Source organism: Burkholderia sp. Ax-1724, from assembly GCF_011752995.1.
Lineage (GTDB): Bacteria > Pseudomonadota > Gammaproteobacteria > Burkholderiales > Burkholderiaceae > Paraburkholderia.
Window position 1 is genome coordinate 57,672 of record NZ_VWWL01000017.1, and the last position, 57,671, is coordinate 115,342.

A 57,671-nucleotide genomic window follows, 5' to 3' on the forward strand; every position below is an offset into this window, starting at 1 on the left:
CCCGATTCGCCGCGTTTGCGCGACAGTTCCGGGTAGGGCGGCTGGGCAATGCCGCAGTGCAGATGCGAGATATCCTGCGGGGCATCGAGGGCCATCGTGGGGCGGCCCGGGCTCGCGTCGGGCGGCGAAGAGGGCGGCGCCGGCGGGGCGGATGCCGCGGCGGCTGGGGTCGCGGCTGGCGATGGCGTGGCCGCGGCCGCTGTCGTCGCAGCGGGCTCGGCCGCGGCAAGCCTGCCTGGTGAGGGTGTCACGGGTTCATGCGTCGGCGTTGCCGGATGATTCGTTTTACTGATGGTTCTCGGGGTTATGGGCGGTGCCTTGGGCTTCGCCGTCTCGACGGGAACCGCACGCTGCGGGGGCGAGGCAGGGTGCGAAACAGGGGGCGACTGCACGACCGCGGACGCGGTCATCGGCGCGGGCGGCAACAGTTCGGCGGTGATCGTGCGCGGCTCAGCCAACAACGGCATGGGTTCGTCGCGATGGTTCAGCACTGCCGCGAGCAGCACCACATGAATGCCGACAGCCACGACGACGGCGCTCGTTGCCCGGACGTTCAGCCGCCCGGGCAATGCCGGTGCGCGGACCGAATAAAGGGGATGCGAAATCTGCATGCTGTGGACCCGATTCAGGCGATTCATTCAGACGAACCTTCGCCCCGGCAATCCGGTGCGAACCTAGGCACATCGCTTGACGCAAATTCAAGGTACTCAGGATCAGGAACAGCAGGAAGCGGGCATCGGTCATCGCCATGCGCCTATCGGCATGCCGGCTCGTGGCGAGGCGCCGATGGCAGCGGGCGGCAGTCCCGAAAGACCGCCGCCCGCCGCTACCCGTTACCGCGTACCCGGCGCGTCGGGGTCATGCAACCCGTCTGCGCCAGGGGCGAACGACAGCGCGACCGACTTAATCGTCGTCGTCGTCCGAGGCGGCGACCGTCTTCGTACCGTCCGCCGCGACCTTCGAATAGATCGAATGCGGCGTCGGATACGGCTTGTCACCCATCACACCCTTCCACAGCACCTGGTTGAACAGCGCCGGCGGAATCAGGTCTTCCTTGGAGAAGTCGAAGTCCTTCGTTGCGTTCGCCCAGTAGGTCGCGCCGTGCAGCGGATGAATGTCCGGACCCTGCGCGTACTGGTTGCCGTCGTTACCGCCCGACGTCGGACCGGTGGCCACGTTACCCACGTTCGTGCCCTTCAGGATCGTCGAGGCAACGGCCGTGTAGGTCCACGAACCATTCGAGTGCGTGTCGAAGAGGTCGGCCATCGGCTTCGCGTAGGCCGTGTTCAGGTCGATGTGCTGGGTGCCCAGTACATCTTCCATCGTACGGACGGCGCTAACCTGGCTGTACGGCGTGCTGACGATCGCCTGCTTCTTCACATACGCGCCGACGACATACGCCGGAGCGCGGTGCGAGTCGACGTGATCGGAGCCGGCCTGCGAGTCGTCCTCGACCACTACGATCAGCGTATTTTTCGCGTACGGGCTGTTCGCGACCGTTTCGACCAGCTTGCCGACGGCGAAGTCGTTATCGGCTTCTTCCTGCTCGGCCGAGGCCATCTGACCCACGTTCTGCGCATAGTTGCCGGTGTGGTCGGAGCCCATGCGGACGAATTCAAACGACGGGAGATTGCCGTTCGCCACGTACTGCTGGAACTCGCGGTTCCATTCGAGCTCGCGGAAGGTGTCCGGATAGGACTGGTCGAAGCCGCGATAGTACGGGTCCGTCAGATTGACGAGCGTCGGCTTGACCGGGTGAACCTGAATGATGTTGGAGGCGAACGGCGTGAGCAGCGGGCTCGCGATCGTGCCGATCGAGCCCGTGTTGTTGACCATGCCGCCGTAGTCGCGCACCGAGCCGCCGGCTTGCAGCACCGCATCGTAGATGTTGGCCTTCTGGTAGCCGAACGGCGCATCCGGCACCGAGATGTCGGCGATACCCGGCAGCACGTTGGCCGTGCCACCCGGCAGCGACGACGTTCCCGTCGTGAAGCTGCCGCCCGTGCCGGCATCGCGCAAGGCGGTCGTCGCGAGGCCGACCGGCACGCCGCGGTTGCTGCCTTCCGATTCGTACGACATGCCGCGCGTGACGCCCGCATAGTTTTCCTGCTGCGAGACTTCTTCGGTCGGCGTGACGTGCGCGTGCTGGACCCACGACCAGCCGTCCATCGAGCCGTCGCCCGGATCGGTGAAGTTGTCGATCGTGACGAAGTTGCTGGCGATGTTGTGGAAGTTCGGCGTCGTGGCCTTGCCGTACATCGTGAGCGTCGGATCGCCGTTCGAGCCGTTGCCGAGGTCGCCGAGGATCTGGTCGAACGTGCGGTTTTCCTTGACGATATAGATCACATGCTTGATGTGATCGTGCATGAACTGCATCGTCTGACGATCGCTTTGCGACTCTTTCACCGAGTAGTGGTTGTTTTCTTCCACCTGGTTCGTGAGGCGCTCGAGCACTTCGCCGCGCGGAACCGGTGCGCTGACGAGGCTGCTCTGCTCCAGGCCGAACTGGTACTGGGCCGTGGCGCCGCCCGGCGTGTAGAGCGGGTTCGGGCCAGTGTTCGACTTGCCGTTGATGATGTACATCTGCGAGCCGTCGGCGCTCAGCGTGATGTCCTTCGGCGCATAGGCGGTCGGGATCAGGCCGGCGACGTGGTAGCCGTTCTGGCCGTCGAGGTCGATCACGGCGATCGAATTATCGCCGTTGTTGACCGCGTACAGCGTCTTGCCGTCCTTCGACACGGTCACGTTGACCGTATCGCGGCCGCTGTACTTCTTGCTGTTGCCATGGCCGTGGCCTTGATCGTTGTCGTTGCCCCAGCCGTGGCCGTGATCGTTGTCATGGCCGTGATCGTTGCCGTGACCATGATCGTGATCGTCGTCGTCCTGATCGTCGCCGGACAGGCTGGCGATGTCGATCGTCTTCTGGACCTTGCGGCTGGACGTATCGATGACCGCCACCTGGTCGGCATTCGACACGGCGACGTAGAGCTTCGATTGATCCGGCGAGAGCGTCATGCCGTAGGCATTGCCTTGCAGGGGAATGCGCGTGATGAATTGCGGCGCGGCCGGGTTCGACAGGTTCAGCACCACGACTTCACGGTCGCGCACCGACGAAACGAACGCGGTGCCGTCCGACTTCAGCGAGACGGCCCACGGGTATTCGCCGCCGGCGACGCCTTGCGCGCCCGACGTGTTGAACGGACGCAGGTCGTATTCCGACGTGACCGTGTTCGACGTCGTGTCGATGAGGGTGATCGAGTCGTTGTAGTTGTTGGCCACGACCAGCGTTCTGCCGTCGGCCGACACGGCGAGACCGCCGGCGTTCGGCTTCACGCCCGAACCGATACCCGTGGTGTGATTCAGCGCGATGGCCGCGGTCTGCGACCATTGGGCCGACGGCGCCGCCGAAGCGCGACCGTACACGTAGACCTTGTCGTCGGCGCCGCCGGTGCCGTACAGGGTCTGGTTGCCGTTCCACGCGAGGCCATCGAACGCATTGTTCTGATGAATGGCTTGCACGAGTTGCGGGTTGGCCTTGTTGGCGCCCGACACATCGTAGATGAAGATGTACTGGGTCGAATCGGCCTTGTCGAGCGTGTTGTTGTTGGTACCCGTGTAGACGGTGTTGTAGCCGGCGGTGATGACCGCGAGCGTATTACCGTCCGGGCTGAGCTGCGACTTGATGGCACCGCTGACCACCTGGGTCGGCTTGGCCGACAGCTGCGGATTCAGCAGTTGTTGCGCGGCACCCGGGATGGCCATCGGGGAAATGAACTGGCCGGTGGGCAGAAGCGCCATGTTGCTCTGCGGAGTCGCGAAGGCCACGCAGCTGGTTAATAGGCTTAAAGCAATGCCGGACTGAACGAGCTTTCGATTCATCGTGCTTCTCCAAAGAATTCAAAACAGAATTGTTGATCTGATTCAAACGGAATCATTTGGTAGAGATATCGCCCCTGATTGCTCAGATGTGCTGACGGTCGATTCACGCGAGACGCATAACAGCACTGCTCTTGCGCTGTCAGCACGGCGATATTTAGTCATCGGCAAGTGTCAATCGAATGACGCGTTTAAATCTGGAGTGCGACGAATAAGAATCGTTATCACGTTATGCAAAAATTAATTCTTATATGACTGTCATGTGTTTATCTGTCATCCTGAATTAAATGAAACTTCACGAAATGGTTCGCTATTTCGTCGTGATTGTCAGAGGAATAGGTGGGCGAGACGCGATTCGAGACGGATCGGCGGAGGCGTTCGTTGGTGACATGTGTCGCCCGGAGTAGGCATGGTCCGGGCGGTGGGATAGGTGCGAGGGCGAGAGCGGGTGTGGCGAAGGCGTGGGCGGAATGAGAGGCCGTACCGCGTTAGAGATGCCGCTTGCGTGACGCTCTAAACGATCAGAACATCGGATTCTGAATCGGTAAACCGCACGGCCAAAATCGACGGTATTGAAATGTTCAATGCCGGTCGATTTTCACAAGGAATCAAGCCTACAACTCTTGCATGACAGAGTGGTGAAATTTATTCGAGAAATGATGATCTTTGTTTGAGTACTTTTTATATGATCTTCCGCCATTTTAGGTATGCATGCCATGCATCGACTCTAGTTTTAACAGGTGACTATTGACCGATGCATAGCATATTGAGAAGCGACTTATCTTTCAAATGTATTTTCATATTCTTTCATTTTAATAAAGAGAAGTGGCTGGTCCGAACGGATTTCCGCTTAGGCCAGGTATCTGCCGAGTCTCGTTTAGCTGTCGTTGTCATAGGTGCCTTTCCATATGATTTGTCCGGGCATGAGACCCCCGCCTAAGCCTTCCTGTAGTCCCTCGTTAACGCCGCGAACAACGATCACGGCAGGGGCGGCATTGACAGCCAGGGTCATGAACGACTGAATCATGATCGCCATTTCCAGTAGCTCAGGTTTTATGCCACAAAGCAAAACCGTCACATCCGTACCGTAGAGCAGGTCAGAGCTGCCGTCAAAATAGATCGCATCACCTTCCAACTTTTGTGGCGTGAGATTGCCATGACATGCTGCTGTTTCATAGACGATGCCGTTGCTGGGGAAGTCGGTTGTTGATCCGGTTCCAGCGATTTCCCGTCCTTTGAGGGTTATTTTGGGCAAGGTTAGTTTTCTGTGCAGCAGTTTCGGAATCGGGACGGAGATAGCCATCCCAAATCCGGCATATTTGAACTGCCGGCGTTTGCCTTCAGGGTCATCCAGAACCAGGAGTCCAGCGGATACGAGGAATGCGCCAAGACTACTCGCGCCGAGTTGACTTTGTACGGTGTATTCCTGCTTCACCCTGGCGAACGGGAGCGTTACGTGCTCCCAGTAGGTGCTGGTCGCCGCATTGGGCTCCACGCCCGTAATGATCACATCGCCTATCGTGATCTTTAGAAAATCGAGTGGCGTATCCGCCACACCATCTCCACTTTGATTTGAGTTTGACCTGTTGTTAGCCAGTAAACGATCAACCATTCGGCGTCGCTCGCGGCGCTTTCACGTACGTCCGTTTCGCGTAGATGTGCCGTGCCAGGCTATGTTCGGAAAAGTCCATTTCAATTGGAATGGGATAACTCCGAAAAGTGGGATTGTGAGATCGGAATCAAAACCAAAGGCCTGCGCGGGATTGCTCCGGCAGGCCCGTCAGTCATTGCAGTTGAAGCTACTATGACAGTGCAAACAGATCGGTTTCGCGACTCGGGCGCGAGCGATCATGCTGCGTCGTCTTATCTAATCGGAAAACCTCGGTCAACCCATGTCATGGACGAAGAGCAGCACCCGCTCCAATGACGTTCAATCAGAACGCGTGCCGCAACCCCACCATCCCGACGAACTGCGAAGGCCCCGACGACGGCGTCGTGTTCTGCGAGTCGCCCACCACCGCGACCGCGTCGGCAATGCTCACGCCGCTGCCCGCCGCGATCAGCGCCTTGCCGCTCGCATGCTGATATGCCTCGAGCGCATAGAGCGTCGTGCGTGTCGAGAGGTTGTACGTCTGCTCGAACGAAATCTGCTGGTAGTGCGCGGGATCGTCGATGCCGTTCGCCTTGCTCTGCTGCGTGAAGCTATAGCCGCCGCCGACCGTCACGCTCGGCGTGACCCGGTAGGTCGCAATCACGCCGTAGGTGTTGAACACGGCCTTGTCGAGGAACAGCGAGCCGTTGCCCGGCGCGTACTGCACGTTCGAGTAGTTGAGCCCGACCATCAGATCGTGCCAGCTATAGCGGCCCGCCGCCGCGAACAGTTGCGCGCTGCGCGCGCTCGCATAACCGTTGTTCACCGGCGAGTTGATCGCGAAGCTGCCGAGCGCCGCGCTCGTCGCGACGTCCTTGAGCTTCACGTAGCCGGCCGCGATCGACACCGGCTGATAGTCGTAGCGGAACGCCGCGCTGAAATTGCTGCCGTTCGCGACGCTGCCCGGCACGCCGCCGAGCGCGTATTGCGCGCTCATCTGCAGGCCCGCGAGCGTCGGCGATAAGTAGGTTACCGAATTATTGAAGCGCAGCGTCGTGTCGAGCGCGTCGATATCGCCGGGGTGCGCGCCGGTCGCACCGGTCAGCACGCCGGTCGGCCCGAGCGCGCCGACCATGTTGAAGTAGGGCGTGTACTGGCGGCCGAGCGTCACGGTGCCGTAGCGGTCATTGGCGAGGCCGACATAAGCCTGGCGGTTGAACAGGTAGCCCGCGGTGCTTTGCGCGCCGGTCAGCGAATTGAAGCCGCTTTCGAGCCGGAAGATCGCCTTCGTGCCGCCGCCGAGATCTTCCGAGCCGACCAGGCCGAACTTGCTCGCCTGCAGGTTGCCCTGGCTCATATAGAAGTTCGAATGCCCCTTCTGGTTGCTGACATAGCTGAACGCATTGTCGACGACGCCATACAGCGTGACGCTGCTTTGCGCCGATGCGTTGGTCGACAATACGGCGCCCGCGAACGGCAGGCAGCAGAGGACGAACGCGCGGATGCGCGCGTGCTGGATGGGATTCATGATGGACGTGTCTCCAGACTGGATGAATAGGCTTGAGAGATCAATGAGCGCTCGGTCAGTTTCCGATTGGAGTGGGTCGGAGTTGATAGGGCGTTCATCGATCTCTCAGGCCGCTGCGGTTGTTGTTTCGTGCTGCGCGGTACTTCGTCTTTTGTACTTCGTACGTCGTTTGTGCTTCGTTTGTGCTTCGTTTGTGCCTCGTGGTGCTGGCGAGTGTCTCGCGATACCTCAGTGCGGCAGTGAAACTGTCAGGCAGCGCCAGCCGTCCGCGACATGGTCGTCGGCCAGCGTGCCGTTTGCGCAGACGATCGCGCGCGTTTCGCTCATCGGCACGAAGATGCGAACCTGCGCTTGCACCTGCGATTGCGGCAGCCAGCCCGGACGCTCGACCGCGATGCGCAACGTGCCCGTATCGTCGCTCGATAGCGCGACCTTCCAGCGCCCTTGCTCGCCGTTGCGCCATGCCTCGCTCTCGCCGTCGTCTTCGATCGAGCCGCCTTGCGCGGTGCCCATGCCCGCATACGGCACCGCGATGAACGCGCGTTCGTCGGCGGGGCGGCCGAAGTGCTGCTCGGCAACGTTCAGCGGAATCACGCTGCCTTCGCGCAGCAGGAACACGGGACGCTCGAACGGCGCCGGCAGCGTGACGGTCTGGCCGCCAGCGAACGTCTCGCCGCTCCAGTACGACACCCAGCGCGTGCCGGCCGGCAGATACACGTCGCGCGTGGTCCGGTTCGCGTCGACCACCGGCGCGACCAGCATCGACGAGCCGAGCATCATGTCGTCGCCGTCGGCGAGGCAGCGCGGATCGTGCGGAAACTCCGCGAACATCGGCCGCAACACCGGCTCGTAAGCGCTGTGCGATTGCCACAGCAGTTCGTACAGGTAAGGGATGAGCCGGTAGCGCAGCTTGATCAGATCGGCGACCTGTTGCGTGACCTCGGGGTACATCCACGGCTCGTTGACGGTGCCGTCGTCGTTCCACGAGTGAATCGAAAAGCGCGGCAGGAAGATGCCGAACGCGACCCAGCGCGCGAACAGTTCCGCTCCAGGCGCCGGACCCGCGAAGCCGCCGATGTCGTGTCCGCTGTTCGAGATGCCGGACATCGCGAGTCCGAGGCCCATCTTCAGATTGAAGCGCAGCGTTTCCCACGACGTGTAGTTGTCGCCCGACCATGTCTGCACGTAGCGATGCATGCCGACGCCGCCCGAGCGCGACACGAGGAACGGCCGTTTGTCTGGCGCATGCTCGCGCTGCGCGTCGTGCGACGCGCGCATCATCAATTGCGTTTGCAACACCTTGGCCTGATGCTCCGGATAGGCACGGCCGAAGCCATGCGCGAGCGCATTCGGCGTCCAGATCTCGAACTCGTTGTTGTCGTTCCACGTGGCCGCGATGCCGTACCGGAGCAGCGCGTCTTTCACGCGCGCTTTCCACCAGTCGATCGTTGCCGGATTCGTGAAGTCGAGATAGGCGCCCACTTCGTCCCAGAACTGCACCCATGCGGGTTCGCCGTCGGATGCTGCGATCAGCAGACCGGCTTGCGCGACTTCCCCGAACTTCGGATGGTCTTGCAGCAAACACGGCTTGATATTGGCGCACAGCCGCACGCCGTGATCGAGATAGCTTTGCACGAAGCCGTCGATGTCCGGAAACTTCTCGTGATTCCAGTTGAACACGTAGCGCTTCGGCCCGATCGACGTATAGCCCGAGGACAGATGGAACGAATCGCACAGCACGTCGTGCTCGCGGCAGCGCTCGATGAATTCGCCCATCTGCTGCTGCGCGTCCGGCGCGTCGGTGTAGCTCATCGTCGAGCCGGAGTAGCCGAGGCCCCACTTCGGCATCCACGCGGGACGGCCAGTGAGCCACGTGAAGCGGCGCACCGCGTCGAGCGGCGTGCCCGGCGAGGCGATGAAGTAATAGTCGAGATCGCCATGCTCGGCGATGAAATGGCGATAGTGGCCGTGATAGTTGTCGAGCTCGCGGCCCATGTCGAAGCGGCAATCGGCGAGCGTGTCGTAGAAGAGCCCGAAGCCCGTCGACGTCTGCGGCTGCCATGTCACGTAAAACGGAATGTGCTTGTAGAGCGGGTCCGTGGTGCGCGCGCTGTAGCCCATCGCGTCGATGTTGCGCATCTCGTAGCTCTGCTGCGCGCGATCGAGCGAGCCGGCGCGCTCACCGAAGCCGACGTACATTTCGTCGCGGCGCCGTTCGAGGTAGTGATAGACGCGCGAGTCCCACCAGCCGAAGTTGTACGCCTGCGTTTTGCGATCGCTCATGACGCGATGCCACGTGCCCTCGTGCAGGATGTCCCATGCGCAGGTGCCGCCTTCGAGCGCCACGCTCACGCGCACGCGCGCGGTTTCGATCACGACGTGGCCGGCCTGTTCCGAGACCGTGAACGGCGGCGGCGTGAAGCCGCTCAGGTCGTGCCGTTCGCGGCCTGCGAGCGGCACGTCGTCGGCGCCGGGCGCGATCGCCCACGTGCGTGGTCCACGCGTTTCGCCGTCCGGCAGCACGAGCACGCGGATGATGTCGTCCGCGAGCACGAACAGTTCGATGCGGCAGTTCGGTTGCGCAGTCAGCACGATCGGGTTGCCGGCCGTGGACGACAGCGCGAAGCGCGGCGGATGCCTGAGAGTGGTCGATGAGGGCATGATGGGTCTCGAGGAAGGTTACGCGGCCGTGCCGGCGTTGAGTTCGGCGCGGCGCGCGCGGCCATGGCGCGGCACGCCGCGCATCAGGATGATCAGCAGCGTCGCGCCGATGATGTCGAATACGCCGAGCGCACCGAACAGCGGCGTATAGCCGATCGAATCGGCGAGCGCGCCGACCATCAGCGAGAAGCCGAGGCCGCCGATCCACGCGGCCATGCCCGCAAAGCCGGCAACGGTGCCGACCTCGCCCGGGTCGAAGACGTCGGCGGCGAGCGTGTTGACGAGCGCGGAGAGCATCTGGTGCGCGAAGCCGCCCACGCAGAACAGCGCGATGGCCTGATACGGCGACGAGACGAAGCCGATCGACGCCGGCCCGAGCATCATCAGCGCGCCGAGCACGACGCCGGCGATGCGCGACCAGATCAGCGGCACGCGCAGATGCTTCATCAGGAACGGCGACAGGTAGCCGCCGAACAGGCCGCCGAGGTCGGCGGCAAGGAACGGCAGCCAGGCGAACATCGCGATCTGCTTCAGATCCATATGACGCTGCGTGGCGAGATAGAGCGGAATCCAGAAGCTGAACGTTTGCCAGGCGGGCTCGGCGAAAAAGCGCGCCTGCGCGATCGCCCAGAAGCGGCGCGTGCGCAGCACCTCGCGCACGCTCGCGCGCTGCGCGGCGGGCGGCGCCTGGCCGTCGAGAATCATGCTGCGTTCGGCATCGCTGGCGCGCTTGTGTTCGTTGGGCGAGCGATACATCAGATACCACATGGCGGCCCACACGAAGCCGAGTGCGCCGGTGACCGCGAACGCGCTCTGCCAGCCGTAGCGCAGCGACAGGAACACCACGAGCGGCGGCGCGAGCAGCGAGCCGAGCGAGGTCCCCATATTGAAGTAGCCGACCGCGACCGATTTTTCGCGGTCGGGAAACCATTCTGCGACCACCTTCATGCCGGCCGGAATCGCGGCCGCTTCGGAGAGGCCCATGAAGCCGCGCAAGGCCGCGAGCGAAAACCAGCTGCCTGCGAAACCGTGGAACACGCCGGTCAGCGACCACAGGCAGGCGAACAGCGCAAAGCCGAGCCGCAGGCCGATCATATCGATGATGAGGCCGCAGATCGGCTGCATCACCGTGTAGCCGACCTGGAACGCGCCGACGACATACGAATATTGCTGTGTGCTCATGTGCAGCAGCTTCATCAGCTCGGGGGCCATCACGCCGAGCGCGTTGCGCGACAGATAGTTGATGATCGTCCCGAGGCAGACGAGGGCGATGATCCACCAGCGCAATCCCTTGATCGTTTTCAAAATCAGTCTCCGTGGCGCGGCGAAACGCCACGCGGGTGGCGGCGCTCGCTGATGCGCGAATTCGAACATTTGTTGATTTTCGGTGACAGTCATCCTACCACTTGCAATGGGCCGAGATACCAGGGAAAACCATGTCGATTTCTCAAAGTTTCCTTGATTTTCCGGGATAATTTGGAGATTTCTTATTTCAGATCGTAATGTGATCTGATGACTGATTTTTTGTTAGACAGGTTTATATGTTCTTTCGAACATCGTAATGTTCGTTTTCGGTGTCGGCAAAACGAACCGGTTCGAAGCGCCGCAGGCGGCGGGCGAGGCCATTTTTTGCCGCCTTCTTCACCGCTTTATGTCCGATGTAACCAGACGTTACCTGTTGCGTGAGCACGCGATTTTCAGCATCAGTTATTACAAAGTTGAAATACGCGCGACGCGACCTTGCGTTATATTTCCGCCAACAAAACGTGTTTCCATAAAGGGTGATCAATGAAGTCCGCTCGTCTTGTTCCGCTTGTGCTCGGGGTGTTGACGTTGGCCGCGTCGGGTGCGGCGATGGCCGGTGGCCTCAACGTCGGCGTCAATATCGGCATTCCCGCTCCGGTCTACGTTGCGCCGGCTCCGGTCTACGCACCGCCGCCGCCGCCCGTCGTCTATCAGCCGGCGCCTGCTTATTACGGTGGTCCGCAGATCGTGATCGGCTGGCATGGCGACCGTTACTGGGACGGCCATCGCTACTGGGCGCGTGACGACTGGTATCGCCACCATCCGCCGGGACGCGGCGGCTATGGACACGATCGCGGCAATCATCGCGGTTGGCACTGAGTCGGCACTGAGTCAGCGCTGCCTGGTGCTGCGGCGTTGAGCCGGTGTCAGGCATCACGCTGCGTGTTGCGCAGCTCATTACGCTCCTTAACCGGCAGCGCAAAACGGAAACCGCCCGCAAGGGCGGTTTTTCTTTGGTGCGAGCGTTTGTAACCACAACGCATGGCCTTGCACGAGTCGAGCAGATTGCGCGGATTAATTGGGTAGAATGCCCCGCACCGCCATTGCCCACTCATCAGCAAGACCTCTATGACAACTGGCTCGCGACGGGTTCGAACGCCTCATGTATTTCTGCACCACGTGATTCATGGACCCTTGCGCGCCGCGCTCGCTGCCATGCTGGCCTGTGCGGGTCTGCTCGCGGCGGCGCCGGCGCAAGCGGTCCATGCGATCGCGCAATACGGCGAGCCGAAATATCCGGCCGGCTTCAAGCACTTCGACTATGTGAATCCCGATGCGCCGAAGGGCGGCACGCTCGTGCTCGCGAACCCGAGCCGCCTGACGAGCTTCGACAAGTTCAATCCGTTCACGCTGCGCGGCAATCAGGCGCCGGGCCTCGAAATGATGTTCGAGAGTCTGACGACCGGCAGCGGCGACGAAGTCGCATCGGCGTACGGGCTGCTCGCCGACGACATCGTCGTCGCGCCCGACGGTCTCTCGGTCACGTTCCACATCAACCCGCACGCGCGTTTCTCGAACGGCGACCCCGTCACCGCCGACGACGTCAAGTTCTCGTTCGACACGCTGAAAAGCCCGCAGGCCGCGCCGCAATACGCATCGATTTTCGGCGAGATCACGCGTGCGGTCGTCGTCGATCCGCAGACGGTGCGCTTCGAGTTTCGCGACCGCAATCGCGAGTTGCCGCTCGTCGCGGGCAGCATGCCGGTGTTCTCGCGCAAGTGGGGGATGAAGCCGGACGGCCGCCGGATTCCGTTCGACCAGTTCGCGTTCGAAAAACCGATCGCGAGCGGCCCGTATCTGATCGAGAGCTACGACAACGGCCGCACGATCACGTTTAAACGCGACCCGCACTACTGGGGCGCCGATCTGCCGGTGCGCGTCGGCACCGACAACTTCGAGCGCATCGTCTATAAGCTCTACGCGGACAGCACCGCGCGGCTCGAAGCGTTCAAGGCCGGCGAATACGATGCACTCGTCGAATACATCGCGCGCAACTGGGTGCGGCGCGACATCGGCAAGAAGTTCGACAGCGGCGAGCTGGTCAAGCGCGAATTCGCGCAGCACAACGGCTCCGGCATGCAGGGCTTCATCCTCAACACGCGGCGGCCGTTGTTCCAGGATGTGCGCGTGCGCAAGGCGCTCGATCTCGCGCTCGACTTCCAGTGGCTGAACCGGCAACTGTTCTTCAACCAGTACACGCGTATCGACAGTTATTTCGCCAATACCGAATGGCAGGCGAAAGGGTTGCCGTCGCCGGGCGAACTCAAGCTGCTCGACCCGTTTCGCGACAAGCTCGACCCAGCCGTGTTCGGTCCGATGCCGACGCAGCCCGATACCGATCCGCCCGGTTCGCTGCGCGCCAATCTGCTGCGCGCGCGCGATCTGTTGCAGCAGGCCGGCTGGGTCTATCGCGACGGCGCGCTGCGCAACGCCAGGGGCGAGCCGTTCCGCTTCGAGATTCTCGACGATTCGGGCTCGGCATCGTCGATGGAGCCGATCATCGCGACCTTCACGCGCAATCTGCAGAAGCTCGGCATTACCGTGACGTTCCGCACGGCCGATTTCGCGGTCTACCAGAAGCGCCTCGATGCATTCGATTTCGACGTGACGACGCTGCGTATGCCCGATGTTCAGGTGCCCGGTTCGGAGCAGGTCAACCGCTACGGCAGCAAGGCCGCCGATACGCCCGGTTCCGACAACGCGATCGGCGTGAAGTCGCCGGCGGTCGATGCCGTGCTTGACGCGCTCGTGCATGCGCAAACGCGCGAGCAACTGACCGACGCCACGCACGCGCTCGATCGTCTGCTCATGCATGGCTATTACGTCGTGCCGCACTGGTACAGCGGCACGCACCGGGTCGCGTTCAAGCGCGGGCTCGCCTGGCCGAAGACCTTGCCACTGTACTATGGCGCGGAAGGCTGGATCACGTCGATGTGGTGGTACGAAGACCCGCGGGCACGTGGGCAAGCGGACCCGCAAACGGATCGGCCGGCACCGGCACAAACGCCGCCGTCCGTCGGCGCGTCGCCGAAGCCGCAGCCGAAACCGTAGCCGTAGCCGTAGCCGCCTCGTCGCAGCGCCGCGTTGCTCGCGCCTCGCCGATTTCGATTTCATCACCGACTGTCCGTTCACCTCAACGCTGTCGCACCGGAACACCGCCTATGTGGAGCTACATCCTCAAACGTCTGCTGCTGATGATCCCGACCTTGCTCGGCGTGCTCACGCTGACCTTCGCCGTGATCCAGTTCGTGCCGGGCGGACCGGTCGAGCAGATGCAGCACGAGCTGCGCAAGGGCGCGGAGGGCGCCGCGCCGTTCGGCCTGCGCGCGCATAGCGGCGTCGACGCGCAACAGGTCGCGCAACTGAAGCAGCTCTACGGTTTCGACAAACCGCCGCTCGAACGCTATGTGCTGATGCTCAGGCGCTTCGCGAGCTTCGATCTCGGGCAAAGCTACTTTCGCCATCAAAGCGTGTGGTCGCTGATCGTCTCGAAGCTGCCGGTGTCGATCAGCATCGGCCTGTGGACGTTCTTCCTCACGTATCTGATATCGGTGCCGCTCGGCATCGCGAAAGCCGTGCGCAACGGCTCGCGCTTCGACATCGCGACGAGCCTCGTCGTGCTGATCGGCTATGCGATTCCGGGCTTCGTGCTCGGCGTGTTGCTGCTCGTGCTGTTCGGCGGTGGCACGTTCCTGCAGCTGTTTCCGCTGCGCAACCTCACGTCCGACAACTGGGACCAGCTGAGCCTGTTCGGCAAGATCCTCGACTATCTATGGCATATCGCATTGCCGATCACGGCCTCGGTGGTCGGCAGCTTCGCGGTCGTCACGATGCTGACGAAGAACGCGTTCCTCGACGAAATCCGCAAGCAGTACGTGCTGACCGCGCGCGCCAAAGGTTTGTCGGAACGGCGCGTACTGTGGAAGCACGTGTTCCGCAATGCGTTGCTGCCGTTGATCGTCGGCTTTCCGGGCGCGTTCATCGGCGCGTTCTTCACCGGCAGCCTGCTGATCGAAACGCTGTTTTCGCTCGACGGGCTCGGGTTGCTGTCGTATGAATCGGTGATGCGGCGCGACTATCCGGTCGTGCTCGGCACGCTGTATCTGTTCACGCTGATCGGCCTCGTCACGCGGCTGATCTCCGACCTTTGCTATGTGTGGGTCGATCCCCGCATCCAATTCGAACAACTGGAGCGCTGATGAATCGAGCCCGCCTTTCCGCCGATGCGACGGCGCGCAGCGAATTGCCGCGCGCGCTCGTGTCGCCCACGCCCGCGCGCCGCGTGTGGCGGCGTTTTCGCCAGCAGCGGCTCGGCTACTGGAGCCTCGTTATCTTTCTCGTCGCGTTCGCGGCGAGCCTCGCCGGGCCGCTGTGGTCGAACGACAAGCCGCTCGTTGCGCGCTATGACGGCCACCTGTATTTCCCGATGTTCAAGACCTATGCGGAAACCACTTTCGGCGGCGACTTCCCGACGCCGGCCGATTATCTTGACCCGTACATCAAACATCGCTTTGACGCGCCGGGCAACTTCGCGCTGTATCCGCCGAACCATTACTACTACGACACGCTGAACTACTTCTCGACGTCGCCGAACCCGGCGCCGCCGTCGCGCGAAAACTGGCTCGGCACCGACGACCGCGGCCGCGATCTGTTCGCGCGGCTGCTATACGGCTTTCGCGTGTCGGTCGAATTCGGCCTCGTGCTCACGGTAATCAGCACGATACTCGGCATTGCCGCCGGCGCCGTGCAAGGTTATTTCGGTGGACGAACCGATATCGTCGGGCAGCGCCTCATCGAAATCTGGAACGCGATGCCGCAGCTTTATCTGCTCATCATCTTCTCGTCGATCTTCGAACCCGGCTTTGCGTTGCTGATCGTGCTGCTCTCGCTGTTCAACTGGATTGGCCTGTCCGATTATGTGCGCGCCGAATTCCTGCGCAATCGCCAGCAGGACTACGTGCGCGCCGCGCGCGCGATGGGCCTCTCGCACTGGCAGATCATCTGGCGTCATGTTTTGCCGAATAGCCTCACGCCGGTCATCACGTTCCTGCCGTTCAGCATGAGCAGTGCGATTCTGGCGCTGACGAGTCTCGACTTTCTCGGTCTCGGCGTGCCGGCGCCAACGCCGAGCCTTGGCGAACTGCTCGCGCAAGGCAAGGCGAATCTCGACGCGTGGTGGATCTCGGTGTCCACCTTCGGCGTGCTCGTGGCGATGCTGCTGTTGCTGACCTTCATGGGCGACGCGCTGCGCAATGCGCTCGACACGCGCATCTCCGATGCGATGCGTGCCGGAGGTCAGCAATGAGCGCCACGTTGCCAGGTAATCCGCAAGACGCGGCGGCGGAGAAGCCGCTGCTCGAACTCGATCATCTGCGCGTGACGTTCGGCGATACCGTCGCGGTCAACGACGTGACGCTCGCGATCGGACGCGGCGAGCGCGTCGCGCTGGTCGGCGAATCGGGCTCGGGCAAGAGCGTGACCGCGCTGTCGGTGCTGCGGCTGCTGGCCGACGCGCAGGTGAGCGGCACGATCCGTTTCGACGGCGAGGACCTGCTCGCGAAAAGCGAGCGCGCGATGCGCGGCCTGCGCGGCTCCGACATCGCGATGATCTTCCAGGAGCCGATGACGGCGCTCAATCCGCTCTACACGATCGGCGACCAGATTGCCGAGACGATCGTCGCGCATGACGGCGCGAGTGCGAGCGAGGCGGCGCGGCGCACGGTCGAGCTGCTCGCGCGCACGGGCATCGCCGAGCCGGGCAAGCGTGCGAACAGCTATCCGCATCAACTGTCGGGCGGCCAGCGGCAGCGCGCGATGATCGCGATGGCGCTCGCGTGCCGTCCGCGTCTGCTGCTCGCCGACGAGCCGACCACGGCGCTCGACGTGACGATCCGCGCGCAGATCGTCGAGCTGCTGCTCGAACTGCAGCGCGACGAAGCGCAGAAGCGCGGCATGGCCGTGCTGCTGATTACGCACGACCTGAACCTCGTGCGCCACTTCGCGCAGCGCGTCGCGGTGATGGAGCAGGGCGTGCTCGTCGAGAGCGGGCCGGTCGAACAGCTGTTCGAGGCGCCGCGGCATCCGTATACGCAGCGCCTGCTCGCGAGCCGGCCGCAGCGCTCGGTCGTGCCGGTGATGCCGATCGCGCCCGTGCTGCTCGAAGCGCGCGAGGTCTCGGTCGATTTCAGAACGAAGCTGCCGGGCTTGCGCGGCTGGTTCGGCTCCGGCCATTTTCGCGCGGTCGACGCGGCGAACCTGTCGGTGCGCCAGGGCGAGACGCTCGGGATTGTCGGCGAGTCGGGTTCGGGCAAGTCGACGCTCGCGATGGCGCTGCTCGGCCTGCAGCGCACCGCGCACGGCGAGATCGAATTTCAGGGCAGGGCGCTCGGCAGCTATCGCGGCGCGGAAAAGACCGCCTTGCGCTCGACTATGCAGGTCGTCTTTCAGGATCCTTTTAGTTCGCTTTCGCCGCGGCAGACGATCGAGCGCATCGTCGGCGAGGGGCTCGCGCTGCATCGGCCGACGATGACGCCCGAGGCGCGGCGCGACAAGGTGATTGCGGTGCTGCGCGAAGTCGGCATCGACCGTACGGCGTTGTATCGCTATCCACATGAATTCTCGGGCGGCCAGCGGCAGCGCATTGCGATTGCGCGGGCGCTGGTGCTGGAGCCGCGCGTGCTGATCCTCGACGAACCGACGAGCGCGCTCGACGTGTCGATCCAGCAGCAGGTGCTGAAACTGCTCGCCGGTTTGCAGCAGAAATACAATCTCGGCTTCGTGTTCATCAGCCACGATCTCGAGGTGATCGGGGCGATGGCGCACCGTATCGTGGTGATGCAGAACGGTTCGATCGTCGAGAGCGGGGAGGCCGAGAAGGTTTTTGCGACGCCGTCGCACCCTTACACGCGAAAGCTGCTGAAAGCAGCGCTTGACCGTTGATTTTTCACTCCTTTAACAATTGGGAGTGTATCTCGATTGAATTTTTCTATTTCTTTTGACACACAAATACTTACTGGCTACTATCGACCAAACTTTTTTTCGCAGTCCACTGATTTTTAGGCAAAAACTACTGACCAATGCAGCAAGGAAATCTAACCCAGGCTTGCACGCGCGTCGTCGCCGGGATGTTCATTGGCGTCCTGATGGCAGCAGCTCCCGGCGCGTTCGCCGACGAACCCGGCAGTTTCAATCAGAACGCCTCCTATTCGACCACCAGCGGGTCGAATTCTTCCTCCCTCTCCACTCCCCAGACTCAAAGCCCAGCGGCCGACAGCGATAGCGGCAGCACCCGGTCGTTCCTTTCCGGCATGGCCGGCAAAGCGGGCGACGTGGTGGTCGGCGCGCTGAACATGATCGGCGTTCGCTACCGCTGGGGCGGCAATACGCCGGATTCGGGGCTCGATTGCAGCGGTTTCGTGCGCTACGTGTTCCAGGACACGCTGGGCCTCGCGCTGCCGCGCCGCGCCGAGGAAATGAGCCGGGTGGGCGAAAAGGTGCGCGTGAGCGACCTGAAGCCGGGCGATCTGGTGTTCTTCAATACGATGCGCCGTACGTTCTCGCATGTGGGCATCTATATCGGCGACAACAAGTTCGTGCATTCGCCGTCTACCGGCAGCACGATCCGCGTCGACGACCTGGATGACGGCTACTGGGAAAAGCGCTTCACGGGTGCACGCCGGATCGAGACCTCGTATGACGGCGACGATCTGCGCAAGCGCGTGAACGCGACGATCGGCGGGAATAACTGATTCCGCGCCGCATTGGCGATAAAAAAGCCTGCTTCGTCTGAAGCAGGCTTTTTGCATTTCATGTGCGCATTTTGCGATGGGGATGCGGTCTCGCCGCCGGTACACCGGTATGCCGGTACGATCGTACGCGGCGGCTCGTACCGGCTTTTAACCCGAACCGCTTACGCCCCTAGCCGGCGTGCGGCGAGCTTGCGCTGCAACTCCGGCATCATCTTCGCCACGGCTTCCTCGCCCGCGAGGATCGCCGCATTGCGCTGCGAGAAGTCGCTGCCGCTCATCGCGGCGAGATTCGGGCGGATCACGATGTCGGCGTACTTGTCGAGCTCGTAGGCCTTGATCGTCTGGCCCATGATCGTGAAGGTTTGCATCAGCACGTCGAACGAACTCGTGGTGACGCCGGTTTCAGGGCGCTGCGAGATGTCGACCGCGATCACGAAATCCGCGCCCATCTTGCGCGCGAACGACGCCGGCACGGGGCTCACGAGGCCGCCGTCCACATACTCGTGACCGCCGATCTTCACCGGCTCGAAAATCGACGGCACGCTGCACGACGCACGCACCGCGATGCCGGTGTTGCCGCGCTGGAACAGGATCGGCTGACCGGTTTGCAGATCGGTCGCGACCACGCCCAGCGGCTTGACCATCTTTTCGATCGGGCGATTGTGCAGCGTCGTGTTCAGGTAGTTCTGCAGCGCGACGCCTTGCAGGAAACCGCGCGTGCGAAACGGCATGGCCCAGTCGCTGATCGAGGCTTCGTCCATCGCGAGCGCGAGCTTGTTCAGCGCAAAGCCGTTCATACCCGACGCGTACAGCGCGCCGACGACCGAACCGGCGCTGGTGCCGGCGACGAGATCGATCTGGACATTGCGCGCCTCGAGCGCCTTGATCACGCCGATATGCGCGAAGCCGCGCGCGGCGCCGCCACCGAGCGCGAGCGCGACGCGCAGAGGCTTCTCGGCTTTTTCGGGCGGCGGGGGAGTGGTGGGCGTGGCGGCGACCGGTGTGCTATCGACTGTGCTGCCGGTCGTGGTGCAGGCGGCGAGCACCGCGGATGCGGCCGCCAGCGAGAAGTTGCGGCGGCTCAAACGGAGGGATGACGGTTTCAACAGGATTCTCCAGCAACGGCGCGGGCAGCGCGGTGGCGCCGCGCGTGCCGCGATCAGCCCGAGGGGCGAACTGGGTTCAGGCGAGCTTGCCGCCGGACCTCGGGCGCAACGGATCGCCGACGGCGATTGCGCGCTGCGTGATGACGTCCAATCGAGCTTTTCCGACTGGGTGTCCGATTGCAGCGCGCACATCATAAAGCAAAGGATCGGCTCGCGCGGCGCGCTGTAATGAAACGTTGCAGAGGAAGTATTCGGGTGTGGTGGGCGAGGTGAGCAGCGCGGTTTTCGGGGGAGTCTCGCGTGTGGAGGCCGGGGCATGCGTAGCATTACCCGGATTCGCAATGACCGCTGATGGCCTGCGTGGACGCACGGTTTTGTCTTGCACGTAGGCCGCGATGTCCGCGCCCGAGCCGGCAGCTCGCCGTCAATCGCAAATGCTTCGAACTATCCTCCGGCAGGGGCTTCCGAGCGCTCGGAAACCTCTTCGGACAGCTTCTGCGCAAACGCCCCTGGCCATTCGGACGAGGGCGGCAACGCGTGTGCGGAAGGTATAATTCGACCCTTGCACTTATTTCCCTCGTGTTCATGCGCAGCGTCGTGCGCCGCATGGGCACGGTCCGCTGCCGCGCCTTGCGGGCTGTTCGCTCGGGCGCTGGCGCCTGTTTTCCGAGTAATCGCTAATGACCACCTCCGTTCGTACCCGTTTCGCACCGAGTCCCACCGGCTTCATCCACCTCGGCAACATCCGCTCCGCGCTCTATCCGTGGGCGTTCGCGCGCAAGATGAAAGGGACCTTCGTGCTGCGGGTCGAGGACACCGACGTCGAGCGTTCGACCACCGAATCCGTCGACGCGATTCTCGAGGGTATGCAATGGCTCGGCCTCGATTTCGACGAAGGCCCGTTCTACCAGATGCAGCGCATGGACCGTTATCGCGAAGTGCTCAAGCAGATGCAGGACGCGGGGCTCGTCTACCCGTGCTACATGTCGACCGAAGAACTCGATGCACTGCGTGAGCGTCAGCGTGAAGCCGGCGAAAAGCCGCGCTACGACGGCACGTGGCGCCCTGAGCCGGGCAAGGTGCTGCCGCAGCCGCCCGCGGGCGTGCAGCCGGTGCTGCGCTTCCGCAATCCGCTGGCGGGCATGGTCGCGTGGGACGACGCGGTGAAAGGCCGTATCGAGATTTCGAACGAAGAACTCGACGACCTCGTGATTGCGCGTCCGGACGGCACGCCCACTTACAACTTCTGCGTCGTGATCGACGACCTCGATATGCGCATCACGCACGTGATTCGCGGTGACGACCACGTCAACAACACGCCGCGCCAGATCAACATCCTGCGCGCGCTCGGCGGCGAGCCGCCGGTCTATGCACACCTGCCGACCGTGCTCAACGAGCAGGGCGAAAAGATGAGCAAGCGGCACGGCGCAATGAGTGTGATGGGGTATCGCGACGGCGGGTATCTGCCGGAAGCGGTGGTCAACTATCTCGCGCGCCTCGGCTGGTCGCATGGCGACGCGGAGATTTTCACGCGCGAGCAGTTCGTCGAATGGTTCGATCTCGAGCATCTCGGCAAATCGCCCGCGCAGTATGACCACGACAAGCTGAACTGGCTCAACGCGCACTACATCAAGGAGGCGGACAACGCGCGCCTCGCCGAGCTTGCGAAGCCGTTCTTCGCGGAACTGGGTATCGACGAAGCCACGCTCGCGCAGGGGCCGGATCTGACAGCCGTGGTGGGGCTGATGAAGGACCGTGCATCGACCGTGAAGGAGATCGCGCAGAATGCGGCGATGTTCTATCGCGTGCCGGCTCCGGATGCCGAATCGCTCGCGCAGCATGTGACCGAGGCGGTTCGTCCGGCGCTCGCGGAACTCGCCGCTGCGTTGAAGACCGTCGAATGGAGCAAGGAGGCGATTGCCGCCGCGCTGAAGGCCACGCTCGGTGCGCACAAGCTGAAGATGCCGCAGCTCGCGATGCCGGTTCGTCTGCTGGTGGCGGGCACGACGCATACGCCGTCGATCGATAGCGTGCTGATGCTGTTCGGGCGTGACGCTGTCGTCAGCCGCATTGAAAAGGCGCTCGCCTGAGCGGTTGGTGAGCAGACGCGTTTCGGCGCGCGTGCAAGGTTTTGCGTGCCGGCGAAAAAATCGCATGTAATTGCTCAAAGGGTATTTACAAAGCGCAGATCGCCCTCTAAAATCTCGTTTCTCTGATCTGCAAGGGGGTATAGCTCAGCTGGGAGAGCGCTTGCATGGCATGCAAGAGGTCAGCGGTTCGATCCCGCTTACCTCCACCAACGGAGCAGAGAAGTTAAAGTGGTTACGAAGTCTGAAAGTTGTAGAAAAAAAGACTTCACAAATCACTGAAACGTAGTTAAAGTAACGGTCTTCGCAGTTGACGAAACGAAATAACTGAACAAGTTAGCGTAAGTTGGCAGCGAGTTAAAGACAGATCTGAAAAGATTATGTCCCCTTCGTCTAGAGGCCTAGGACATCACCCTTTCACGGTGAGTACAGGGGTTCGAATCCCCTAGGGGACGCCAGACATCAGCGTCGCTTTAGTATTCGAGTAGTAGTAAAGCGGCGCAGCTTGCAGAGAATTAACCGACGCTCGCAAGCTAGGGTGTAAAGACTGGAGTGGTAGTTCAGTCGGTTAGAATACCGGCCTGTCACGCCGGGGGTCGCGGGTTCGAGTCCCGTCCACTCCGCCAGACAAAGCCCGTTCAAAAAATCTGAACGGGCTTTTTCATTAAAGATGTAAACAGTACGTTGTCCCCTTCGTCTAGAGGCCTAGGACATCACCCTTTCACGGTGAGTACAGGGGTTCGAATCCCCTAGGGGACGCCAGACATCAGCGTCGCTTTAGTATTCGAGTAGTAGTAAAGCGGCGCAGCTTGCAGAGAATTAACCGACGCTCGCAAGCTAAGGTGTAAAGACTGGAGCGGTAGTTCAGTCGGTTAGAATACCGGCCTGTCACGCCGGGGGTCGCGGGTTCGAGTCCCGTCCGCTCCGCCAGAAAAAGTCAAAGGGTTACGTCGAGATCGGCGTAACCCTTTTGTCGTTTCTGGGCATCGTGTGATGGTTGGGTCCTGAGTTTCTCGCGCGCAATCTGTCTTTCGCATTGCGTCTCGTAAGCGCATTGTCCGTATCGGCTAGGCTAGGCTGCTGCATTGCTGCCGGCCATGGCAACTTATTCGATCGCGGCAAGCGACATCGGCCCGCATTGTCTACGACCGGACCAGCGCAATCGCCTCCCACGGTTCTTTCGTAACCGCCTCTCGCACAAGCCAAAGAACAATCTCGCTCACCAGGTCGATGTCGACACTGTGATAGGCCGCCTCGCTCAATGCCGTGGCTGAAGGCGGCATGCGACGTTTCATCATTCTTTGCCGGCCTGCGCCGCGGCTTGCTCGATCAACTTCGCGACCTCGGTCGGGTGCGACATGTAGGCCACGTGGCTCGAGTTGATCTCAATGGTCTTGCTGCCTGCGCGCTGGGTCATGAAGCGTTCCAGATCAGGGTTGATCGCGCGATCGGCGGTCGCCACGACGGCCCAGCTCGGCTTCGTTCTCCATGCGGCATGTGTGATTGGCACACCGAACGATTGTGCCGCGGGCGTCACCTGCGAGATAGCCATGAAACCGGCTTCGGCGGCGGGGAGATCGGCGGCGAAATCCTGGCGGAAGTTGGCCGGATCGATGTACAGATGGCCGTCGGCGGTCGCCTTGATGGCCTTGGTCGCGGGCGGCATCTTTTTGGTCAGTTCGAGTGGGCTTTCTCCGGTGTCCGGCTGGAACGCGGCCACGTAGACGAGCCCCGCGACCTTGTCGTCGTTGCCGGCTTCGGTCACCACCGCGCCGCCGTAGCTGTGGCCGACGAGGATGCTCGGGCCGTTCTGCGCATCGATGACGCGGGTGGTTGCCTTCACGTCGTCGTCGAACGAGGTTTCCGGTTCCTGCACGACGGAAACCTTATAGCCGTCATGCGTGAGGATTTTCGACACGGCTTGCCAGCCCGAGCCATCGGCGAAATACCCGTGGACGAGGACGACGTTTCTGATCGGCGCTGCCGTGGCGGCCTGCGAGCCAAGAGCGGCGGCTGAAAGGGCAACGGCGGCGGCGATGCGGGTGACGTATGAGGCAATCTTCATTTTCATGCTCCAGAGGATGAGGTAACGGAGAAATCGACAGGGTTTTACCTGTTCGATGTAACCATCCTACTAGTAGGATGGAATGGATGCAAGAAAATTTTTGCAACTGGAAATTGCGTTTCTCTCCGCGTAAACTTCCTGACAACAAACCGACTAGATGGTAGGCAAAATGACAGTAACAGGCGACCTGACGGCAAACAGGATCATGGCAGCGGCACGGCAACTCATCATGCGTCGCGGCTACAACGGGTTTAGCTATGCCGACATCGCGGAAGCGATCGGCATTCGCAAGGCGAGCATTCACCATCACTTCCCCGTAAAAACGGACCTCGTGATCGCCGTGCTGAACGAATGGCAAGAAGCGTTCGACGCCGACGTGGCGCTACTTCAGGAAAGCGGCGCCGATGCCATGGCGCAGTTGCGTGCCTATATCGGTCATTGGGAGCGCTGCATTGCGGACGACACGGCTCCGTTCTGCGTAGCGGGCATGCTTGGCGCCGAACGTCCATCGTTGCCTGAAGAGGTGGCGCAAGTGGTGACAGCGTTCTTCGATAATCTGACTGTGTGGCTCGAACAGGTGCTCGAGTCGGGCGTGAAAAGCGATCTCATCAAATTGGGCTCGTCGTTTCAAACCGAGGCGGCCATGCTCGTCTCGCTGGTCTACGGTGCGATGCTTGCCGCGCGGGCCTATGGCAACGTTGAGTTATTCAAGGACGTGACCGGGAGCGCGGTGGAAAGACTGGTGAAGACGCGCAAACGCACGCGATCTGCCTGAGGCGAGGCCCATGCCTGCCGCCGCGATGCAGGCAGGAGTCGCCTCGTTTTTTCCGTGGGGGGATGAGTTGCTTGCGGTGATGTAAAGCGCGTCCAGATATCGACTCGCCGCGGCCGGCACATGACGGCGTATCACGATGGCGGCCGATCTTTTGCGATCGCATCTGGCACGTGAGCACCGGGCAGGGTACCGAACATGTGTTGATTGCATTTCGCTTCGCCCCACGCCGCTTTCAGCTTGAGACCCGCACGCATGCGGCGTGAGACTGGCAGGATCTGTTCGCCGGCCAGCATGCCGAGCAGGCCGATTAGCGCAATGGCGGGCGGAGCCGGCGACTGCACGCTAATCGCGTAGTAGACGAAACCGGCGAGCATGCCGGCGAGCAGCGAGAATGCATACGGTTTCATGACACGAATCTCATTGACGCCCGAGTGGCGGCGTCCACTGGCGTGTGGGCACCTGGTGTGTGGACACTGTTACGCCGCGATTTTTTTTAAAGCGTATCGGCTTTGCGCGAATAAGAAAAGAGTCAGCACGACGATTTAATACGCAATTTCTGGAATAGTTTCGATTCCATTTGTTCGATGTTCTTTTGCCGGATTTGCGTGTTAAATGATTGGGGCTGGATGACGGAATTTCCCGGCGCATCACCTCTTCGGCTCCTCTCTATCGTTACGGAGAGGCGGTCTTCTTTTATCTCCGGATCAGAGGACAAACACGTCATGAGTAATCCGAAGCTTGAAGTACTCACTCCGCAGAACAGCCAGCTCATCATTATCGACCAGCAACCGCAGATGGCCTTCGGCGTGCAGTCTATCGACCGGCAGACGTTGAAGAACAACGTCGTCGCCTTGGCGAAGGCGGCCAGGGTGTTCGGTATTCCGACCACGATCACGACAGTCGAGTCGGAGAGCTTCTCGGGATTCACGTATCCCGAAGTACTCGACGTATTTCCAGGCCAGAAGCTGCTCGAGCGCACGTCGATGAACTCGTGGGACGATCAGAAGGTCCGCGACGCGCTGGCCGCCAACGGCCGCAAGAAGGTGATCGTGTCGGGCCTGTGGACGGAGGTTTGCAACAACACGTTCGCCTTGTGCGCGATGCTCGAGGGCGGCTACGAAATCTACATGGTGGCCGATGCCTCGGGGGGAACCTCGAAGGAAGCGCATGACTACGCGATGCAGCGCATGATTCAGGCGGGCGTCGTCCCGGTCACCTGGCAGCAGGTCATGCTCGAATGGCAGCGGGACTGGGCGCGCCGTGAAACCTACGACGCCGTCATGAAGATCGCAAAGGAGCATTCGGGCTCCTATGGCATGGGCATCGACTATGCCTACACGATGGTCCACAAGGCACCGCAGCGCACGGCGTCCACCCACGAGGCGCTGCCCGCCGTGCCGGCGAAGTGATCGCATGGAACCGTATCTGGTGTCACTGGGTGCGGGCGTGTTGATCGGCGTGATCTATAGCGCAATCAAGGTTCGCTCGCCCGCGCCGCCACTGGTTGCGCTCGTCGGCCTGCTCGGCATGTTGATCGGCGCGCACGCTGTCCCGGTTTTCAAGCCCTTGCTGGGCCTTTAGTCGGAGTGAGCGAAGCGAGGATACGCACATGAGCACAACTGGCAGCCAACCTGATCTGATTCTGCATAACGGACGCATCACCACGCTCGATCGCTCGAACCCAAGCGCGAGCGCGGTGGCGATTGCAGATGGCCGCTTCGTCGCGGTCGGCAGCGATGCGGACGTGATGCCGCTCGCGGGCCACGCGACGCAGGTTATCGATCTCGCCGGGCGGTCCGTGTTGCCGGGTCTGATCGACAATCATCTGCATCTGATTCGCGGCGGCCTGAACTACAACATGGAACTGCGCTGGGATGGCGTGCGCTCGCTCGCCGTCGCGATGGAGATGCTCAGGCGGCAGGTCGCGATCACGCCTGCGCCGCAATGGGTGCGGGTGGTCGGCGGTTTTACCGAGCATCAGTTCGAGGAGAAGCGCTTGCCGACGATTGCGGAGCTCAACGAGGCGGCGCCCGATACGCCCGTGTTCATCCTGCATCTATACGACCGTGCACTGCTCAATGCCGCCGCGCTGCGCGTGGTAGGTTATACGAAGGATACGCCGGAGCCTCCCGGCGGCACGATTCAGCGCGACGACATGGGCCATCCCAGCGGCTTGCTGCTGGCCAATCCGAACGCCGCGATTCTCTATGCGACGCTTGCGAAAGGGCCCAGGCTGCCGCCCGAATATCAATACAATTCGACGCGCCATTTCATGCGCGAGCTCAATCGCCTTGGCGTGACCGGTGCGATCGACGCGGGAGGCGGTTCGCAGAATTATCCGGAGGATTACGAAGTTATTCGCAAACTGCACGATGCAGGCGAAATGACCGTGCGTGTCGCGTACAACCTGTTTACCCAGAAGCCGAAGGCCGAGAAGGAGGACTTCGTGAACTGGACCCGCGCAGTCCGGTATCACGACGGCACGGATTATTTTCGCCACAACGGCGCGGGCGAGATGCTGGTGTTTTCGGCGGCCGACTTCGAGGACTTCCGCGTTGCGCGTCCGGAATTGCCAGCCGGGATGGAGGACGAACTCGAAGGCGTGGTGCGCGTGCTTGCGCAGAATCGCTGGCCGTGGCGGCTGCATGCCACCTATGACGAAACCATTGGCCGTGCGCTCGACGTGTTCGAAAAGGTCGCGAGAGACATTCCGCTCGACGGCATCCACTGGTTCTTCGATCATGCGGAAACCGTCTCCGAACGTTCGATGGAGCGCATCGCCGCGTTGGGCGGCGGCATCGCGGTGCAGCACCGGATGGCCTATCAGGGCGAGTATTTTGTCGAGCGCTACGGTGCGCAGGCGGCGGAGGCCACGCCGCCCATCGCGAAGATGCTGGAGAACGGCATCAAGGTGTCGGCCGGCACCGACGCGACGCGTGTGGCGTCGTACAACCCGTGGGTCTCGCTCGCATGGCTGGTCAGCGGCAAGACGATCGCCGGCCTGCGCATGTATCCCCGGCGCAATTTGCCTGATCGCGAAACGGCGTTACGCATGTGGACGGAGTACGTGACGTGGTTCTCGAACGAAGAGGGCAGAAAAGATTGCATCGCGCCCGGACAGCTTGCCGATCTGATGGTGCCGGACCGCGACTTCTTTTCGTGCGCCGAGGACGATATCGCCGACACCACCGCCTTGCTGACGGTCGTGGGCGGCAGGATAGTCTGGGGGGCGGGGCCGTTCGCTTCGTACGATGCGCCGATTCCGCCGGCGATGCCCGACTGGTCGCCGGTTCGCCAGTATGGTGGTTATGGCGGCTGGGGCGCCGCGTCACGCGGCGGCGCGCCGTTGCAACGTGCCGCCGCGGCGGCGCTGTGCGGCTGCGCGAGTGCCTGCGGGGTGCACGGCCATGCGCATGCGCGCGCATGGAGCAGCGCCTTGCCGACTTCGGACGCGAAGGGCTTCTGGGGGGCGTTCGGCTGTTCCTGCTGGGCGGTCTGATATGGCGGCAACGAGCGGGCGCGGCAACCCCACCTGGGTCCGCGCGCTTCTTGAGCCGCCGTGGATCGGATTGCTCGTGCGGATGGCGCTCGTGTCGGCGTGGCTGATTGGTGGCGTCGACAAGGCGCTGCACTTCGACAGCGCAATCGCGGAGCAGGCGCATTTCGGCCTGCATCCGCCTGCACTGTACGCGGCACTGGCGGTCGTCGTGGAAATCGCCGGTTCGTTGTGCGTGATATTTCGCCGATATACGTGGCTCGGCGCGGGCGGCCTCGGCATGTTGACGGCCGTGGCGATGCTGGTTGCGAACGACTTCTGGAATCAAACGGGCGCTGCGCGCTTCACGGCGTTCAACAGTTTTTTCGAGCATTTTGGCCTGATTGCTGCCTGCGTGCTCGTGGTCATGTCCGGTGGTTCCGCAAGCGCCGCTGTAAAGGACACCTGACCGATCGAACATCTCGACACGACAACAAGGACATTCCGTTATGAAAACCCTTCGCTCGACGTTGCCTGGCATGATGCTCGTGTGCGGACTCGCTGCCGCGTCGGTGTCGTTCGCGAAGCCACCGGCGATGGAGGCCGAGACTCCGTCCGTCGCCGTGGCGCCGCAGTACGACACGACGCACGTCTACGTCGCGCCGGAAGATTTCGACCGCTTCACCGACAGCTTCGTGGCGACGTTCGGCGGCAGCAAGTCGCAGCAGGGCGTTTTTCAGGTCACGCCAACGCCCAGTCAGACCATGTCGCAGCTCGTGTTCACCCCGGTGGGCACGATTTCCGTATTCGGCTTCAAGACACCTATCCCGTCTCCTTTCGGCGCGGAGCGTACCGGTTATCTCGTGACCGACATGGATGCGGCCGTGAAGGCGGCGCGCGCGCATGGCGCGGATGTGATCGTCGATACGTTCCCCGATCCGATCGGCCGCGACGCGATCCTGTCGTGGGCGGACGGCGTGAACATGCAGATCTATTGGCATACCCAGGTACCTCACTACGCGGCGTTGCAGACCGTGCCCGAGAACCGTGTCTACGTCTCTCCGCATAGCGTGCACAAGCTGGTGCACGATTTCGTGAAGTTTTCGCACGGCAAGGTGGTGTCCGATGAGCCCAGGGCGCCGGGCGTCGAAATCGGCCGGCCGAACGATACCTACCGCCGCATCCGGATCGAGTCCGGCTTCGGCAAGATGACCGTGCTCGTGACGGATGGTCATCTGCCCTATCCGTTCGGGCGGGAAACGACGGGGTACGACGTATCGAATCTCGACGAGACGGTGGGGAAGGCGAAGGCTGCCGGCGCGACCGTACTCGTGCCGCCGTTCACTTCGGACGGGCGCGATGCCGCGATCGTGCAGTTCCCCGGCGGCTACATCGCCGAAATCCACGCCGTCGCGTCGAAATGAAATACGAGGACACGATCCTTGCCGCCATTGCCGGGTTCGTCGATACGCTAGGTTTCGCCGCGCTCTTCGGGTTGTTCACGGCGCACGTGACGGGCAATTTCGTATTGATCGGTGCCGCGCTCGCCGGCTTCGGCACAGGCGTTCTGCTCAAACTGGCTGTGTTCCCCGCGTTTGTCTGCGGTGTCGTGCTGAGCAGCCTGCTGGTGCGAGCGCTTCCCGCGCGGCATGCCCGACAGGGCGCGCGCGTGCTTCATGCGGTACAGGCCGTGCTCATGTTCGGCTTTTGCCTCGCGGGCGTGTCGGTGGCGCCGATTACCCAGTCCGACAGCTTGCCGGTCATCGCGACGGGCGTGATCGGCGCGCTCGCGATGGGCGTGCAGAATGCGCATTCGCGGCTGATTCAACGCCCCGGTGTGCCCCATACCGTGATGACGGGCAACGTCACCCAGGCGATCCTCGATGCCCTCGACATGCTATCCGCAAGCGCGGACGAGGCCATGCACGCGGCGGTACGAGCGCGATTCGCGAAGACGATGCTGGCGATCGTCGCGTTCGCGGCAGGCGCGCTGGCCGGGGCGATGGGACTGCGCTACGCGGGATTCTGGGCACTGCTCGTACCCGCCTGCGCGCTCGTGGGATTGTCGTTGACGACCTGAGAGCACGAGCGCGTGGCCACGCCGGGGTGCGCATGAGGGAGGGCGAGAGGGCGCGGCGGCGCGGATTCTGGCCGTGGCGTGCACGGCTACGCAACGATAAGCGCGTGGCCGCAATCGTTGCGCCAAGCGTCGAGCCGGCGACGATGCGCAGGCGTTGCCGCGAAACGGCTATCTGTATCGCGGTGATATCAGGACTACTGCTGGTTGCCGCGGACGCGGCATACGCGGATGCCGAGGTCAGTACCGTGGTCAGCGCCGACACATCGGCTGCCGCGTGCGATGTCAAACGGCCGGTCGTGATGTTCAACCGCTGGCAGGAAGACTGGTCGGTACTCGCTAATCCCTGTGTTCCGCGCGAACCGCTCGATACGCTCAAGTACGTCCCGCTCGGCGGAGATCCTGTGTCGTGGCTGACGCTCGGCGCGAATCTGCGCGAGCGTGTCGAAAGCAATAACGCACCCCTGTTCGGCATCGGCTCCGCGCAGGCGGACACGTATCTGATCCAGCGTATCGAGGTCCAGGCCGATGCACGTCTCGCCGAACACTGGCAGTTCTTCGTGCAACTCGAAGACGCACGTGCATTCGGCAAGAACGTGGTGACGCCCGTGGACCAGAATCCGCTCGATCTCGAACAGGCCTTCGTGACCTACACCAGCGTGGTCGGCGGCGGTACGCTCAAGCTTCGCGTCGGGCGTCAACAGATGGCGTTCGACCTGCAGCGTTTCATTTCCGTGCGTGACGGTCCCAATGTGCGTCAGTCGTTCGATGCACTCTGGGCCGATTACGAATACCAGAAGTGGCGTTTCATTGCCTATGCGACGCAGCCCGTGCAGAACCGCGACGCTACGGTATTCGACGATGTGTCGAATCGCCATCTCACCTTCAGCGGCGTGCGTGTCGAGCGGCAATCGGTGGGGCCGGGCGATCTTTCCGGCTACTGGTCGCGCTATGACCGTAGTAACGCGCAGTTCCTCGACGCGAGCGGTGTCGAGCGCCGCGATGTCTGGGATCTGCGCTATTCCGGCACGCATGAGCACTTTGATTGGGACGTCGAAGGCATGCTGCAGACTGGAACGGTCGGCAGCAACACGATTCTTGCATGGGCGATCGGCTCGATTGCCGGCTACACGCTCGATATGCCGTGGTCGCCGCGCGTTGCACTGCAACTCGATGCCGCCTCGGGCGACCGGCATCCACGCGATGGCCGGATTGAAACCTTCAATGCGCTGTTTCCGAACGGCTATTACTTCACGCTGGCCGGCTATACGGGCTACGCGAACCTCATTCACGTCAAACCGTCTATCACGCTCAAACCCACGGCGAGTCTCGCGCTACTCGGCGCATTGGGTTTCCAGTGGCGCGAGACGACCGGCGACGCCGTGTATCAGCAGGCCAATCAGGCCGTGCCGGGCACGGCGGGCAGAGGCAGCTTGTGGACCGGGATGTACCTCCAGTTGCGAGCGGACTGGACGATCGTCTCAAACCTGACCGGATCGATCGAAGCCGTGCATTTCCAGGTGGGCAACTCGATTCGCCACGCGGGCGGACACAACGCGGACTACGCCGGCGTCGAACTCAAGTACCAGTGGTAGGCCGCGCAGCGCAGGGGATAACTCGAAGGACAACTCAGGGAACGACGGTGGCCCACGGCGCCGAAGCCAGGCATTCCGCCAGATAGTCCAGCAAGGCGGTAACGCGCGCCGGGCGCAGGATGTTGGGCGGCGTCACGAGGTTCACGTTGATCTGGCTGATTCGCCAGTCCGGAAACACATCGATCAGTTCTCCTCGCGTGAGCGCGTCCCAGACGATGAATTCGGGCTGGAGCGCGAGGCCTTGTGCCGCCAGAAGCGCCGGGCCGATCACATCCGCGTTGTTGCTGCGAATGCGGCCCTTCACCGGCACCGCGCATTTTTCACCGGACACGACATGCTGGAATTGCCATAGCTCGGGGGTCGGCAGATTCGTATAGATCAGACAGGCGTGGTGGGCGAGGTCTCGCGGGTGAGCGGGGCGCCCGTGACGTTCCAGATACGCGGGCGTTGCCACGAGCGGTCGATTCACGACGCAAAGCCGGCGCGAGCGCAGCGACGAATCGGGAAGCTCCGCAATGCGGATCGCCATGTCGAAACCGCCGGCCACCACATCGACGATCTGATCCGTGAGGACGAGATCGATTTCCACTTCTGGATAGTGTTCGAGGAACGCGGGAATCAACGGCGCGAAGTAACGGATTCCGAATGACATCGGTGCGGTGATACGAACCATGCCGCGCGGCTGAATCACCTGAGCCGATGTCTCGGCTTCCAGGGCTTCCCCTTCGCTCAGGATGCGAATGGCGCGTGCCTTGGCTACCTCGCCGGTCGGTGTGAGCGAAAGCTGGCGCGAATTGCGGTAGAGGAGCGCCGTGCCGAGCCTGTGTTCGAGGCGGGAAATGGCTTTCGACACGGTCGGTTGGGAAATGCCCAGCGAGTCCGCCGCCTTCGCGAACGAGCCGGTTTCGAGAACGCGCGCGAAGATGGCCCACGCTTCGAGGTCAGGGAGTGTTGGCATGGAAAAAGAGAGCGGATACCGTTCTGTTCTTTCGGGAAGATGTCGGGAAAGCCATGTCGGGAAAATCACGTAAGCCGATATGGTATCGCGATACCGCGCGATTGCATGCCGACTTTCAGGCGCCGGGGCGGGGTGCTGCGAATGGGTGTGGCGCGCCAGGGTTGCGGGCGCGAAAGCCTTCACCTCGCGACAGATATGGAATGTCTTCTATTCCATTTGTTCTATTTGTAGTTGGCTTCGGGTCCGATAACATTTCACCTGGAAGCGTTTTTCATCTGTTGGCAGTATGCAGTGCCTTCTGTACCCGATTGCCAGGGCGGGCCAATAGAACAAGTGGAATCCACCCTCAGAACAATTGCATGCAAAGTCTTCCCGATCTAGAAGCGTGGGCGATTTTCGCGCGCGTAGCCTCAACAGGCTCTTTTGCGAAAGCGGCCGAAACGCTCGGCATGTCTCAACCCACGGTTTCAAAGGCGGTCATCAGGCTGGAGAAGCGACTCGGCGCGACGCTGCTCTATCGAACCTCGCGTCGAATCTCTCTCACGCCGACGGGCCTCAGCGTGATGGAGCGCGCCAAGCACATCGTCCGGGAGTTCGAGTCGATCGAAGCGGAAACGTTGGCGCATGCGCGGGCGCCCAAGGGGCTGCTACGCATCTCGGCGCCGATGTCGTTCGGCCTCAAGTATGTGGCGCCCCTGATACCGGGGTTTCTCGCGCGCTATCCTGAGGTGAATATCGAAGTATCGTTCGACGACGCCGTCGTCGATATAGTCGGGGGCGGTTTCGATGTGGCGATCCGGATTGCCGAGCCGGAAGACGCGTCCATGCGCGCCCGCAATCTGTACCTCATGCGACGCATACTCGTCGCCAGTCCGGCATATCTTGCGCAACACGGGCCGATCGACCACCCGCGGGAAATCGGCGCGCATGCGTGTCTGTGCTACGCGAGTCATTCGACGTCTCTGGCCTGGCGTTTCCAGCATGCATCCGGTGAGGAATGCAGTGTGACGATCGACGGCCGGATGCGGACCAACAATGCCGAGTCGTTGATCCCGGCGCTACTGGCCGGCATGGGGATAGCGCTACAGCCGGAGTTCGTCGTGGCGGATGCCTTGCGGCATGGCGAGCTGGTCGAACTGCTGCCTGAATGGAAAATAGCGCAGGTCTATCTGAGTCTGGTCACGCCGTCGCAGGTTATCCGCTCCGCGCGTGTTGCGGCATTGCTCGACTATCTGTCGCAAAGTTTGTTGTCCACACCGTAGGCGATCGCTGACATAGCGCGAGGATGTCGCGCACCGCGATGCCGGCGCGACGGGTCGCGCCGGCATCTTCAGGCATCGCGTTCAAGGTCAGTACGAAAGCGACGCCTGCATATAGACCGTGAGCGGCTGCCCCACGTACTTCCCGCCGTTGTTATCGGTCGAGCGCGTGAAGTAGCGGCGATCCAGCAGGTTCTTGACGCCCACCGCCACGTCGAGGTTGTTGAGTTCCTTGCCGAAATGGTAGGCCGCGCGCAGGTTCACCGTCGCATAGCCGGGGATGTCGCCAAGGCGTCCCGTCGGGTCTTCCTGCGTGACGTACGTCGCGCCGGCGTTGGGGTCGCCCGGCGAATGCTGCTTCGTCTGGGCGAAGAGGTCGGCATTGAAGGTCCACTGATTGCGCCGGTAGGTCGCGCCGAGCGTTGCGACCTGCCGGGAGTAGAGCGGCAGGTCGCGTCCGGCAAATACACCTGCCTTCGCAATCGCCTGCGTGTACGTATAGGTCGCGTAGACCGACAGCCCGTTCAGTGCCGGTACGAGGTTCCCGATGTCGTAGTGCACGGCGGACTCGACGCCGCGATGACGCGTCGCGCCGAGGTCCGTCCATATCCCGTCGCCGACGATCGAGCGGCTCAATTGCAGTTCCTGATCGAAGTCGATATTGAACAGCGTCAGCTCGCCGCCCCACGTGGGCCCGTTAAAGCGCGTGCCGAGTTCATAGGTCGTGGCCTTCTCGGGATGAAGCCCTTGCGTCGTCGAGGCGAGCTGCGAATACTGCTCGGGTCCGAATGACTGCCCGGCATTGGCGAACAGCGACCAGTTGTCCTGCACGCGATACAGCACCGACAGCATCGGCAGCGCCACGTGCGAATCGATCTTCGGATACAGCGCGCTCGTCACGGCGCCGTTGCTCAGGTTCGTCACGTTGTTGAAGGTGCGGATGATTTCATAGCGCAGCCCCGGCGTGATGGTCCAGCGCCCGATGTCGATACGGTCGTCGATATAGAACGCGTTGGCGGTCGTGCCGCCCTGGCTCGTTTGATAGGCCTGTGACGCCAGCGTGCGCGCATCGATTCCGCTATTCGGATCGTAATACGCGGTACGGGCGGCCGTCTCCGAACTGGCTTCGTTCAGGAACCGGTAGCCGACGCTGATTTCCTGCACGATGCTGCCCATGTCGATGAGCCGTGAATAGCGTGGCTCGATCGCGAGGGTATGGTAGCCGCGCGGCGCGGAAGTCAGGCGGCGAAGCCCGGCCGTGGCCCCGCTGCCTTCCTGTTCGATATGGCTGCCACGGAACGAGTCCGTGTAATAAGCAAGGAGTTCGAAACTGTTGAGCGCATCCTTGTGTGTGTACTTGATCGAACCGTCGGTGCGCCGGCCGGTATAGTCGTCGTAGGGGCGAGTGGACTGGAACGGATCGTCGGCGTACTGCTGCGTGGTGAGGCCGCCGGGCATGCGTCCCTGTCCTTCGAAATGGTGCAGCGAGACGGCGATATCGTCGTTGACCGTGAATTTATAGGCGCCCTTCAGGATCACATCGTCGATATCGATGCGGTCGTTACTCTCGCGATACCCGTTGCCATGCGTGCCGGAGTAGAGAATCGCACCGCCGAGGCCCTTGGCGTTGGTGCCGCCGATAAACGCGCTGGGCATCGTCTTCACGTCGCCGCCGTGGCTATAAATCTCCGTGCCGACCGCGGCGTTTGCGGTGAATTGCTCGGGAATCGGCCTGGTCACGAAGTTGATGATGCCGCCCACGTTCTGCGGACCATAGCGAACCGAACCGGCACCGCGTACCACGTCGACCATCTCCAGGTTGCCGAGCGACAGCGGCGCCAGCGACAGCTGCGGCTGGCCATAAGGCGCGTAGGCGAGCGGAATGCCGTCCATCAGAATCGTGGAGCGCGGCGAGAGGCGCGCGGTCAAGCCGCGCACGCCGACGTTCAGCGAAATATCGCTGCCGCCCGTGCCATTGCTATCCTGAACCTGCACACCGGGAATCCCAGGCAGGGCATCGCGCACGTTCATGGCGCCGCGCTCTTCGAACTCCTTGCGCTCGACGATGGTGCGAGCCCCCGGATGTTCCAGCAGCTTCTGCTCGGTCGGGCTGCCTAGCCAGTTGCCGGTGATCTTGATGGATTCCAGCACGTTCTCCTTCGCCGGCTCGGGCGCGTCGGCGTCGGCGGCATAGGCGGGCATGCCGAACGGCAACAAAGCCATGGCCACGGTAAGGCGCTTGTAGCGAATCATTCTTCTTTTCCTGAGGAAGTGGGACGTCGGTGGTGAGAGATCGGGTGTGCAGACAGGCGCAAAGTCCGCCGCGGAGTCAGCGGCCGTTCATCGGCAGTCCAGCGAATGGGGCGGGCGAGCATGCATACGGATGAGGCGCCACGACGCGAACGCGGTTGACGCCTGGGTCCGGAACAGCACAGGGAGAGAGGGATGCGCGGGTGCGGAAAGCGGTCCTGCGTTTGGCGCGATGCGGCTAAGCGGCCAGGACTGCGATGAATACCGACGCAAGCCGCTACGCCCTGCGATGTCCATTTCGATCGCGCTATCGCTGCATGACGGGGCGTGCTTCCGCTTGCGTCCGCGATGGACGGCGTTTCACGTCGTGGAGATGGAATTCAGTATGGCTAACTAAATAATGAATCATGTGAAGAACCAGAAACGATGACAACCGCGGAAAGGACCCGCAGTGCCTGACATGCTGGAAGCGCTTCAGGCAAGAGCGCGAGCCACAACTTTCAAGAAAATGCAAATGCGAATGATTTGCATTATTTCACAAGTTGAAAAGTTTGTGTAATGATTTCGAGAGGTGTTGGGTAGTCATGGCTAGGGAAAATACGTAAATTTGCCGTATTTTTAAAATTTAAACAGTGAAAAGGTCATGATTTGCTGGAGAAAAATTACAGTTGAAAATGGTAACCATTAGTATTTATAATGCGCTCGTTTCTTGGGGCGAAACGTTCCGTCGTCACTCACACGCTCAGCGTGAGCCGCGTTCGAGCGACGAAGACAACACGCAACCATGGCCTTTGCCGACTGACGCCGCTCATCGATCGTCAACCCGACACTACACGCGGCGCTTCATAGGCAGGACACTCCTTGATTGACGTAGCGATGAACCTGGCTTTCCTTACGATACGAGTCCGGCATGCGACGGCTGCGTAACCTCTGGCTCAGCGCGCACCGGTGGTTCGCGCTGAGTCTCGGCTGGATGCTCGGGCTCATCGGCCTGAGCGGCGCGCTGCTCGTGATCGCGCCGCCTCTCGACGAACAATTGCATCCGCAACTGTTCAGGGTGCCGGCCTACACCCACAACACCCACGCCCATCGCGAGGCGCTCCCGCTCGAAACGATCAGATCGAAGCTGCGTGCCGGATTCGGCGAGAAGGCGAGCTTCTCGTTTCTGCCGCCTCGCGAAGCGGACGGCAGCCTGTCGGTTATCGTGCGCGGCCCGTGGCGAGGCACGCTCTATCTCGATCCGTTCAGCGGCGCCGAACTGGGGCGGCGTGGCGAGAGCGAAGGGGTCGTCAACTTCCTGTTCAAACTGCACAGTTCGCTGATGCTGGATGATGTGGGCCGGTCGATCCTGGCGATCGTCGCGCTCGGTTATCTGCTGCTTCTGGCAAGCGGCCTCGTCTTATGGTGGCCGCGCGACTGGAGAGTGGGGTGGCGCATCGAGTTGCACAAAGGACTGACTCGCAGCCTTTTCGATCTGCATCGGGTCGCCGGTGCCACGCTCGGGGTCGTGATCGCCGTATCGGTTGCGACCGGCGCTTATATGGGCTGGCAGCCGCTGCGCAAGTTCGTCACCACGATCAGCGGCACCACGTCGCTGCATGCGCCAGCATTGCCCGTGGCCTCGCGCGGACGCGAGGCCACGCTGCCTCTCGATACGCTCGTGGCGGCGGCGCGCGCGGTGTTCCCGGACGGGCGCGTCTACCTCGTTCAGACACCAGCGAAAGCGGATCGGCCCGTACACGTCCGGCTGCATCTCCCCGACGATCCGCATCCGAACGGGCGCACGCTGCTCTGGGTCGATCCGGTGACGGGCAAGGTACTGGCTGCGCAGCGCTGGAATCAGGCCGATATCGGCGCGCGGGCTGTCTCGGTGGTTTATCCGCTGCATACCGGCGCGCTCGGCGGTCCGCTGCTCGAAGCGCTCGTGATGCTGGGCGGCCTCGCGCTCGCGGCCATGAGCGGGAGCGGGTTGTGGCTGTGGTGGCGCCGTTCGAGGCGAGTCGCGTCATCGTCGCGCGCCCGTGCGAGTCATCGGGGCGGGGCCGTCGAATGAGGGAGGGCGGCCGTTCATGGCGCCGCCGTCGGCCGATGTGTCCCGGCGCGGGTGCTGACAGCGGTTCGAGCCCCGCACGCCTGGCCGGAGCGGGATCTTCAGACCGGCCAAGCCCGCTCGCAAAAAGCGGCGTTCTCAAGCGGTTTTTTTCCGATTTCCGCCTTCTTCCGCGTATTCTTTTCGCCCGCGCCTTGCGCCGCGCCGCAACCCGCTCGGGACAAACAGCCATTGCCAGCGGGCGCAGCCTGTTTTACCGTTGATCCGACTCATCCTCGCGGTCCCGTCATGTTTGATCCCACTGAAGCCCTGTCACCGTTTCATCTGCGCCACGCCAGCATGGATGATTTCGAGTTTGCCGAGGCCCTGACGCGCAACAACATGGGCGGCTACTATCGCCGGCATCATCTGGTTTGGCGCAGCGATCTGTTTCTCGGCAGCTGGCGCGAGTCGGAGAATTTCATTCTCGAAGTGGATGGCGTGCCGATGGGCGTGCTGCGCATCACGGAAGAAGGCGATTCGCTGCATATCCGCGACGTGCAGATTGCCGAGGGATACCGGCGGCTCGGCGCCGGCACCTATCTGCTCGACATCTCGCATCAATGGGCGCGCGAGCGTGGACTGCACGAGCTGCAACTGCGCGTGTTCGTCGATAATCCCGCGGCGCGGCTGTATCAGCGCAAGGGCTACCGGCTCGCCGGGCCGCGGCTCGCGCAGCTCGGCGCAATTCGTCATCTGGCGCGGCGGGTTTGAGCGCGGCGCGAGACATGCGGCGCGCGCTTTATACGTTATTCACACGTTCTGCGGCGACTTCTCAGACGATCCTCACACGCGTGGCGCCGGTGCCGTGGTGCCGGGCTCGCCGTCTCCAATGCGGCGCCGCGTATTCAGGGCATGGGCCGTTGCGTCGCGATTCAGCGTCCGGCTGGCTCCGCCGGATTCGCGCGATCCTGTGCCGTCTCTTCGTCCGCCGGCGGTTCACCGGCCTCGCCGTTGTCCACGCGATGCTCGGCGCCTCGTTCGATAAACGCGCGCGGGCTCGCGCCGAACGCACGGCGGAACATCGCGGAAAAGGCGCTCTGGCTCTGATAGCCCAACTCGCGCGCTACGTGCGAGAGCGGCCGTCCCTGGCTCAGCAGCGGAATCGCGCGCGCGAGAATCGCCTGCTGACGCCATTGAGAAAAGCTCACGCCGAGTTCCTGACGGAACAGCCGCGCGATCGTGCGCGTGCTCGCGCCGACGCTCGACGCCCATTGTTCGAGCGACTCGCCATGCGTCGGGTCCGCGATCACCGCCTCGCAGAGCGCGCGCAGGCGCTTTTCGTTGGGCATCGGCACGGACAGCGGCAGCGGCTCGGAGCGCGTCAGTTCGTCGAGCGCGAGCGCGCCGAGCAACTGCTCGCGCGCGGCGGACAGGCCCGGCATGTCGAGCGCGGCAATCACTTCGCGCAGCAGGTTCGACACTTCGACGACGCGCGGCGTGTCGAGTCCGGCCGGCACCGTGCTCTCGGTGATGTAGAGCGTGCGCAGGAACGCGTCCTCGACGGAGCACACCTCGTGCGACACATGCGGCGGCACCCAGATCGCGCGCGAGGGCGGCACCATCCACGTGGTGCCGGTGGTCGCGACGCGCAGCACGCCGCGCGATGCATACGCGACCTGCGCCCAGGCATGCGTATGACGCGGGATGCGCCAGCCGGCCGGCATCGGCCGCGAGCGCACGCGGATCGGATGCGTCTCGGTCGGCGCGGACTCGGGCGGAATGTCGGCGAAGCGGATGCGGCTCAACAGGTCGGAGTCGGCGGACGAAGTCATGGCGAAGCCCGGTACGGATGACGGGAGACGGCCGGCATGCGGGCCGGCCGCCGCGAATCACTGCGAGTGCGGTCATTGTAGAGGGCGGCTGCCTTGCGTTGCGGTCTCGTGGTCGAGAGCGAGGCGGGCGCGCATGAACGGCCTGCGGAAGTCGCAGCGTGACGCGGCCGCGGGGGTTCGCGACCGAGGTTGCCCGTTTTCTGGCGTTGCATAATGTCGCGACTGTCCGGCGTGTTCGTGGCGAACGTAGCGCGGGATAAACCACGGGATAAACCACGGGATAAACCACGGGATAAACCACGGGATAAAACGCGGGATTGAAACCGCAGGATTGCAATCACTGCATTGAAATCACCACGGGGCCGTAACCGGATCGCGACACAGCCCGCGACAGGCGCGGCTAACGCGGCCCGACCCCTCACCTCAAGGAGACCCTACGACGATGCAGACCGTCTTTGTCTACGGCACGCTGCGTGCCGGTGAAGCGAACGACATCAGCGAAGCCGCCGCGCGTAACGACATCCCCGCGCCGACCTTGCTCGGCACCGCGAGCGTGCGCGGCCATCTGTTCGACTTTGGCCTGTACCCGGGGCTCGTGGTCGACGAGGCGGGCGTCGACGTATGCGGCGACGTCTACGAAATCGACGATGCGCTCGTTGCCGTGCTCGACGAAATCGAAGCCGTCTATCCCGGCGTCGAGGACCGCTTCCTCGCCCGCGAGGTCATGGTGAAGGTGGACGGCAACGTCGTGAACTGCCGCTTCTATCCGGTCACGCCGGGCGCGGTGAAGGGGCTGCCCGAGATCCGGTCGGGCGATTGGGTCGAGTATCGCCGCACGCGGTGATCGGGCGCGCGAAAGACCGAGTGGGTGAAAGGGCGCGATGTTTGCGCATCGTGTCCTGCCCATCGCGTCCGCGTGGTGGGTCCGCGCAAAGGCGGCACGCGAGAGACGGCACGCGAGAGACGGAGCGCGAAGTACGGCACGAAACATGGCAAGACGCACGGCAAAAAGCACGGCCCGAAACGAGATGTGCAAAGCACCATGGAAAATGGCGCGCCGCTAACCGCGTGGCGCGCCATTCTTTTATCTATCGAGTCGTAACAGCTCGGGCGATCGTCCGGGCCAGACGTACATCGAACCGCGCATCGAACCGTACATCGAACCGTACATCAACCCGGCCACCTGGCCCGCAGCCTCAAATCTCCTCGTAAAGCGGCAACGTCAGAAAGTCGGTGAACTGCTCCGCCGTCGACATCTGCTCGAAAATCTGCGCCGCGCGCTCATACGGCTGCGTGTCGCCGCCCACCGTCTGCTTCACCTTGTCGAGCTCCTGCGCCGCGAGTTCGCGCACGAGTTCGACCGTCACCTTGCGGCCATCGTCGAGCGTGCCCTTCGGCGAGCGAATCCACTGCCACACTTGCGAGCGCGAAATCTCGGCGGTCGCCGCGTCTTCCATGAGGTTGTGGATCGGCACGCAGCCATTGCCCGCGAGCCACGAGCCGAGGTAGTGAATGCCGACGTTGATGTTGTTGCGCAAGCCCGCCTCGGTGATCGGCGTTTCCGGCCGGAAGTCGAGCAGATCGGCGGCGCTGACGAGCACGTCGTCGCGCTGCTTGCCGATCTGGTTCGGCCGGTCGCCGAGCACCTTGACGAACTCTTCCATCGCGACCGGCACGAGGCCCGGATGCGCGACCCAGCCGCCGTCGTAGCCGTCGCCGGCATCGCGAGCCTTGTCCGAGCGCACGCCGCCCATTGCTTTTTCGTTCGCGGCCGGATCGTTCTTGATCGGAATCAGCGCGCTCATGCCGCCGATCGCCGGCGCGTTGCGCCGATGGCAGGTCTTCAGCAACAGCAGGGCGTAGGCGCGCATGAACGGCGAGGTCATCGTGATCTGCGAGCGGTCGGCGAGACAGAAGTCGCGGTCGCTCTTGAACTTCTTGATCGCCGAGAAGATGTAGTCCCAGCGGCCCGCGTTGAGGCCCGAGCTATGTTCGCGCAGCTCGTACAGGATCTCGTCCATTTCGAACGTGGCGAGGATCGTCTCGATCAGCACCGTCGCGCGAATCGTGCCGCGCGGCACGCCGACCGCTTCCTGCGCGGCGACGAAGAGGTCGTTCCACAGACGCGCTTCGAGATGGCTCTCCATCTTCGGCAGATAGAAGTACGGACCCGAGCCGCGCGCGACCAGCTCCTTCGCGTTGTGGACCATGTACAGCGCGAAATCGAAGATGCCGCCCGATACGCGCTTGCCGTCGACCTTCACGTGCTTCTCGTCGAGATGCCAGCCGCGCGGACGCACGATCAGCGTCGCGGTCCGGTCGTTGAGCTTATAGGACTTGCCGTTCTGTTCGAGCGAGATCGTGCGGCGCACCGCGTCCTTCAGATTGATATGGCCGGTGATCTGGTTGTCCCAGCTGGGCGCATTCGAATCCTCGAAGTCGGTCATGTAGGAATCCGCGCCGGAGTTCAGCGCGTTGATGATCATCTTGCGCTCGACCGGCCCCGTGATCTCGACGCGGCGGCATTGCAGGTCTTGCGGCAGCGGCGCGATCTGCCAGTCGCCATCGCGCACGCTCTGCGTGGCGGCGAGGAAGTCGGGCCGCTCGCCCGCGTCGAGCCGCCGCGTGCGTTCGACGCGCGCTTGCAGCAACTGCTGGCGGTGCGGCTCGAACGTGCGATGCAGCGCGGCGACGAGTTCCAGCGCTTCGCGTGTGAGGATCGTTTCGAAACCGGGCTTGATCTCGCCGGTGATTTCCATGCCTTGCGGCAGCGACAGCGAATTCGTCATGTTTTCTCCTTGGTCGGTCAGATTGCAGAAAGTCGGATTGCGGAAAGGTGGAGGTTGAAAAGCAGTGAGTGGATGGCGCTGGCCGGATCGCCGCGCGGGCGCTCGTCAGGCGCGCGGGCCGGCGCGCTTGCGGGTGCCGCCGCCGCGCGGTTTTTCAGGCTGGCCGATATGGGGCGAGGGCGAATCAGGCGCTCGCAGGAACGCCAGCAGATCGTTCATGCCGCTGCCCGTGCCATGCGGCGTGACGCCGAGTTCTTCGAGCGGCGCGTTCTGCCGGTTGAGCCAGAACGTCGTGAAGCCGAACCACGTCGCGCCGGCCACGTCCCAGCCGTTCGACGAGACGAACACGATCTCGCGCGCGGCCACGCCGAACGCGGCCGGGCCGAGCGCATAGGCGGCGGGCGAGGGCTTGTAGGCGCGCACGGCGTCGACGGACAGCACGTGATCGAAGAGCGCGCTCATGCCCGCGCTCTTGACCGCGATGTCGAGCATCTGCGGATTGCCGTTCGAGAGGATCGCGAGCCCGACATGAGGCGTGGTTGCCGCGGCTGTGGTGCTCGCGGAGCTTGGGGCTGGGTTCTGATCTGGGTTCAGACTCGGGTTCGGGTTCGGGTTCGACGCCGCCTCGCGCAACGCGCGCAGCACCGGCACCGCATCGGGAAAGGCGGACAGGCACGCGTATTCGTCCATCAGACGCTTTTCGGCCACGCGCCCGAGCGTGAGCTGCAGTTTTTTCGCGGCGAAGCGCAGGGCGTCGAGCGTGATATCCCAGAACGGGCGGTAGTGTTCGCCGGGAGCGTCGGTGCGCGCGGCGAGTGTGCGCAGTTGCGTGTATTCGATCTGCTTCTGGCGCCACAACTGCGAGAGCGCATTGCCGTGGCTGGGGAACAACTGCTCGGCGGCGGCGATCACCGAATGCACGTCGAAAAGCGTGCCATAGGCGTCGAAGATCACTGCTCGCGGGAAAGGTGTCGTTGTGGCCGACATTGCCGTGCGCTCCTGTCAGAGGTCGGGATCGATTGTATTGGTGACCTTAGGTGCTAAAAAATAGGCTAAAGATCACTTGATCTTTTACTTTCATATACCTAATCTGACGCCCATCGCCCCATTTCCGCCTCTTGCGCCTGCTCGCGGCGCGCACCGTTCATGGACCGTTTCAAGCAGATCGAGACTTTCGTCACCGTCGCGGCCAAGGGCAGCCTGTCCGCGGCGGCGCTCGCCGAGGGCGTCGCGCCCGCGATCATCGGCCGGCGCATCGATGCGCTCGAAGAGCGCCTCGGCGTCAAGCTGCTCGTGCGCACGACGCGCAAGCTCACGCTGACCTTCGAAGGCTCGGCTTTTCTCGAAGACTGTCAGCGCATCATTCACGACATGCAGAACGCCGAGGCGAGCGTGTCGGCGGGCGGCGTGAAGGCGAGCGGCCATCTGCGGCTGTCGGCGCCGGCCGGCTTCGGGCGCCGCCATGTCGCGCCGCTCGTGCCCGCGTTCACGGTCGCGCATCCGGACGTGTCGATCACACTCGATCTGTCCGACCGCCTCGTCGATCTCGTCAACGAGGGCTTCGACTGCGCGGTGCGGCTCGGCGAATTGCCCGATTCGTCGCTGGTCTCGCTGAAGCTCGCCGAAAACCGGCGCGTGTGCGTCGCCTCGCCCGCGTATCTGAGCCGGCGCGGCGCACCGCATAGCCTCGCCGATCTCGCACGCCACAACTGCCTCGCGTTCGGCGCGAGCGCGAACCAGCAGCGCGGCTGGATGTTCCAGCAGGACGGCAAGGTGGTGTCGATCAAGGTGTCCGGCACGATGGAATGCTCGGACGGCGCGGTGCTGCACGAATGGTGTCTCGCCGGCCATGGGCTCGCGTGGCGCTCGTGGTGGGAGGTCGGCGACGAACTCGCGGCCGGCCGGCTCGTCACCGTGCTCGACGAATTCGCCGCGCCGCCGATCGGCATCCACGCAGTGTTTCCGCAGCGCCGCCATCTGCCGCTGCGGGTGCGGCTGTTTCTGGACTTTCTCAAGCATACGTACGGCGAGCCCGGTTACTGGGACTGAAGGCGGGGACGGACAGCGGAGACCAATCGCGGAGACCGACGCGCAAGCGCCCGCCGGTCCCGGCATCGGGACAGACCCTTGGCCGGTCTCCGCCCGCATCGGCACGCACTACAATCATTCGAACAGCCTGCCCGGCGGGCTTCGTTGAACGCTGACGCCGCGCTGCGCGCAGCCGGCGACGGAGGGCATCATGTTCAGGCACATCCTGGTTCCGACCGATGGTTCGGATCTGTCACGCAAGGCGATAGCGGGCGCGATCGATCTCGCGCAGGTCGTCGGCGCGCGCATCACCGCGTACGCATGTCTGCCGCAATATCCGTACTCGCCGTTCTCCGACATCGCGGTCGAGCCGCCGGGCGAGTTTTTGCAGCGCAGCGAGCGCGAGGCGCAGGTGCATCTGCGCGAGGTGGAACTGGCCGCGCACCGGGTCGGCGTACACGTCGACAGCCGCACGAGCGTGCATCCGGCGCCTTACCTCGGCATCATCGAGGCGGCCGAGCAGGGCGGCTGCGACGTGATCTTCATGGCCTCGCACGGGCGGCGCGGGCTCGGCAGCCTGCTGATCGGCAGCGAAACGCAACGGGTGCTCACGCACACGAAGATTCCGGTGATCGTGTATCGCTGAATATCGCGTTGAACGTTGTGCCGGCGTCGAAAAAAAAGCGCGCCAGCGATAAGGCTGGCGCGCTTCTTGTTGCCGCACGATGCGCTGTGCGGATTTCCCCCTGCTGCGAGATTTTTTCCTGCGGAATTTTTCTGTCTTGTCGTGCCCCGGCCGCCGGGAGCCGGTTGCGGGCCGGCTTCGGCCCCCGGCGGCGCGGTCCCTCCCTCTGGCGATGGCTCTCTGACGGAGCCGCCTGCCGTTTGCCGATCGTTGCTGCGATTCCAGGGCCATTCCCGGATCATTCCCGGGCCACGCATGGGACCGGCGACACCGCCCGGTCCGCGTGGCCCGCTGCTTCGACTTCGCGGCGGGTGGGCCTCAGGCCACCTTCTTGTCGAAGAACTGCTCGTTTTCGGTCGAACCGTGCAGCGCGGTCGTCGAGGCTTCGCGCTCGACCGTCTGCGTCACCGCGTCGAAGTAGCCGGTGCCGACTTCGCGCTGGTGCTTCACGGCCGTAAAGCCCTTTTCGGCCGCCGCGAATTCCGCCTGCTGCATTTCGACGAAGGCGGTCATCTGGTTGCGGGCATAGCCGTGCGCGAGGTTGAACATCGAGTAGTTCAGCGCGTGGAAGCCGGCCAGCGTGATGAACTGGAACTTGTAGCCCATCGCGCCGAGTTCGCGCTGGAACTTCGCGATCGTCGCATCGTCGAGGTTCTTCTTCCAGTTGAACGACGGCGAGCAGTTGTACGACAGCAGCTGGTCCGGGTACTCCTTGTGGATCGCGTCGGCGAATTTCTTCGCGAACTCGAGGTCCGGCTTGCCGGTTTCGCACCAGATCATGTCGGCGTACGGCGCGTAGGCGAGGCCGCGCGAGATCGCCTGTTCGAGACCCGGCCGCGTGCGGTAGAAGCCTTCGACGGTGCGCTCGCCGGTCAGGAACGGGCGGTCGTTGTCGTCGATGTCCGAGGTCACGAGGTCGGCGGCTTCCGCGTCGGTGCGGGCGAGCAGCACGGTCGGCGTGCCCGAGACGTCGGCGGCGAGACGCGCGGCGGTCAGCTTGGCGACGGCTTCTCGGGTCGGCACGAGCACCTTGCCGCCCATGTGGCCGCACTTCTTGACCGAAGCGAGCTGGTCTTCGAAGTGCACGCCCGAGGCGCCCGCTTCGATCATCGCCTTCATCAGTTCGAACGCGTTCAGCACGCCGCCGAAGCCGGCTTCCGCGTCGGCCACGATCGGCGCGAAGTAATCGACGTAGCCTTCATCGCCGGGGTTCTTGCCTTCCGACCACTGGATCTGGTCGGCGCGCGTCAGCGTGTTGTTGATGCGCTTCACGACGAGCGGCACCGAGTTGGCCGGATACAGCGACTGGTCCGGGTACATTTCGCCGGCCACGTTCGCATCGCCCGCCACCTGCCAGCCCGACAGATAGATCGCTTTGAGGCCCGCCTTGACCTGCTGCATCGCCTGGTTGCCGGTCAGCGCGCCGAGCGAGTTGACGAACGGCTCGTTGTTCACGGCGGCCCACAGCTTTTCCGCGCCGCGCTTCGCGAGCGTGTGCTCGACCTGCACCGAGCCGCGCAGACGCACCACGTCTTCGGCCGAGTAGGTGCGCTTGACGCCCTTCCAGCGCGGATCGGTTTCCCATTGCTGCTTGAGTTGCTGCACTTGCTGTTCGCGGGTCATGGTCATGATGTGCTCCTTCTAGGCCTGTTATGGGGGATGGGTGACTCTGTCTTCTCGAAGCGTCGGGCCAGGCTGGGCGTTCTGTTTCGTGAAGTCTTATATAAGAGTCTAGGCAAATCGAAGGTCGCGCAACAGGCGCCGCAAAGCGTTTTTCCAATATTTATTTTTCAATAAAATCAATGCATTGAACTTGTAATTTCGTATTGAGAAACGATATTTCCCCTATTGCAATAGGCCGTCTTGTGCCTTGCAGCATGATTTTTTACGACACAAAAAATTTTTTCATATCGTGAAATTTGCGGTGGCGAGCGATAGACGAAAAAAAACCGGTGCCTGAGCACCGGTTTTTCCGGACCGACGGACAGCGGGGTGCTGTCCGGGTCCTGCTGCGTGTCCTGAACGGCAAACGCGGGCGGGTTCTTTCGAAACACGCCGCGCCGCGATCAACGACGCTCAGCCCGCCTGTTTAGCCGCCACGGCGCGCCGTACGCGGACCGTCGTTGCGACGCGCGCCGTAGCCGTCACGCGAGCCGTTGTAGCCGCCGTCGCGCGAACCGCCGTAGCCTTCGCGCGAGCCGCCGTTGTTGTAGCCGTCACGCGAACCGCCGCCGGCCGACCGGTTGCCCCAGTTGTTGCCGTTGCTATTGCCATTGCCGTTACCGTTGCGCGAGCCGCCGTTGCCGTAACCGCCGGGCTTGCCCGAACCGTTGCCGAAGCGCCGGCCGTTGCCGCCCGGACGGCCGCGGCCGCCGAAGCCAGGACGGCCGTTGCCCGAAGGCGGCGCCTTGCGCGGCTCGAAGCCTTCGACGACGTTGACCGGCAGCGGCGTGCGCACGAAGCGCTCGATGCGCTTCAGCGCACCCTGTTCCGCATGATGCACGAGGCTCACCGCGACGCCCGAGCGGCCCGCGCGGCCGGTACGGCCGATACGGTGCACGTAGTCTTCGGCGAACTTCGGCAGGTCGTAGTTGAACACGTGCGTGATGCCGGGGATGTCGATACCGCGAGCGGCGACGTCGGTCGCCACCAGCACGCGCACGCGGCGCTCGCGCAGCGCGCGGATCGTGCGGTTACGCGCGCCTTGCGGCAGGTCGCCGTGCAGCGCGGCCGATTCGAAACCGGCGTCGGCCAGACGGCCCGCGAGCTGATCAGCGTCCATCTTGGTGGCCGTGAAGACGATGGCCTGGTCGAGGCCTTCGGCGCGCAGCAGATGGTCGAGCAGACGGTCCTTGTGATCGCGGTCGTCGACGTAGTGGACGGTTTGCGCGATGTTGGTGCGCTGTTCCATGCGCTGGACGATCTCGATGCGCTCCGGGTCTTTCAGCAGACGGCCGGTCAGCGAGCCGATCTTGCCGTCGAGCGTGGCCGAGAACAGCATGGTCTGACGCGTGGCCGGCGTTTCGGCGACGATCGTGTCGATGTCGTCGATGAAGCCCATGTCGAGCATGCGGTCGGCTTCGTCGAGCACGAGGATCTGCAGTTGCGACAGATCGATGCGACCGCGCTCGAGGTGGTCGATCAGACGGCCCGGCGTGGCGACGAGAATTTCGGGGTTCTTGGCGAGCAGCATCAGCTGCTGGCCGTAGGCGACGCCGCCGAGAATGCTGACGGTGCGCAGGCGCTTGAGGTGCTTGCCGTAGGTGGCGGCGGCGGTCGTGACCTGCATCGCGAGTTCGCGGGTCGGGGTCAGCACCAGCATGGTCGGACGCGCGACCGGCTGCGGACGGCGGCCGCGGCCACCGTCGGCCGGGCGCGGTTCGCGCGGCTGGTTCGCCTGGGTCTTTTGCAGCTGCGCGAAACGCTCGATGGCGGGCAGCATGAAGGCGGCGGTCTTGCCCGAGCCGGTCGGGCTCGACACCAGCAGATCGCGGCCGGCGATGCCGGCCGGTACCGCGCGCTGCTGCACCGGCGTCGGGTGCTCGTAGCCGGCGGCGGTCAGCGCGGAGACGACTTCCGCGGACAGGCCGAGCGACGCGAAGGTCGGTTTGGCGTCAGCCGGAGCGGCCGCGACGGGAGCCTCGGGGGTAAGACCGAGTGCTTCGTCGGCGATGGCGTTCAACGGGCTGGCGGAGGAATTGCTCGAAGTCATGTGAATCCTTGAAAACGATCCTGGGAAATTCAGGGAGTTAAAACGTCAACGCCAATCGGCATACCCAAGTCGTCGGATTCAGCGAGCAAAGAAGCAGCGAGCAAATCGAAAAACGGGGGCAGCTCGCAGCAATGAAGGCGAGCTTTTCGTTAGAAGCTGTATCGGATGCGACATGCCGACATGGCGTGCCGCCAGCCTTGGACTTGACGCCCGTAGAGGGCCAGGCAGGAGGGGACAGGTTCTAAACTGGATTGGAGCTAAACGCTACGAGGCGCTGCGCCGCCAGAGCCGCTCGGGAAAGCAGCACTAGCGATGAAGTGCAGGCCGCATTATATAGGTATTTGCTGCACTGCGCCACTATTCGGAATCGTCTGATCGGAAAAGTGTGCCGGAACGGGTAGGGCGGGTGAGTCGGCCGGGCGTGGCGTTCGCGGTTCGGGAATCGCCGCGAGGCCGTTTTTCCCGGTCGGGCGGCCTTGTTGCGGCGATTTCGCGGCTCTCGTTGAGGCCGCTGGTGTGTCAGGCCGCCGCGCCGCTCTTCAGCGATTCGACGAGCTCGACGTATTGCTGCTTCGCAGCGTCCTGCGCGGTGCCCTGGAGCGCGGCCCATGCGTCGTACTTGTATTTGCCGACGATGTCGGTGAAGCCCGGCTTGTCGCCGTGCACGTCGCCTTCGCTGGCCTGCTTGAAGAGCGCATAAAGACGCAGCAGCGTGAGATTGCCGGGGCGCTCGGGCAACTGCTTGACGTCTTGCTGGGCCTGGGCGAACTGGGTATCGATGTCGGTCATGGTCGTGTGGCCCGCTGGGCGGGCGTGGATGGGATCGGCCGAAAATCATAACAATTGAGTGCGGCCGCGGGGCCGAGGGCTTATTCCAAACGGCGGCGGGGGGCGGCAAGCGGCGGCAAGGCGCGCGAGGGCGATACCGAGGGGCAACGGGGCAAGGGGCACCAAGCGACACCAAGCGGCGGGTGGCGGGTAGCGAGCAGCGGCGGCCACGCGACCACCCGGCCCGCGCGCGCCGCGAGGCCGCAAACCACCATCCCCGTGCACGGCGCCGATTACAATACGGTCCATGACTCAAACAGTGCTCCTTGCCCTCGATACTTCGACCGAATTCTGTTCGGCGGTGCTCGTGTCCGCGAGCGTCGATACCACTGGCCGGCCCACTGCCGAACCCCGCGTCTGGGTGCGCCACGAACGGACCGGCGCGGTCTCCAGCACGCGGCTGCTTCCTGCGATCCGCGAGCTGTTCGCCGAAGCCGGCCTCGCGCTCGCGGACTGCGACGCGATCGCGTTCGGTGCCGGTCCCGGCTCGTTCACCGGTCTGCGTACCGCGACCGGCGTCGCACAAGGCCTCGCGTTCGGCCTGAATCTGCCGGTCGTGCCGATCGGCACCCTGCTCGCGTGCGCCGAAAGCGCGCGTCTGCGCGATCCTTCGGTGACGCGCGTGCTCGCCGCGCTCGACGCGCGCATGGACGAAATTTACTGGGCCGACTACGCGTGGGATGACGCGCAACACGAATGGCGCGTCGTGCAGACGGCATCGCTCGATGCGCCCGAGCGGCTCGTGCTGCCCGACGCGCCGTTCACGCTCGCCGGCAACGCGGCTGCGGCGTTCGGTGCGCGGCTGCCGGCCGTGGTCGCCGCACGGACGGTCGACGGCGAGGCGCTGCCGCATGCGTTGCCGCTCGCCTACGCGGCGCTGCGCGCGTTTCACGCCGGCCGCACGGTGCCTGCCGATCAGGCCGCGCCCGAATACGTGCGCGACAAGGTCGCGCAGACCACGGCCGAGCGCGTCGCCGAAAAGGCGGCCAAAGCGGCGGCACAGGCAGGGCAAGCGGCGCAGACCGCCGGGAACGCGCCCGACGGCGGCGCGTCCGCACAGGCGCCGCACGGCGAGGCGCGGCGATGAGCGGCGTGCTGCTCGCGGACCGCTACATGTCGCCGATGACCGAAAGCGATCTCGACGAAGTCGCCGCGATCGAGAAGCTCGCCTACGAGTTTCCGTGGAGCCGCGGCAATTTCGGCGATTCGCTGCGCAACGGTTATTTCGGCGTTTGTCTGCGCCACGTGACGGGGACGCTGCTCGGCTATTGCGTGCTGATGCCGGTCGTCGACGAAATGCATCTGCTCAATCTATGCGTCGCGCCGCAGGTGCAAGGCGCGGGCGCGGGCCTTGCGCTGCTGCGCGAGGCGGTGCGCATCACGCGCGCCGAAAGACTCGAGGGCCTGCTGCTCGAAGTGCGGCCGTCGAATCATCGGGCGATCCGGCTGTACGAACGTTTCGGCTTCGCGTCGATCGGCCGGCGCAAAAATTATTATCCGGCGCGGCATCGCGGCCGGGAGGACGCGATCGTGATGCGTCTTTCGTTTGCCACGGAGGGCGAAGATGGCGCTGCATGAATCGGTACTCGAAGAATTCGGACTCGCGCCGCTGTGGGTGCGGCGCGGCATGGCGGCGCGGCAGCCGGCGGGCGAGGCGGCTGTCGGACTCGGTGATGCCGGGGGCGCGCACGCACCGCGGGACGAAGGGGGCGAGAGCGTGCATGCTAGGGCGCGCGAGCAGGATGTGCCGGCGGGTCAAACTCAGGCTCAGGCGCAAGGCGAACGGCGTGCGCCCGAGGAGCGCGACGAAGCGATGCTGGCGGAAGATCCACGCCATCGCTCCGACGATCGCGCCGCCCGGGAGCGCGCGGACGAGTTGCAATCGATGCAGGGCGACGTGCGCAATGAGCGCGATGAGCGTCGAGCGGAGCCCGCATCGCGGACCATGCCCGAAGCGATGCACGCGTCGGCGGATCGGGGCGAGCCATCGCCAGCCCGACGCGAACCCGCGCAGCAGGATACGACCGCAGCCCGACGCGAACCCGCTCAGCAGGACGAAGCCGCAGCGCATCGCGAACCCGCACAATCGCGAGCACGTCAGCAGGAGCAACTGCGGGCGCAACCGCCAGCCTATTCTCCCGCGCCGCCCAACTTCGACGCTCCTCCCGACGACGACTTCGCGTGGTTCGACGATCTGCCCGCGCATTCGCGTGCTAGTGAATCCGCTCATGAACCCGTTGAAGCCCGCGGCAACGCTCCCGCACTGCCTGCCGTCCACACGCTCGACTGGGACGCGCTGAGCGAGCGCGTCGCCGCGTGCGAGTCGTGCCGCCTATGCGAGAAGCGTACGAACACGGTGTTCGGTGTCGGCGATCGCAACGCCGAGTGGATGCTGGTCGGCGAAGCGCCGGGCGAGAACGAGGACCGCCTTGGCGAGCCGTTCGTCGGCCAGGCGGGCAAGCTGCTCGACAACATGCTGCGTTCGCTCGCGCTGGCGCGCGGCACCAACGTCTATATCGCGAACGTGATCAAGTGCCGTCCGCCCGGCAACCGCAATCCGCAACCGGACGAAGTCGCGCGTTGCGAGCCGTATCTGCAGCGCCAGGTCGCGCTCGTCAAGCCGAAGCTGATCGTCGCGCTCGGCCGCTTCGCCGCGCAAAGCCTGCTGAAGACCGAGGCCAGCATTTCGTCGCTGCGCGGCCGCGTGCATCGGTACGAGGGCGTGCCGGTGATCGTCTCGTACCACCCCGCGTATCTGCTGCGCAGCCTGCCCGACAAGGCGAAGGCCTGGGCGGATCTGTGCCTCGCGCGCGATACGTGGCTCGCGGGCGGCGGCGCGCCGTCGAACGAGCCGAAGTGACGACGCCCGAGGGGCCGGCGGCGCACGATGCCGCCGCGCCGATCTCTCGCGCCGGGCTGCTCGACACGCTGCTCGGTGTGTGGCCCGATAAGCGGGGCGATGAGCGTCCCGATGTGAGCGTTGAAGAACCTGGCAAGGCGCACGCTCACACGCACGCGCAAGCGGTCGCGCCATCCGCGCCGCAATCCAGCGCGCCACTCCACTCGTCATCCGAGTCGTCACCCGACATAGCCGCCGCTCCCTCGCACAACGATCCGTTGCGCGACCCCGCCGTGCGCGATCTCGCGTGGTTGCTGCTGAGTCCCGATCTGTTGCGTCCGCAATTGCCGGTCGGCGTGCTGGCGAATCCCGTCGAAACGCCGCAGCAACGGCAGGCGACCGTCGCCTGGCTGCGCGCGCTCGATGCCGCGCCTGAGCCGCTCCATCGCGATCTTTCGGCGACGCGCATCACGCGCCTGGGCCGCTATGCCGAGCGGTTGCTTGGCTGGTTTCTGCAGCATGGGCCGGCCGCGCAACTCGTCGCCGCTGGCGTGCCGCTGCGGCGCGCGGGCGTCACGCTCGGCGAATGCGATTTTCTCGTGCGCACGCACGAGGGCGCGCGGCTGCATTGGGAACTGGCGGTGAAGTGCTACCTGCACGCGGGAGCCGCACGCGAAGCGCAGGCGGGACGTCTCGCCGATTACGTCGGCCCCAATCTGAAAGACCGCTTCGACATCAAGCTCGCGCATCTGCTCAATCATCAGTTGCCGTTGAGCGCGCGCGAGGAGTTCGTGCTGGCCGGTTATGCGGGGCCGTGGACGCCGCAGATGTTCGTCAAAGGCTGGCTGTTTTACCGGCATGGCGAGACGCCGCTCGATCCGCCCGAGCTCGATCCCGCGCATGGGCGGGGCTGGTGGGTCACGCGTGGCGACTGGCCCGGGTTCGCGGCGGCGCATGCGCGGATCTGGCGGGTCTTGCCGCGACTGGAATGGCTTGCGCCGCGACGCGTAGCGGCTCTGGAAGAGCAGGGCGACGACGAACGCGCGTCATACGTCGATGCGCCTACGCTCGCTGTACAGACTTCGCATCAACACAGCCCGGTGATGGTCGCCGCGTTCGTCGAAGACGGTGCCGGCCATCTGCTCGAACGCTCGCGCGGCTTTATCGTGCCCGACGACTGGCCCGAGCAGGCGCGGCATTACGCCATGCAATAGCCGCAACGCAGTCGTGCGGCAGTAGTGCGGCATTCGCGGCGTGCGATCGCGATCGAGTTTGCGACGCATCGCGAACACAGGCGCATACGCACGCATCTGCGCACACGCGCAACGATAAATCCCTCACCACCAGCGGTGAAAATGATGCACCGGCCCCACGCCGTGACCGACTTCGAGACGGTCGCTCGCCTGCAACGCGCCGGTCAGATAAACCTTCGCGTCGGCCACCGCACTCGCGAGATCGCCGCGCTGCGGAATCAGCGCCGCAATCGCCGACGACAGCGTGCAGCCCGTCCCATGCGTATTCTTCACCGGCACGCGTGGCCCGCCGAGACGCAAGGCGCCGCTGGCCTGCACGAGCCAGTCGGGGCTGTCCGCCGCGCTCAGGTGGCCGCCCTTCATCAGCACCGCACGCGCGCCGAGCGCGCGCAGCGCTTCGCCCTGGCCGGTCATGCCGGCTTCGTCGGTGGCAGGCTGCATGCCGAGCAATGCGGCCGCTTCCGGCAGATTCGGCGTCAGCAGGTCGGCGAGCGGCAGCAGTTCGTCGCGCACGACCGCGACCGCATCGGGCAGCAGCAAGGCGTGATGGCTCTTCGAGATCATCACCGTGTCGAGCACGATGTGCTTCGGCTTGTGACGGCGCAGCGCATCGGCGACCGCGCGCGCGATCGGCGCATTCGCGAGCATGCCGATCTTCACCGCGTCGATGCGGATGTCGTCGAACACCGCGTCGAGCTGCGCACTGACGAAGCCCGGGTCCGGTGCATGAATCGCGCTCACGCCGCGCGTGTTCTGCGCGGTCAATGCGGTGATGACGCTCGCGCCATAGGCGCCGAGCGCGGAGAAAGCCTTCAGATCGGCCTGGATGCCGGCGCCGCCGCCGGAGTCGGAACCGGCGATCGTCAGCACATTGGGAATCGGTTGAGTCATGGTCAGGCGAGGAAGAAGGCGCGCGCGCGGGGAGCGCATGCGCATCGTCGAAACAGCCGGCTCGCGGAACGAAACACGCGGCCGGCCCGGGGGGCCAGCGCCTGTTCAGCGCTGGCTCAGTGTTTAGCTTCGCCGATCAGCGCGACCGAATCGAACGCGCGCTGGTTCGCCTGGTGGCGCCGCATCACGAGCCACATCATCAGGCAGACGAAGGTGCCGAACAGCACGATCACGGCCGCGACCGGCACGTCGAGCCACACGAGCACCGCGTACAGGCACAGCATCACGAGCACCGAGAGATTCTCGTTGAAGTTCTGCACGGCGATCGAGTGTCCCGCCGACAGCAGCACGTGCCCGCGATGCTGCAGCAGCGCGTTCATCGGCACGACGAAGAAGCCCGACAGACCGCCGACGAGCATCAGGAAGAGATACGCGACGATCAGATAGCCGGGCATGTGCATGCGGCCGAAATAGATGCCCCAATGCGAGGGGAACAGATCGCGCGTATAAAACGCCATCAGCATCACGGCGATCCCCATCATGATGCCGACCGGCAGCACCGAGAGCGACTTCTTCAGCGGCACGCGCGAGGCCGCGAAGATCGCGCCGCCCGCGACGCCGACCGCCACCACCGCCTGCAGGATCGCCGCTTCGGACAGCGACATGCCGAGCGACACCTCGGCCCACTTCAGCACGATGAATTGCAGCGTCGCGCCGGCACCCCAGAACAGCGTCGTGACCGCGAGCGAAATCTGTCCGAGCTTGTCGCGCCACAGCACGAGAAAGCAGTCGGCGAAATCGGTGATGAGGCGGATCGGCCCGTGTTCCTGCTTCGGATAGCGCGCGCCGGTATCGGGAATGCGCAGATTGAAGAGCGCCGCGATGACGTAGATGCCCATGATGACGAGCATCGCGGCTTCCGAGGGCGTGTTCACGGTGGGAATGCGCAGGTGCAGGATGGGCGCGGCGATATGCGGGCTGATCAGCGCGCCGCCGAGCACGGTGCCGAGAATGATCGAGCCGACCGTGGTGCCCTCGATCCATCCGTTCGCGGCGACGAGCCGGTCAGGCGGCAGCAGTTCGGTGAGGATGCCGTATTTGGCGGGCGAGTAGGCTGCCGCGCCGAAGCCGACGATGCCGTAGGCGATGAGCGGATGCGCGCCCATCAGCATCGTGATGCAGCCGAGAACCTTGATGGTGTTGGTGACGAACATCACGCGCCCTTTCGGACGGGAGTCGGCGAAGGCGCCGACGAAGGCGGCAAGAACGACGTACGACAGCACAAAGAACAGCTTGAGCAGCGGCGTCATCCAGTTCGGAGCGTGAAGATCTTTCAGCAGTGCGATAGCGGCGATCAGAAGCGCATTGTCGGCCAGCGACGAAAAAAACTGCGCGGCCATGATGGTGTAAAAACCTTTTTTCATCTGATGCGATGCTGTCCTCGCTGCGGTCTGTCCGCCCCGGCCGTTTGCAGTGCGTCCGGGCTTATGCCGATCGAAATGGGTTGTGCGCACGGCTTTATATCACGAAAATAGCTGGATTCGGACTAGCAGAATCCTTGATCGCACCGCCCAGCGGGCCGCCGAGCGCCGAAAACGCCAGGTAAGCCGCTGATTCGCAAGTGTCTTTACGAAAAAATCCCATGCCGCGCCCCCTCTCAGCCACGATACATACCGCTGCTCTCGCCAATAATCTTGCCGTCGCCCGGCGTTATGCGTCGAAGTCCAAAATCTGGGCCGTCGTCAAGGCAAACGCGTACGGACATGGCCTCGCACGCGTGTTTCCGGGCTTGCGCGCAACGGACGGCTTTGGGTTGCTGGACCTCGAAGAAGCGGTGAAGTTGCGTGAATTGGGCTGGGCGGGCCCCATTCTTTTGCTCGAAGGCTTTTTCCGACCGACCGATATCGACGTGATCGACCGCTACAGCCTGACCACCGCGCTGCATTCGGACGAACAGTTGCGCATGCTCGAAATGGCGCGCCTGTCCAAACCGGTCAACATCCAGTTGAAGATGAACACCGGCATGAACCGGCTCGGCTACACGGTCGAGAAATTCCGTGCCGCATGGGAGCGCGCGCGCGCCTGCCAGGGCGTCGGCCAGATCACGCTGATGACCCATTTCTCCGACGCCGACGCCGAGCGCGGCATCGCGCATCAGATGGCAGCGTTCGAGCGCGGCGCGCAAGGCATTGCCGGCGCGCGCAGCCTCGCGAATTCGGCGGCCACGCTCTGGCATCCGGAAGCGCATTTCGACTGGGTGCGCCCCGGCATCATCCTGTACGGCGCGTCGCCCTCGGGCGTGACGGCCGCGATCGAGAGCACCGGCCTGCAGCCTGCGATGACGCTCGCCTCGGAACTGATCGCCGTGCAGACGTTGAGCGCGGGCAATTCGGTCGGCTACGGTTCGACGTTTACCGCGCGCGGCG

The 57,671-nt window shown here is 63.6% G+C and carries 46 protein-coding genes and 5 tRNA genes (2 of these 51 cut by a window edge); 31 read left to right on the forward strand and 20 right to left on the reverse strand.

The features are described from left to right. The 7 genes from F3J19_RS20350 to F3J19_RS20380 all read right to left on the reverse strand — a co-directional run. Positions 1 to 638, reverse strand: the 5' portion of a protein-coding gene (locus tag F3J19_RS20350; RefSeq protein WP_240159108.1) for a TonB family protein. Its footprint begins 199 nt before the window's first position; the window shows 638 of its 837 coding nt (coding positions 1–638); the start codon lies at positions 636 to 638; the stop codon falls past the left edge of the window. Between the two features lie 265 nt (positions 639 to 903). Further along, on the reverse strand, positions 904 to 3,798 hold the full coding sequence (locus F3J19_RS20355; RefSeq protein WP_240159109.1) for a bifunctional YncE family protein/alkaline phosphatase family protein: 2,895 nt from the start codon (positions 3,796 to 3,798) through the stop codon (positions 904 to 906). 955 nt (positions 3,799 to 4,753) lie between these two features. Further along, positions 4,754 to 5,488 (reverse strand): type VI secretion system tube protein Hcp, encoded by a 735-nt coding sequence (locus tag F3J19_RS20360; RefSeq protein ID WP_167045073.1) that lies wholly within the window; start codon positions 5,486 to 5,488, stop codon positions 4,754 to 4,756. Positions 5,489 to 5,810: 322 nt separating this feature from the next. Next, entirely contained in the window at positions 5,811 to 6,995 is a 1,185-nt protein-coding gene (locus F3J19_RS20365) for a porin (protein ID WP_167045076.1), read from the reverse strand. Between the two features lie 228 nt (positions 6,996 to 7,223). After that, positions 7,224 to 9,656 carry a glycoside hydrolase family 31 protein gene (locus F3J19_RS20370; protein ID WP_167045079.1) on the reverse strand — a complete coding sequence of 811 codons (2,433 nt, stop codon included), beginning with the start codon at positions 9,654 to 9,656 and terminating at the stop codon, positions 7,224 to 7,226. A gap of 18 nt (positions 9,657 to 9,674) precedes the next feature. After that, positions 9,675 to 10,961 (reverse strand): MFS transporter, encoded by a 1,287-nt coding sequence (locus tag F3J19_RS20375; protein WP_167045082.1) that lies wholly within the window; start codon positions 10,959 to 10,961, stop codon positions 9,675 to 9,677. Positions 10,962 to 11,193: 232 nt separating this feature from the next. Then, positions 11,194 to 11,445, reverse strand: coding sequence for a hypothetical protein (locus F3J19_RS20380; RefSeq protein ID WP_167045085.1), 252 nt, complete (start codon positions 11,443 to 11,445; stop codon positions 11,194 to 11,196). On the opposite strand from F3J19_RS20380, the gene F3J19_RS20385 reads away from it, so the two are divergent. The 6 genes from F3J19_RS20385 to F3J19_RS20410 all read left to right on the forward strand — a co-directional run bounded on the left by F3J19_RS20385 (position 11,445) and on the right by F3J19_RS20410 (position 18,709). Beyond that, the gene (locus F3J19_RS20385; protein ID WP_167045088.1) at positions 11,445 to 11,780 is read left to right on the forward strand and encodes a hypothetical protein; all 336 of its coding nucleotides are present in this window, start codon (positions 11,445 to 11,447) and stop codon (positions 11,778 to 11,780) included. The two genes, F3J19_RS20380 and F3J19_RS20385, sit on opposite strands and share 1 nt — an antisense overlap. Positions 11,781 to 12,116: 336 nt before the next feature. Then, on the forward strand, positions 12,117 to 14,012 hold the full coding sequence (locus tag F3J19_RS20390; RefSeq protein WP_240159116.1) for an extracellular solute-binding protein: 1,896 nt from the start codon (positions 12,117 to 12,119) through the stop codon (positions 14,010 to 14,012). 110 nt (positions 14,013 to 14,122) lie between these two features. After that, on the forward strand, positions 14,123 to 15,160 hold the full coding sequence (locus F3J19_RS20395; protein ID WP_167045091.1) for an ABC transporter permease subunit: 1,038 nt from the start codon (positions 14,123 to 14,125) through the stop codon (positions 15,158 to 15,160). Then, positions 15,160 to 16,266, forward strand: a complete 1,107-nt coding sequence (locus F3J19_RS20400; protein ID WP_167045094.1) for an ABC transporter permease — start codon at positions 15,160 to 15,162, stop codon at positions 16,264 to 16,266. The genes F3J19_RS20395 and F3J19_RS20400 overlap by 1 nt, the downstream gene beginning before the upstream one ends. After that, a complete protein-coding gene (locus F3J19_RS20405; RefSeq protein ID WP_167045097.1) occupies positions 16,263 to 17,900 on the forward strand; it encodes a dipeptide ABC transporter ATP-binding protein in 1,638 nt (545 codons plus the stop codon). The genes F3J19_RS20400 and F3J19_RS20405 overlap by 4 nt, the downstream gene beginning before the upstream one ends. Positions 17,901 to 18,037: 137 nt before the next feature. Then, a complete protein-coding gene (locus tag F3J19_RS20410; RefSeq protein ID WP_167045100.1) occupies positions 18,038 to 18,709 on the forward strand; it encodes a C40 family peptidase in 672 nt (223 codons plus the stop codon). 161 nt (positions 18,710 to 18,870) lie between these two features. On the opposite strand, the gene F3J19_RS20415 is transcribed toward F3J19_RS20410, so the two are convergent. Continuing rightward, the gene (locus F3J19_RS20415; protein WP_167045103.1) at positions 18,871 to 19,815 is read right to left on the reverse strand and encodes a patatin-like phospholipase family protein; all 945 of its coding nucleotides are present in this window, start codon (positions 19,813 to 19,815) and stop codon (positions 18,871 to 18,873) included. Between the two features lie 680 nt (positions 19,816 to 20,495). Between F3J19_RS20415 and gltX the strand changes: the two genes are divergently transcribed. From gltX to F3J19_RS20445, 6 genes are all read left to right on the forward strand, one after another. Continuing rightward, a complete protein-coding gene (gene gltX, locus F3J19_RS20420; RefSeq protein ID WP_167045106.1) occupies positions 20,496 to 21,905 on the forward strand; it encodes a glutamate--tRNA ligase in 1,410 nt (469 codons plus the stop codon). Between the two features lie 133 nt (positions 21,906 to 22,038). Further along, positions 22,039 to 22,114: transfer RNA gene (locus F3J19_RS20425), tRNA-Ala, on the forward strand. A gap of 170 nt (positions 22,115 to 22,284) precedes the next feature. Continuing rightward, positions 22,285 to 22,360: transfer RNA gene (locus tag F3J19_RS20430), tRNA-Glu, on the forward strand. Positions 22,361 to 22,451: 91 nt separating this feature from the next. Then, positions 22,452 to 22,528 (forward strand) — tRNA-Asp (locus F3J19_RS20435). Between the two features lie 60 nt (positions 22,529 to 22,588). Further along, positions 22,589 to 22,664 (forward strand) — tRNA-Glu (locus F3J19_RS20440). 91 nt (positions 22,665 to 22,755) lie between these two features. Then, positions 22,756 to 22,832: transfer RNA gene (locus F3J19_RS20445), tRNA-Asp, on the forward strand. A gap of 364 nt (positions 22,833 to 23,196) precedes the next feature. Here F3J19_RS20445 and F3J19_RS20450 read toward each other — a convergent pair. After that, positions 23,197 to 23,967: an alpha/beta hydrolase gene (locus tag F3J19_RS20450; protein WP_167045109.1), complete on the reverse strand. Its 771-nt coding sequence runs from the start codon at positions 23,965 to 23,967 to the stop codon at positions 23,197 to 23,199. A 157-nt stretch (positions 23,968 to 24,124) separates the two neighbouring features. On the opposite strand from F3J19_RS20450, the gene F3J19_RS20455 reads away from it, so the two are divergent. Next, positions 24,125 to 24,742: a TetR/AcrR family transcriptional regulator gene (locus tag F3J19_RS20455; RefSeq protein ID WP_240159111.1), complete on the forward strand. Its 618-nt coding sequence runs from the start codon at positions 24,125 to 24,127 to the stop codon at positions 24,740 to 24,742. A gap of 131 nt (positions 24,743 to 24,873) precedes the next feature. Here F3J19_RS20455 and F3J19_RS20460 read toward each other — a convergent pair whose 3' ends face one another. Beyond that, complete coding sequence (locus F3J19_RS20460; protein WP_167045112.1) at positions 24,874 to 25,149, reverse strand: XapX domain-containing protein; 276 nt, start codon at positions 25,147 to 25,149, stop codon at positions 24,874 to 24,876. Positions 25,150 to 25,464: 315 nt separating this feature from the next. Between F3J19_RS20460 and F3J19_RS20465 the strand changes: the two genes are divergently transcribed. The 7 genes from F3J19_RS20465 (at position 25,465) to F3J19_RS20495 (ending at position 31,889) form a co-directional block, all read left to right on the forward strand. Then, on the forward strand, positions 25,465 to 26,151 hold the full coding sequence (locus F3J19_RS20465; RefSeq protein ID WP_167045117.1) for a hydrolase: 687 nt from the start codon (positions 25,465 to 25,467) through the stop codon (positions 26,149 to 26,151). A gap of 4 nt (positions 26,152 to 26,155) precedes the next feature. Then, positions 26,156 to 26,323 carry a DUF1427 family protein gene (locus tag F3J19_RS20470; protein ID WP_167045120.1) on the forward strand — a complete coding sequence of 56 codons (168 nt, stop codon included), beginning with the start codon at positions 26,156 to 26,158 and terminating at the stop codon, positions 26,321 to 26,323. 28 nt (positions 26,324 to 26,351) lie between these two features. Continuing rightward, the gene (locus F3J19_RS20475; protein ID WP_167045124.1) at positions 26,352 to 28,241 is read left to right on the forward strand and encodes an amidohydrolase; all 1,890 of its coding nucleotides are present in this window, start codon (positions 26,352 to 26,354) and stop codon (positions 28,239 to 28,241) included. A gap of 1 nt (position 28,242) precedes the next feature. Further along, positions 28,243 to 28,686, forward strand: coding sequence for a DoxX family protein (locus tag F3J19_RS20480; RefSeq protein ID WP_167045127.1), 444 nt, complete (start codon positions 28,243 to 28,245; stop codon positions 28,684 to 28,686). A gap of 40 nt (positions 28,687 to 28,726) precedes the next feature. Beyond that, positions 28,727 to 29,641, forward strand: coding sequence for a glyoxalase (locus tag F3J19_RS20485; RefSeq protein ID WP_167045130.1), 915 nt, complete (start codon positions 28,727 to 28,729; stop codon positions 29,639 to 29,641). Then, positions 29,638 to 30,297 carry a YoaK family protein gene (locus F3J19_RS20490; protein WP_167045133.1) on the forward strand — a complete coding sequence of 220 codons (660 nt, stop codon included), beginning with the start codon at positions 29,638 to 29,640 and terminating at the stop codon, positions 30,295 to 30,297. The genes F3J19_RS20485 and F3J19_RS20490 overlap by 4 nt, the downstream gene beginning before the upstream one ends. 143 nt (positions 30,298 to 30,440) lie before the next feature. Beyond that, entirely contained in the window at positions 30,441 to 31,889 is a 1,449-nt protein-coding gene (locus F3J19_RS20495; protein ID WP_167045377.1) for an alginate export family protein, read from the forward strand. A 34-nt stretch (positions 31,890 to 31,923) separates the two neighbouring features. Here F3J19_RS20495 and F3J19_RS20500 read toward each other — a convergent pair whose 3' ends face one another. After that, complete coding sequence (locus F3J19_RS20500) at positions 31,924 to 32,847, reverse strand: LysR family transcriptional regulator (protein ID WP_167045380.1); 924 nt, start codon at positions 32,845 to 32,847, stop codon at positions 31,924 to 31,926. A gap of 359 nt (positions 32,848 to 33,206) precedes the next feature. Between F3J19_RS20500 and F3J19_RS20505 the strand changes: the two genes are divergently transcribed. Beyond that, the gene (locus F3J19_RS20505; RefSeq protein ID WP_167045136.1) at positions 33,207 to 34,109 is read left to right on the forward strand and encodes a LysR family transcriptional regulator; all 903 of its coding nucleotides are present in this window, start codon (positions 33,207 to 33,209) and stop codon (positions 34,107 to 34,109) included. A gap of 87 nt (positions 34,110 to 34,196) precedes the next feature. Here F3J19_RS20505 and F3J19_RS20510 read toward each other — a convergent pair whose 3' ends face one another. Then, positions 34,197 to 36,308 carry a TonB-dependent siderophore receptor gene (locus tag F3J19_RS20510; RefSeq protein ID WP_240159118.1) on the reverse strand — a complete coding sequence of 704 codons (2,112 nt, stop codon included), beginning with the start codon at positions 36,306 to 36,308 and terminating at the stop codon, positions 34,197 to 34,199. A 958-nt stretch (positions 36,309 to 37,266) separates the two neighbouring features. On the opposite strand from F3J19_RS20510, the gene F3J19_RS20515 reads away from it, so the two are divergent. Further along, entirely contained in the window at positions 37,267 to 38,409 is a 1,143-nt protein-coding gene (locus F3J19_RS20515; RefSeq protein WP_167045140.1) for a PepSY-associated TM helix domain-containing protein, read from the forward strand. Between the two features lie 285 nt (positions 38,410 to 38,694). Next, entirely contained in the window at positions 38,695 to 39,159 is a 465-nt protein-coding gene (locus tag F3J19_RS20520; protein WP_167045142.1) for a GNAT family N-acetyltransferase, read from the forward strand. 161 nt (positions 39,160 to 39,320) lie between these two features. On the opposite strand, the gene F3J19_RS20525 is transcribed toward F3J19_RS20520, so the two are convergent. Then, positions 39,321 to 40,220 (reverse strand): helix-turn-helix transcriptional regulator, encoded by a 900-nt coding sequence (locus tag F3J19_RS20525; RefSeq protein ID WP_167045144.1) that lies wholly within the window; start codon positions 40,218 to 40,220, stop codon positions 39,321 to 39,323. Positions 40,221 to 40,662: 442 nt separating this feature from the next. On the opposite strand from F3J19_RS20525, the gene F3J19_RS20530 reads away from it, so the two are divergent. Further along, the gene (locus F3J19_RS20530; protein WP_167045146.1) at positions 40,663 to 41,064 is read left to right on the forward strand and encodes a gamma-glutamylcyclotransferase family protein; all 402 of its coding nucleotides are present in this window, start codon (positions 40,663 to 40,665) and stop codon (positions 41,062 to 41,064) included. A gap of 352 nt (positions 41,065 to 41,416) precedes the next feature. On the opposite strand, the gene aceB is transcribed toward F3J19_RS20530, so the two are convergent. Then, positions 41,417 to 43,009: a malate synthase A gene (gene aceB / locus F3J19_RS20535; protein WP_167045148.1), complete on the reverse strand. Its 1,593-nt coding sequence runs from the start codon at positions 43,007 to 43,009 to the stop codon at positions 41,417 to 41,419. 105 nt (positions 43,010 to 43,114) lie between these two features. Then, the gene (locus F3J19_RS20540; RefSeq protein ID WP_167045150.1) at positions 43,115 to 43,996 is read right to left on the reverse strand and encodes a (S)-2-haloacid dehalogenase; all 882 of its coding nucleotides are present in this window, start codon (positions 43,994 to 43,996) and stop codon (positions 43,115 to 43,117) included. 159 nt (positions 43,997 to 44,155) lie between these two features. On the opposite strand from F3J19_RS20540, the gene F3J19_RS20545 reads away from it, so the two are divergent. Both F3J19_RS20545 and F3J19_RS20550 read left to right on the forward strand, forming a co-directional pair. Next, the gene (locus F3J19_RS20545; protein ID WP_167045152.1) at positions 44,156 to 45,058 is read left to right on the forward strand and encodes a LysR family transcriptional regulator; all 903 of its coding nucleotides are present in this window, start codon (positions 44,156 to 44,158) and stop codon (positions 45,056 to 45,058) included. A 190-nt stretch (positions 45,059 to 45,248) separates the two neighbouring features. Further along, a complete protein-coding gene (locus F3J19_RS20550) occupies positions 45,249 to 45,683 on the forward strand; it encodes a universal stress protein (protein ID WP_167045154.1) in 435 nt (144 codons plus the stop codon). A 357-nt stretch (positions 45,684 to 46,040) separates the two neighbouring features. Here F3J19_RS20550 and aceA read toward each other — a convergent pair whose 3' ends face one another. From aceA to F3J19_RS20565, 3 genes are all read right to left on the reverse strand, one after another. Continuing rightward, a complete protein-coding gene (gene aceA, locus F3J19_RS20555; protein ID WP_205193076.1) occupies positions 46,041 to 47,345 on the reverse strand; it encodes an isocitrate lyase in 1,305 nt (434 codons plus the stop codon). Positions 47,346 to 47,811: 466 nt separating this feature from the next. Next, complete coding sequence (locus F3J19_RS20560; protein WP_167045158.1) at positions 47,812 to 49,434, reverse strand: DEAD/DEAH box helicase; 1,623 nt, start codon at positions 49,432 to 49,434, stop codon at positions 47,812 to 47,814. A gap of 519 nt (positions 49,435 to 49,953) precedes the next feature. After that, entirely contained in the window at positions 49,954 to 50,223 is a 270-nt protein-coding gene (locus F3J19_RS20565; RefSeq protein WP_167045161.1) for an acyl-CoA-binding protein, read from the reverse strand. 286 nt (positions 50,224 to 50,509) lie between these two features. Between F3J19_RS20565 and tsaB the strand changes: the two genes are divergently transcribed. The 4 genes from tsaB to F3J19_RS20585 all read left to right on the forward strand — a co-directional run bounded on the left by tsaB (position 50,510) and on the right by F3J19_RS20585 (position 54,315). Further along, positions 50,510 to 51,349 carry a tRNA (adenosine(37)-N6)-threonylcarbamoyltransferase complex dimerization subunit type 1 TsaB gene (gene tsaB, locus F3J19_RS20570; protein ID WP_167045164.1) on the forward strand — a complete coding sequence of 280 codons (840 nt, stop codon included), beginning with the start codon at positions 50,510 to 50,512 and terminating at the stop codon, positions 51,347 to 51,349. Continuing rightward, a complete protein-coding gene (gene rimI, locus F3J19_RS20575) occupies positions 51,346 to 51,840 on the forward strand; it encodes a ribosomal protein S18-alanine N-acetyltransferase (protein ID WP_167045167.1) in 495 nt (164 codons plus the stop codon). Before tsaB ends, rimI begins: the two co-directional genes overlap by 4 nt. Continuing rightward, a complete protein-coding gene (locus tag F3J19_RS20580; protein ID WP_167045170.1) occupies positions 51,827 to 53,122 on the forward strand; it encodes a uracil-DNA glycosylase family protein in 1,296 nt (431 codons plus the stop codon). The genes rimI and F3J19_RS20580 overlap by 14 nt, the downstream gene beginning before the upstream one ends. Positions 53,123 to 53,349: 227 nt before the next feature. Continuing rightward, entirely contained in the window at positions 53,350 to 54,315 is a 966-nt protein-coding gene (locus F3J19_RS20585) for a DUF1853 family protein (RefSeq protein ID WP_167045383.1), read from the forward strand. A 123-nt stretch (positions 54,316 to 54,438) separates the two neighbouring features. On the opposite strand, the gene thiD is transcribed toward F3J19_RS20585, so the two are convergent. Beyond that, on the reverse strand, positions 54,439 to 55,245 hold the full coding sequence (gene thiD, locus F3J19_RS20590; RefSeq protein ID WP_167045173.1) for a bifunctional hydroxymethylpyrimidine kinase/phosphomethylpyrimidine kinase: 807 nt from the start codon (positions 55,243 to 55,245) through the stop codon (positions 54,439 to 54,441). Between the two features lie 116 nt (positions 55,246 to 55,361). Further along, on the reverse strand, positions 55,362 to 56,669 hold the full coding sequence (gene lplT, locus F3J19_RS20595; protein ID WP_167045176.1) for a lysophospholipid transporter LplT: 1,308 nt from the start codon (positions 56,667 to 56,669) through the stop codon (positions 55,362 to 55,364). A 218-nt stretch (positions 56,670 to 56,887) separates the two neighbouring features. On the opposite strand from lplT, the gene alr reads away from it, so the two are divergent. Then, positions 56,888 to 57,671 carry the 5' portion of an alanine racemase gene (gene alr, locus F3J19_RS20600; RefSeq protein ID WP_167045179.1) on the forward strand. The gene runs 287 nt beyond the window's last position, so only the first 784 of its 1,071 coding nucleotides appear in the window; its start codon is at positions 56,888 to 56,890; its stop codon lies beyond the right edge, outside the window.

Bases quoted from the DNA above. Each gene is read 5' to 3' on its own strand.
- F3J19_RS20355 (WP_240159109.1), bottom strand. From the start codon at position 3,798: ATGGCGCTTCTGCCCACCGGCCAGTTCATTTCCCCGATGGCCATCCCG.
- F3J19_RS20360 (WP_167045073.1), bottom strand. From the start codon at position 5,488: ATGGTTGATCGTTTACTGGCTAACAACAGGTCAAACTCAAATCAAAGT.
- F3J19_RS20365 (WP_167045076.1), bottom strand. From the start codon at position 6,995: ATGAATCCCATCCAGCACGCGCGCATCCGCGCGTTCGTCCTCTGCTGC.
- F3J19_RS20370 (WP_167045079.1), bottom strand. From the start codon at position 9,656: ATGCCCTCATCGACCACTCTCAGGCATCCGCCGCGCTTCGCGCTGTCG.
- F3J19_RS20385 (WP_167045088.1), top strand. From the start codon at position 11,445: ATGAAGTCCGCTCGTCTTGTTCCGCTTGTGCTCGGGGTGTTGACGTTG.
- F3J19_RS20390 (WP_240159116.1), top strand. From the start codon at position 12,117: ATGCTGGCCTGTGCGGGTCTGCTCGCGGCGGCGCCGGCGCAAGCGGTC.
- F3J19_RS20395 (WP_167045091.1), top strand. From the start codon at position 14,123: ATGTGGAGCTACATCCTCAAACGTCTGCTGCTGATGATCCCGACCTTG.
- F3J19_RS20400 (WP_167045094.1), top strand. From the start codon at position 15,160: ATGAATCGAGCCCGCCTTTCCGCCGATGCGACGGCGCGCAGCGAATTG.
- F3J19_RS20405 (WP_167045097.1), top strand. From the start codon at position 16,263: ATGAGCGCCACGTTGCCAGGTAATCCGCAAGACGCGGCGGCGGAGAAG.
- F3J19_RS20410 (WP_167045100.1), top strand. From the start codon at position 18,038: ATGCAGCAAGGAAATCTAACCCAGGCTTGCACGCGCGTCGTCGCCGGG.
- gltX (WP_167045106.1), top strand. From the start codon at position 20,496: ATGACCACCTCCGTTCGTACCCGTTTCGCACCGAGTCCCACCGGCTTC.
- F3J19_RS20450 (WP_167045109.1), bottom strand. From the start codon at position 23,967: ATGAAGATTGCCTCATACGTCACCCGCATCGCCGCCGCCGTTGCCCTT.
- F3J19_RS20455 (WP_240159111.1), top strand. From the start codon at position 24,125: ATGGTAGGCAAAATGACAGTAACAGGCGACCTGACGGCAAACAGGATC.
- F3J19_RS20460 (WP_167045112.1), bottom strand. From the start codon at position 25,149: ATGAAACCGTATGCATTCTCGCTGCTCGCCGGCATGCTCGCCGGTTTC.
- F3J19_RS20465 (WP_167045117.1), top strand. From the start codon at position 25,465: ATGAGTAATCCGAAGCTTGAAGTACTCACTCCGCAGAACAGCCAGCTC.
- F3J19_RS20470 (WP_167045120.1), top strand. From the start codon at position 26,156: ATGGAACCGTATCTGGTGTCACTGGGTGCGGGCGTGTTGATCGGCGTG.
- F3J19_RS20475 (WP_167045124.1), top strand. From the start codon at position 26,352: ATGAGCACAACTGGCAGCCAACCTGATCTGATTCTGCATAACGGACGC.
- F3J19_RS20480 (WP_167045127.1), top strand. From the start codon at position 28,243: ATGGCGGCAACGAGCGGGCGCGGCAACCCCACCTGGGTCCGCGCGCTT.
- F3J19_RS20485 (WP_167045130.1), top strand. From the start codon at position 28,727: ATGAAAACCCTTCGCTCGACGTTGCCTGGCATGATGCTCGTGTGCGGA.
- F3J19_RS20490 (WP_167045133.1), top strand. From the start codon at position 29,638: ATGAAATACGAGGACACGATCCTTGCCGCCATTGCCGGGTTCGTCGAT.
- F3J19_RS20495 (WP_167045377.1), top strand. From the start codon at position 30,441: ATGCGCAGGCGTTGCCGCGAAACGGCTATCTGTATCGCGGTGATATCA.
- F3J19_RS20500 (WP_167045380.1), bottom strand. From the start codon at position 32,847: ATGCCAACACTCCCTGACCTCGAAGCGTGGGCCATCTTCGCGCGCGTT.
- F3J19_RS20505 (WP_167045136.1), top strand. From the start codon at position 33,207: ATGCAAAGTCTTCCCGATCTAGAAGCGTGGGCGATTTTCGCGCGCGTA.
- F3J19_RS20510 (WP_240159118.1), bottom strand. From the start codon at position 36,308: ATGCCCGCCTATGCCGCCGACGCCGACGCGCCCGAGCCGGCGAAGGAG.
- F3J19_RS20515 (WP_167045140.1), top strand. From the start codon at position 37,267: ATGCGACGGCTGCGTAACCTCTGGCTCAGCGCGCACCGGTGGTTCGCG.
- F3J19_RS20520 (WP_167045142.1), top strand. From the start codon at position 38,695: ATGTTTGATCCCACTGAAGCCCTGTCACCGTTTCATCTGCGCCACGCC.
- F3J19_RS20525 (WP_167045144.1), bottom strand. From the start codon at position 40,220: ATGACTTCGTCCGCCGACTCCGACCTGTTGAGCCGCATCCGCTTCGCC.
- F3J19_RS20530 (WP_167045146.1), top strand. From the start codon at position 40,663: ATGCAGACCGTCTTTGTCTACGGCACGCTGCGTGCCGGTGAAGCGAAC.
- aceB (WP_167045148.1), bottom strand. From the start codon at position 43,009: ATGACGAATTCGCTGTCGCTGCCGCAAGGCATGGAAATCACCGGCGAG.
- F3J19_RS20540 (WP_167045150.1), bottom strand. From the start codon at position 43,996: ATGTCGGCCACAACGACACCTTTCCCGCGAGCAGTGATCTTCGACGCC.
- F3J19_RS20545 (WP_167045152.1), top strand. From the start codon at position 44,156: ATGGACCGTTTCAAGCAGATCGAGACTTTCGTCACCGTCGCGGCCAAG.
- F3J19_RS20550 (WP_167045154.1), top strand. From the start codon at position 45,249: ATGTTCAGGCACATCCTGGTTCCGACCGATGGTTCGGATCTGTCACGC.
- aceA (WP_205193076.1), bottom strand. From the start codon at position 47,345: ATGACCCGCGAACAGCAAGTGCAGCAACTCAAGCAGCAATGGGAAACC.
- F3J19_RS20560 (WP_167045158.1), bottom strand. From the start codon at position 49,434: ATGACTTCGAGCAATTCCTCCGCCAGCCCGTTGAACGCCATCGCCGAC.
- F3J19_RS20565 (WP_167045161.1), bottom strand. From the start codon at position 50,223: ATGACCGACATCGATACCCAGTTCGCCCAGGCCCAGCAAGACGTCAAG.
- tsaB (WP_167045164.1), top strand. From the start codon at position 50,510: ATGACTCAAACAGTGCTCCTTGCCCTCGATACTTCGACCGAATTCTGT.
- rimI (WP_167045167.1), top strand. From the start codon at position 51,346: ATGAGCGGCGTGCTGCTCGCGGACCGCTACATGTCGCCGATGACCGAA.
- F3J19_RS20580 (WP_167045170.1), top strand. From the start codon at position 51,827: ATGGCGCTGCATGAATCGGTACTCGAAGAATTCGGACTCGCGCCGCTG.
- thiD (WP_167045173.1), bottom strand. From the start codon at position 55,245: ATGACTCAACCGATTCCCAATGTGCTGACGATCGCCGGTTCCGACTCC.
- lplT (WP_167045176.1), bottom strand. From the start codon at position 56,669: ATGAAAAAAGGTTTTTACACCATCATGGCCGCGCAGTTTTTTTCGTCG.